Below are 55,223 nucleotides of genomic sequence, written 5' to 3' on the forward strand. Positions count from 1 at the left end.
TCGCTGTTGGTCATGCTCTGCACAGCGATAGGGGCATCGCCGCCCACGGGCACGTTACCGACCCAGATCTTGCGCGATTCGCGACGTTTGATTGGAGATTCGCCGTGCATGACTTATTGACCCAACTTCAGGCGAGCGGTCTCGCCACTGGTGAACGGAGCAACATCGACCGGCTGGCCGTTGTAGCTGACCTGCGCGCCACGGGCAACGCCCAGACGCACGGCAAACGGAGGCTTGCCGACGACAGACAGGCTGTCGCCCTTACGCTTGAGGCCGCTGTACAGCACTTTGCCGCTGCCATCGGTCACTTGAGTCCAGCAATCAGCGATGAACTGCACCTGAACCTGGCCTTGACCTGCAACCGGAGCGACTGCCGCTGTCGGCGCGGGTGCAGCGACGGCCGGGGCTGCCGGGGCAGTGACGGTCGGAGCAGGCGTGGCCGGAGCGGCAGGTGCTGGAGTTGCCGGAGCAGCCACCACAGGCGCTGGCGTATGAGCCGGTGCAGCCGGAGTAGCGGCTGGCGCAGCAGGTGCCGGAGCAACCGGTGCGGTCGCTGGCGCCGAGGCCTCGGTCTCGGCACCGGTCGATTCTGCACTGGTTTCCGATTGAGGCAGCGCCAGAGCAGTGGAGCCCTCGGCTTCGCCTTCTGCAACGGCCTGGTCTTCCGGCTCGTCCAGCGGGTGAATCTGGGTGGTGCCGTCGGCGCCTTCGACTTCGACGTGCTCCGGAGCCAGACCGATCAGGTCCTTGGTACGCAGCGAGGTCTGATCCTGCCACCAGACGAAACCGCCGCCGATGACCGCGATCAGCAGCAACAGGCTGACGATACGCAAAATGGTGTGGGAAACCCGTACCGGCTCTTCGATACGGCCGAGGGCGTGGACGTTGCTGCCCTGGGAATCGGTGCCGGTGGACTGATCGAATTGCTGGACCAGAACGGTCTGGTCCATGCCGAGCAGTTTGGCGTAGGCGCGAATGTAGCCGCGAGCGAAAGTATGCCCGGGCAACTTGTCGAATGCGCCGGCTTCAAGATTGCTCAGGGAAGTCACGGTGAGGTTGAGCTTGAGGGCCACTTCGGCCAGCGACCAGCCATTGCTTTCGCGGGCCTGGCGCAGGGTCTCACCGGGGTTAACGCGATTCGCTGCTACAACTTCGGGATGCGCCGCTTTCATCATTGCTCCGACAGGTATTGCTGATATTCCGGCGTACCGGGATAGAGTCGTTTTAATTGCAGGCCCGCACTGGCGGCCTTGTCGCGATCTTCAAATACTTTTGCCAACCGAACGGCGAGCAACAGACTACGTGCATTTTGCTCGGAGAGCTGGCTGAAACGGTCGTAATAGTCACGCGCGGGCACATAATGCCTGTCTTCGAATGACAACTCAGCCATTTCCAGCAACGCCCGTGGCTGCTGACGGTTCAAACGCAGCGCTTTTTCCAGCTGCTGCTGCGCCAGATCACGCTGACCGAGCTTCGCCGCCGTCATGCCGAGATTCTCGAACACCCGCGAACGCTCAGGATACAGGGTATCGGCGGCCGCCTGTTCAAAACGCTCGTAGGCGTCCTTGTAACGCTGTTCTTCGTAGAGAAAACTGCCGTAGTTGTTGAGAATGCGCGCATCGGCGGGACGGGAGGACAAGGCTTTGCGGAAGTGTTCGTCAGCAAGCGCAGGTTCCATTTCGGCCTGGAACACCAGCCCCAGCGCGGCATTGGCGTCGGGATCCGAACCGTCCAGTTCCAGCGCCTTCTTCAGTGGAACCTTGGCCCGCTCGGTCATGCCCTGCTGCAGGTATCCCAGCCCCAACTGCACGTAGGCAGCCCGCGCTTCGTCACGGCCCTTGCTGGTCTTCATCGGGTTGTAATCACCCGACAGGACACAACCAGCACACAGGCTGGCCAACAGCAACAGCAGCGCAAAGCGCAGGGACATAGAGATCCTCTCTTAGTTAGTGTTCGCGGCGTTCTGTGCCAGATCGCTGTCGGCGCTCAATTCACGCACGGCGATGTAACGTTCGCTGCGACGGGTGCGATCCAGCACCTGCCCTACCAATTGACCACAAGCCGCGTCGATGTCTTCACCACGAGTGGTGCGCACGGTGACGTTGAAACCGGCCTGGTGAAGCTGATCCTGGAACCGGCGGATGGCGTTGTTGCTCGGCCGCTCGTACCCGGAATGCGGGAACGGGTTGAACGGAATCAGGTTGATCTTGCACGGAATGTTCTTCAGCAGCTCGATCATTTCCACGGCGTGCTCAAGCTTGTCGTTGACGTCCTTGAGCAAGGTGTACTCGATGGTCAGCACGCGCTTCTCGCCCAGTTCGGACATGTAGCGCTGGCACGACTCAAGCAGCATCTTAAGCGGATATTTCTTGTTGATCGGCACCAATTGGTTACGCAATGCGTCATTCGGTGCGTGCAGGGACAACGCCAGGGATACGTCGATGTGCTTGGCCAGCTCATCGATCATCGGCACCACACCCGACGTGGACAGGGTCACGCGGCGCTTGGAGATCCCGTAGCCCAGGTCATCCATCATCAGATGCATGGCGGCCACGACGTTGTCGAAGTTCAGCAGCGGTTCGCCCATGCCCATCATCACCACGTTGGTGATGGCGCGGTCGATGGTAGCCGGAACACTGCCGAAGGATTTGTTGGCAATCCACACCTGACCGATGACTTCGGCGGCGGTGAGGTTGCTGTTGAAGCCTTGCTTGCCGGTGGAGCAGAAACTGCAGTCCAGGGCACAGCCTGCCTGGGACGAAACGCACAGAGTGCCGCGCTTGCCCTGGGGAATGTAAACGGTCTCGACGCAGCTGCCGGACGCCACGCGCACCACCCACTTGCGGGTGCCGTCGCTGGAAATGTCCTCGCTGACCACTTCGGGACCACGGACCTCAGCAACAGCCTTGAGCTTTTCGCGCAAGGCCTTGCTGACGTTCGTCATGGCATCGAAATCATCGACGCCAAAGTGGTGAATCCATTTCATTACCTGACCGGCACGGAAACGCTTCTCCCCGATTGAGTCGAAGAATTTTTCCATTTCCGGCTGGGTCAGACCCAGCAGGTTGGTTTTAACAGTCGATGTAGTCATGGATTCACCTTCACTCTTAAGCCAATGCTTAGCGAGTGGTTACTTCAGTAGCTGCGAAGAAGTACGAGATTTCACGAGCAGCAGCGGCTTCGGAGTCCGAACCGTGTACAGCGTTGGCGTCGATGGAATCAGCGAAATCAGCACGGATGGTGCCGGCAGCAGCTTCTTTAGGGTTGGTAGCGCCCATCAGCTCACGGTTCAGAGCGATAGCGTTTTCGCCTTCCAGAACCTGAACTACAACAGGACCGGAGATCATGAAGGCAACCAGGTCGCCGAAGAAACCACGAGCGCTGTGCTCAGCGTAGAAGCCTTCGGCTTCGGCTTTGGACAGTTGCTTCAGTTTCGAAGCTACAACGCGCAGGCCGGCTTTTTCGAAACGAGTGGTGATCTCGCCGATCACGTTTTTAGCAACGGCGTCAGGCTTGATGATGGAGAAAGTACGTTGAACAGCCATGGTGTAACTCCAGAAACGGTAATTTGCGAAAAATTAAACCCGCGAATTATACGCGGGTTCTTGGGTATTGCCTAACCTGCGAGGACGATCAGTCTATTTCATCATTCCAGAGCTGCTGAACCGCTTCCAACACCTTCTCGCCGACACGGCCAGAGTTGTTGTCGAAGTCAGGCAGCTCCATGATCCATCGCTGCAGGTCGACGAAATTGACAGAAAACGGATCTACACCCGGCTTGGCTTCCGCCAGCTCTTCTGCAATACGTTGAACATCATTCCAACCGTAGCTCATGACAGTCTTACCAGTCAGTGCGGCGCTTCGGCCGCATGGTTAAGCGAATATTTCGGAATTTCGACGGTGATGTCTTCTTCACCGACGATCGCCTGGCAGGCCAGGCGCGACTGGGCTTCCAGACCCCAGGCACGATCCAGGAAATCCTCCTCCAACTCGTCGGCTTCTTCCAGCGAGTCAAAACCCTCGCGGATGATGCAGTGACAAGTGGTGCAGGCGCAGACGCCGCCGCAGGCGCTTTCCATCTCGATGTGGTGTTCGTGAGCCAGTTCGAGGATCGACGTGCCGGGCGCAGCGTCAACGACCATGCCTTCAGGGCAGAACTTCTCGTGGGGCAGAAAAATGACCTGCGGCATCAGATATCCTCGATTTCATTCAGATTGCGCCCCGACAGAGCGGCTTTCACCGTCTGATCCATACGACGGGCTGCAAAAGCATCGGTCACTTGCGACAGACGCTTGGTCTGCTGCTCGATGGCATAACCATCGGTGCCTTTCATCAGTTCGGTCAGTTCCTGCACCTGCAGATCGATGACCATGCGCTCTTCGGCGTCGAGCAAACGCTCGCCATCCACCTCAAGAGCGCCCTGCACCGCTTCGATCAGGCGCTGGGCATCGACTTGCTGCTCGCGAAGAACGCGGGCGACTTTGTCATCGTTGGCGTGCTGGAACGAATCTTTCAGCATCTTGGCGATTTCGCCGTCGGTCAGGCCATAGGACGGCTTGACCTGAATGCTGGCCTCAACGCCCGAACCCAGTTCACGGGCAGAGACGCTGAGCAGGCCGTCGGCATCGACCTGGAAGGTCACGCGAATTTTCGCCGCACCGGCCACCATCGCCGGGATGCCGCGCAATTCGAAGCGAGCGAGCGAGCGGCAATCGCTGATCAGCTCACGCTCGCCCTGCAATACATGGATCGCCATCGCCGACTGGCCGTCTTTATAAGTGGTGAAGTCCTGGGCGCGAGCGACGGGGATGGTGGTGTTACGTGGAATCACCTTCTCCATCAGGCCGCCCATGGTTTCCAGCCCCAGGGACAGCGGGATCACGTCGAGCAGCAGCAGTTCGCCGCCATCGCGTTTGTTGCCAGCCAGCGTATCGGCCTGGATCGCAGCACCAATGGCCACCACTTGATCCGGGTCGATTTCGGTCAGCGGCTGACGACCGAAGGCCTCGGCGACAGCTTCGCGAACACGCGGAACGCGGGTCGAACCACCGACCATGACCACGGCGTGTACGTCTTCCAGCTCGACGCCGGAATCACGAACGGCACGGCGGCAGGCTTTCAGACTGCGAGCGACCATTGGTTCGATCAGCGCATCGAAGGCTTCGCGGGTCAGTTGTGCTTTCCAGTCGCCGTAGGCAACTTCAACACTGTCAGAATCCGTCAGGGCTTCTTTGGCAGCGCAGGCGGTTTGCAGCAGGCTGCGCTGTGCGCCTGGATCGAGGTCGGCGGACAAACCGGCGCTCTCGATGATCCAGCCGGCAATCGCGTGATCGAAATCATCGCCGCCCAGCGCGCTGTCGCCGCCAGTAGCGAGGACTTCGAAAACACCGCCAGTGAGGCGCAGAATCGAAATATCGAAAGTGCCGCCACCCAGGTCATAAATCGCGACCAGGCCTTCGGCATGCTGATCCAGACCATATGCCACCGCTGCAGCGGTCGGCTCGTTGAGCAGACGCAGCACGTTCAGACCGGCGAGTTTCGCCGCGTCCTTGGTGGCCTGGCGCTGAGCATCGTCGAAATACGCCGGAACGGTGATCACCGCACCCACCAGCTCACCGCCAAGGGTCGCTTCAGCGCGCTGACGCAGCACTTTGAGGATATCGGCGGAGACTTCGACCGGGCTTTTCGGGCCCTGCACGGTGTCGATGAACGGCATATGCGATTCACCGCCGACAAAGCGGTACGGCAGTTGATCGCCCAATTGCTTGACGTCGGACAGACCACGACCCATCAAGCGCTTGACCGAAAGCACGGTATTCAGGGGATCGGAGGACGCAGCCAGTTTGGCTGACTCGCCGACTTCGACGCGATCGGCGTGATAACGCACGGCGGAAGGCAGGATGACCCGCCCTTCGGCGTCGGCCAGCGGCTCGGAAAGACCACTGCGCAACGCAGCAACCAGCGAATTGGTAGTGCCCAAGTCGATCCCCACAGCCAGACGACGCTGGTGCGGTTGAGGACTTTGGCCGGGTTCGGCGATCTGCAGTAGGGCCATCGTGATCAGGACTTATCTGTATATCAGGCGTGCGACCGGAGCGGCACTGGGTTAATCGTCGAGGCGCTCTTCTAACTGGCGCACTTCGTAGGTGAGCTTGTCGAGGAACTGCATGCGCCGCATCAGGCGTTCGGCCTGTTCGCGTTGCGCTGCATCATCCCAACAGGCTGCGAAGCTTTCGTTGAGCTCTTCCTGGGCGGTTTTCAGGCGACGCTTGAAAGCCGCGACACCGTCCAGGTCGGCACTGTCCTGCAGATCTTCGAGCTCTTCGCGCCATTGCATCTGCTGCAGAAGAAACTCGGGATCGTGGACGGTGACTTCCATCGGCACTTCATGCCCGCTGATGGTCAGCAGGTAGCGTGCACGCTGGGCCGGACTCTTGAGCGTCTGGTAGGCATCGTTGAGCCGTGCAGACTGCTCGAGCGCCGAGCGCTGCTCGCGCTCGGAAGCATCGGCAAAGCGGTCAGGATGAACGCCGCGCGCCAGCTCGCGATAGCGCGTGGCCAACTGCTCGAGATCCAGACGAAAGCCCGGTTGCAGCTCGAATAAAGCGAAATGACAAGGAATACCCACGACAAGCCTCAGATGTTGAAGCTTTCGCCGCAGCCACATTCACCGCGTACGTTGGGGTTGTTGAACTTGAAGCCTTCGTTCAACCCTTCCTTGACGAAGTCGAGCTCGGTGCCGTCGAGGTAGGCCAGACTTTTCGGGTCGATGATCACTTTCTCGCCGTGACTTTCGAACACTTGATCTTCTGCAACCACCTCGTCGACAAACTCCAGCACGTAGGCAAGGCCGGAACAGCCCGTGGTGCGAACACCCAGACGAATCCCTTCACCCTTGCCGCGCCCGTCGAGGGAGCGCCGCACGTGTCGAGCAGCCGCTTCTGTCATGCTGATAGCCATCGTTGACTCCTTACTCGTCGCCCAATGCTTAGATCAAGCCTTTCTTCTGCTTGTAGTCGCGAACGGCCGCCTTGATGGCGTCTTCAGCGAGAACCGAGCAGTGGATTTTCACTGGCGGCAGGGCCAGTTCTTCGGCCAACTGAGTGTTCTTGATGGTTTCAGCTTCGTCCAGGGTCTTGCCCTTCATCCACTCAGTGGCGAGGGAGCTGGAGGCAATAGCCGAACCGCAGCCGTAGGTCTTGAACTTGGCGTCTTCGATAACGCCCTGATCGTTGACCTTGATTTGCAGACGCATCACGTCGCCGCACGCCGGAGCGCCGACCATGCCGGTGCCGACATCCGGGTCTTCGGCATTCATCTTGCCGACGTTACGCGGGTTTTCGTAGTGGTCGATGACCTTTTCGCTGTAAGCCATGATTCTCAATCCTCACTCATCAGGGCCGCTCTTGAGACCCTGCAACTGCGCTGCGCAAACCGCCGCGTCGCTACAGGATCTGTATCCGGCGGCTTCTATATTTAGTGTGCCGCCCACTCGATCTTCGAGATATCGACGCCGTCTTTGTACATGTCCCACAGCGGCGACAGAGCGCGCAGCTTGGTAACGGCCTCGCAGACTTTCTGCGCGGCGTAATCGATTTCTTCTTCGGTGGTGAAGCGGCCAAAGGTGAAACGGATCGAGCTGTGTGCCAGTTCGTCGTTGCGGCCCAGGGCGCGCAGTACGTACGAAGGCTCAAGCGACGCCGAGGTACAGGCCGAACCGGACGAAACCGCCAGATCCTTGAGCGCCATGATCAGCGACTCGCCTTCAACGTAGTTGAAGCTCAGGTTCAGGTTGTGCGGGACGCGGGCGGTCAGGCTGCCGTTGACGTACAGCTCTTCCAGGTGCTCGACCTGCTTGTAGAAGCGGTCGCTCAACGCCTTGATGCGGACGTTTTCTGCAGCCATGTCTTCTTTGGCCACACGGAACGCTTCGCCCATGCCGACGATCTGGTGGGTCGCCAGGGTGCCGGAACGCATGCCGCGCTCGTGACCGCCGCCGTGCATGGTCGCTTCGATGCGCACACGCGGCTTGCGGCTGACGTACAGCGCGCCGATGCCTTTAGGGCCGTAGGTTTTGTGGGCAGAGAACGACATCATGTCGACTTTCAGTTTCTGCAGGTCGATTTCGACCTTGCCGGTGGACTGAGCGGCGTCAACATGGAACAGAATGCCTTTGGAACGAAGCAGCTCGCCGATGGCGGCGATGTCGTTGACGGTGCCGATTTCGTTGTTCACGTGCATTACCGACACCAGGATGGTGTCTTCGCGCAGCGCAGCTTCGATCATGGCCGGCGTGATCAGGCCATCTTCGGTCGGATCGAGGTAGGTGACTTCGAAACCTTCACGCTCCAGTTGGCGCATGGTGTCGAGGACAGCCTTGTGTTCGATCTTGGAGGTGATCAGGTGCTTGCCCTTGGAGGCGTAGAAATGTGCCGCACCCTTGATTGCCAGGTTGTCGGACTCGGTGGCACCGGAGGTCCAGACGATTTCACGCGGGTCGGCATTGACCAGATCGGCGACCTGACGACGGGCGTTTTCGACGGATTCTTCGGCTTTCCAGCCGAACACATGGGAACGGGACGCCGGGTTACCGAAGTTTCCGTCGACCAGCAGGCATTCACTCATTTTTTGCGCAACGCGCGGATCGACCGGGGTGGTCGCAGAGTAATCAAGGTAAATCGGCAATTTCATGGACTATCTCCTAAATCAGGCTGGCTGGCGTGCCGCTAGCTCTCTGGCTGTCATTCGACGGCGGACGCTTCAATCTTGTCCAGGCGCGGCGCCTTGCCATTGCAACGACGCTGATCCTGACGCTGGGCCACTTCCTGCACCTCACGGCGAGTTACGAGGTCGGCCAAGCTGATACCGCTGAGAAATTCGTGAATCTGCAGGCTCAGGTCGCACCACAGGTGATGGGTCAGGCAGGTGTCACCGGAGTGGCAGTCGCCCTGGCCCTGGCATTTTGTTGCATCGACCGATTCGTTCACCGCATCGATCACCTGAGCGACCTGGATGCCCTGCATGTCGCGGGACAACTGGTAGCCACCGCCCGGACCGCGAACGCTGGAAACCAGGTTGCTGCGGCGCAGCTTGGCGAAAAGCTGTTCGAGATAGGACAGGGAGATGCCTTGGCGCTCGGAGATATCGGCCAGGGACACCGGCCCGTGTTGCGCGTGCAACGCCAGGTCAAGCATGGCGGTGACGGCGTATCGGCCTTTTGTAGTCAGTCGCATGGACAATTACCACGGAGTTCGGAATGGGCGGGAGTATGCAATTCCCGAGCATTTAAGTCAACTATAAGACCTAGTGCTTTAGTCGGGTTTACCCGCAAAAGAGCGCGCGAATGATAGCAGGGTCTGCGGCCTAATGGCACACCGGTCGGCAGCAGCCCTGCAAGTGCATCAGTGGAGCTTGGATTCGTCCTTGCCCTTGACGCAGGCGAAGTCCTCTTCACGCAGTTCGGGCAGATCTTTCGCACAATAATTGCTGCCCAGATCCTTCAGCGCGCCGCACATTCCCTCAAGACGCCCATCGACCGCTTGCAGGTGATCGAGCAACTGGCCGATGGCACGCGCCACAGGGTCGGGCATGTCTTCGCTGACGCCGTAGGCATCGAAGCCGATCTTCTCGGCCATCGCCTTGCGCTTGGCGTCGGCCTCATCATCGGACTTGACGATGATCCGGCCCGGAATCCCCACCACGGTGGCACCCGGAGGCACTTCTTTGGTGACCACGGCATTGGAACCGACCTTGGCGCCGGCACCCACAGTGAACGGACCAAGCACCTTCGCGCCAGCCCCCACCACAACGCCATCACCGAGCGTCGGGTGACGCTTGCCCTTGTTCCAGCTGGTACCACCCAGGGTCACGCCCTGATAGATCGTCACGTCGTCGCCGATTTCAGCGGTTTCGCCAATCACGATGCCCATACCGTGGTCGATGAAGAAGCGCCGACCGACCTTGGCACCCGGATGAATCTCGATCCCGGTCAGCCAGCGACCGAAGTTCGACACCAGCCGCGCCAGCCATTTCAGATCGTTGCGCCAGAGCATGCCGGCCAGTCGATGAATCCAGATTGCATGCATGCCGGGGTAGCAGGTCAGGACTTCAAAAGCGTTACGCGCCGCCGGATCTCGGTGGAATACGCTCTGGATATCTTCACGCAAACGCTCGAACATCATTAATCCTTCCGCTTAAGGAGCTCGCCACGGGCCGCTTTCTGGGTTTCCGTGAGGATGCCACGCAAAATATTCATTTCCGCCCGGCTGACCGAGCTGCGTCCGTACAACCGGCGCAGACGCGCCATCAAGTGCCGCGGCTTTTCCGGATCGAGGAATTCGATGGCCACCAGAGTCTGCTCCAGGTGCTCATAGAACCGCTCCAGCTCATCCATGGTCGCAAGCTCTGCGCTTTTCACGGAGGCCACTTCTTCCTTTTCGATCTTGGTCGGCTGGCCTTGTGCAGCCAGCCACGCCATGCGCACTTCATAACTCAACACCTGCACCGCCGCCCCAAGGTTCAGCGAACTGAATTCAGGATCGGAGGGGATGTGCACGTGATAGTGACATCGCTGCAACTCGTCATTGGTCAGGCCGGAATCTTCACGACCGAACACCAAAGCGATTTCCGCGCCCTGCCCTGCCTCCTCGACCACTTTGGTCCCGCACTCGCGCGGATCCAGCAGCGGCCAGGGAATGCGTCGGTCACGAGCACTGGTGCCGAGCACCAGATTGCAACCGACCAAGGCGTCTTCCAAGGTGGCGACGACTTGCGCGTTTTCAAGGATGTCACCGGCACCGGAAGCACGGGCATCGGCTTCGTGATGCGGAAAGACTCGCGGATCAACCAGCACGAGACGCGACAGGCCCATGTTTTTCATGGCGCGCGCGGTCCCGCCGATGTTTCCCGGATGGCTGGTATTGACCAGGACGACACGAATATTCTGCAGCACGGCGGGCGCTCTCGGACTCGGCAAAGGGGTGCAAATCTTACAGAACAGCCTACCGTTAAGCTATGAAAGCGAACAGCGACCTTCACCTGAAGAAAAGTTCTGATAGAATGCGCGGCTTTCTTTAACAACCTTAGGTGACACATCCATGCAGCCCATGCTGAATATCGCGCTGCGCGCCGCCCGCAGCGCCAGTGAACTGATCTTCCGCTCCATCGAGCGCCTGGATACCATCAAGGTCGACGAAAAAGACGCCAAGGATTACGTATCCGAGGTCGATCGCGCCGCCGAACAGAAAATCATCGACGCCCTGCGCAAGGCTTACCCGAATCACTCGATCATGGGTGAAGAGACCGGCCTGCACGCCGGTACCGGCATCGAAGGCGAAGAGTACCTGTGGATCATCGATCCGCTGGACGGCACCACCAACTTCCTGCGCGGCATTCCTCACTTCGCTGTCAGCATCGCCTGCAAATACCGTGGTCGCCTGGAACACGCCGTTGTTCTGGATCCGGTTCGCCAGGAAGAATTCACTGCCAGCCGTGGTCGCGGCGCTCAACTGAACGGTCGCCGCCTGCGTGTCAGCGGTCGTACCAGCCTGGACGGCGCTCTGCTCGGTACCGGCTTCCCGTTCCGTGACGACCAGATGGACAACCTCGACAACTACCTGGGCATGTTCCGCGCCCTGGTTGGCCAGACTGCCGGCATCCGCCGTGCTGGTTCGGCAAGCCTGGACCTGGCTTACGTGGCCGCAGGTCGTTTCGACGCATTCTGGGAGTCGGGCCTGTCCGAGTGGGACATGGCCGCTGGCGCCCTGCTGATTCAGGAAGCAGGCGGCCTGGTGAGTGACTTCACCGGCGGTCACGACTTCCTTGAAAAAGGCCACGTCGTTGCCGGCAACACCAAATGCTTCAAGGCAGTTCTGACGGCGATCCAGCCACACCTGCCGGCCTCGCTGAAGCGCTAAGCGTTTCGCAAAACCAAAAAAACACCCTTCGGGGTGTTTTTTTTATGGGCATGAAAAAGCACCCCGAAGGGTGCTTCTTATAAGCGATCAGCCAATCACTGGCCTGGCTGGTTCTGCGACAGGATCAACTTGCCTTCCTTGTCGACCGGGATCTGATTGCCCGGATCACGATCCATCCGCACCTTGCCTTCCTTGCCGTCCAGCGAATAACGAACGTCATAGCCCACGACCTTGTCGCTGATGTCATTCACCGTATTACAGCGAGTCTGAGTCGTGGTGTAGGTATCACGCTCCTGCATACCCTCCTGAACCTTGTTGCCGGCGTAACCACCACCGACCGCACCGGCCACCGTGGCAATCTTCTTGCCGGTGCCGCCGCCGATCTGGTTACCCAGCAGACCGCCCGCCAGCGCGCCGACCACGGTACCGGCGATCTGGTGTTGATCTTTCACCGGAGCCTGCCGGGTCACCGTCACATCCTTGCACACTTCACGTGGAGTCTTGATCTGTGTCTTGACCGGCTCAACAGCCAATACTTGCGCATACTCAGGGCCGCTTTTCACCAGGCTGTAGGTGGCTACAGCACCCCCGGCAGTTACACCGACAGCACCCAATACCGCACCAACCAGCAACGACTTGTTCACATGAACCTCCTGACCATCACATGCGGGAACGCGCCCGCGCTTCTCCCAGCCTTGGAGCAAAAAAAAAGACGCGAGTTCAACTCGCGTCTTTTTTGACTGACCGCCGGGAAAAAGATGGCCGTTATGGACGGTCGTCGACTTCCTTCTCGGTATTGGCCGGAGGAATCAGATCTTCAGTGCTCAGGTTCAGCCAGATCAGCACCACGTTCGCGATGTAGATCGACGAGTAGGTACCCGCCAGGACACCGATAAACAGGGCGATGGAGAAGCCGAACAGGTTATCGCCACCAAAGAACAGCAGCGCTGCGATCGCCAGCAAAGTGGAGATCGATGTCGCCATGGTCCGCAGCAAGGTCTGAGTCGTCGAGATGTTGATGTTCTCGATCAGCGAAGCTTTGCGCAGGACACGGAAGTTCTCACGCACCCGGTCGAATACGACGATGGTGTCGTTCAGCGAATAACCGATGATCGCCAGCACCGCCGCCAACACCGTCAGGTCGAAGGTGATCTGGAAAAACGACAGGATACCGATAGTCACGATCACGTCGTGGATCAGCGACACAATGGCGCCGACCGCGAACTTCCACTGAAAGCGGAAAGCCAGGTAGATCAGGATGCCGCCGAGCGCCAGCAGCATGCCGAGGCCGCCCTGGTCGCGCAGTTCTTCGCCGACCTGCGGGCCGACGAACTCGACACGCTTGACGGTAGCCGGGTTATCGCCGCCAACCTTTTGCAGTGCTTCTGCGACCTGATGACCCAGTTGCGGGTCTTCACCCGGCATACGCACCAGCAAATCAGTGGTTGCACCGAAGTTCTGCACGACGGCTTCGTGGTAACCCGAAGTCACCAGTTGCTCGCGCACCTTGGTGACGTCAGCCGGACGCTCGTAGGTCAGCTCGATGAGCGTACCACCGGTGAAGTCCAGCCCCCAGTTCATGCCCTTGTGGAACACACTGAAGATTGCCAGCAAGGTCAGAAATACTGTGACGCCGAACGCAAAGTTGCGGACGCCCATGAAGTTGATTGTACGTAACATGGCAGCCCCTTAAATCCACAACTTCTTGAAGTCACGTCCGCCAAAGATCAGGTTGACCATTGCGCGGGTCACCATGATGGCCGTGAACATCGAGGTAAAGATCCCGAGGGACATGGTTACTGCGAAGCCCTTCACCGGGCCGGTGCCCATGGCGAAGAGGATGCCGCCGACCAGCAAGGTGGTCAGGTTGGCGTCGAGAATCGCAGTGAATGCCCGGCCGAAGCCTTCGTTGATTGCACGCTGCACGGTCATGCCGGCGGCGATCTCTTCACGAATCCGCGAGAAGATCAGCACGTTGGCGTCGACCGCCATACCCATGGTCAACACGATACCGGCGATACCCGGCAGGGTCAGCGTGGCACCCAGCAGCGACATCAGCGCCAGCAGCAGCACCATGTTCACCGCCAGCGCGACGGTGGCGATGATGCCGAAGAAGCGATAGATGGCGATGATGAACAGCGAGACGAACAGCATGCCCCACAGCGATGCATCGATACCCTTGGTGATGTTGTCCGCACCCAGGCTCGGGCCGATGGTGCGCTCTTCAGCGAAGTACATCGGAGCAGCCAGACCACCGGCACGCAGCAGCAGCGCCAGCTCGGACGACTCGCCCTGGCCGTTCAGTCCGGTGATACGGAACTGCGCACCCAGCGGCGACTGAATGGTCGCCAGGCTGATGATTTTCTTCTCTTCCTTGAAAGTCTGCACCGCAACGTCTTTCTCGACGCCGTCGACCACTTGCTTGACGTAAGTCGTGACCGGGCGCTGTTCGATGAAGATCACCGCCATGCTGCGACCGACGTTACTGCGGGTCGCGCGGTTCATCAGATCGCCACCGTGGCCATCCAGACGGATGTTCACTTCAGGCGTACCGTGCTGCGAATCGAAACCGGCCTTGGCGTCAGTCACCTGGTCACCGGTGATGATCAGGCCACGCTCGATCTGGGCAGGAGGACGCTTGCCTTCGCGGAATTCGAAGGTTTCGGAAGTGGCTTTCGAAGCGCCCGGCTCTGCGGCCAGACGGAACTCCAGGTTGGCCGTCTTGCCGAGGATACGCTTGGCTTCGGCAGTGTCCTGCACGCCCGGCAGCTCAACCACGATACGGTTGGCGCCCTGACGCTGGACGATCGGTTCGGCAACACCCAGCTCGTTGACGCGGTTACGTACCGTGGTCAGGTTCTGCTTGATGGAGTATTCACGGATTTCCGCCAGCTTGGCCGGGGTCATCGCCAGACGCAGCACCGGTTGACCGTTGAGGTCGGCCGGAACAATGTCGAAATCGTTGAAATTCTTGCGGATCAGCGCGCGGGCCTGTTCGCGGGAATCAGCATCGCTGAAGCCCAGCTGAATGGCGCCATTGAGTTGCGGCAGGCTGCGATAGCGCAGTTTTTCTTTGCGCAACAGACTCTTGACGTCGCCCTCGTAGACTTTAAGGCGGGCGTCGAGGGCTTTGTCCATGTCCACTTCCAGCAGGAAGTGCACACCACCGGACAAGTCCAGACCCAGCTTCATCGGGTGCGCAGCCAGGTTGCGCAACCATTGCGGGGTGGTTTGTGCCAGGTTCAGCGCGACGACGTAGTCATCACCCAATGCCTTGCGGACAACGTCCTTGGCCGGCAGCTGATCTTCAGCCTTGGTCAGACGGATCAGACCGCCCTTGCCGTTCGCAGCCAGGCTCGAAGCCTTGACGTTGATCCCGGACTCCTTGAGCGCGGTACTCACGCGATCCAGATCGGCCTGATTGACCTGCAGGGCCGTGCTGGCGCCGCTGATCTGAATGGCCGGGTCATCGGGGTATAGATTCGGAGCGGAATAAATCAGACCGATCGCCAGCACCGCCAGGATCAGAATGTATTTCCACAGAGGATATTTGTTCAGCATCACGCCGCCCGTTATGAACGCGGGGCGCCTTGCGCGCCCCGTCGATTGAGTAGAAGTTGGAACCTTAGATCGCTTTCAGCGTGCCTTTTGGCAGCGTGGCGGCGATGGCGCCCTTCTGGAACTTCATTTCCACGGTGTCGGAAACTTCCAGAACCACGAAGTCATCGGCCACTTTGGTGATCTTGCCGGCGATGCCGCCGGTGGTGACCACTTCGTCGCCCTTCTGCAGGCTGCTCAGCAGGTTCTTCTGCTCTTTGGCGCGCTTGGCCTGTGGACGCCAGATCATCAGGTAGAAGATGACCAGGAAGCCGACCAGGAAAATCCACTCGAAGCCGCCGCCCATAGGCGCCGCAGCCGGTGCAGCCGCGTCAGCCATGGCATTAGAGATAAAAAAGCTCATTTAGCACTCCAGTTGCAAATGTTGAATCTTGGGGTCAGAAAACTCAGTCCAAAGACGGAACGGGAAGCCCGCGTTTGGCGTAGAAGGCATCGACAAAGGCGGCCAATGTACCCTGTTGAATAGCCTCGCGCAAACCAGCCATCAGCACCTGATAATGGCGCAAATTGTGGATGGTATTGAGCATGCTGCCGAGCATTTCGCCGCACTTGTCCAGATGATGCAGATAAGCGCGGGAGAAGTTCTGGCAGGTATAGCAATCGCAGGTCGGATCCAGAGGCGAATCATCATGGCGATGGAACGCGTTACGGATCTTCAGCACGCCTGTATCAATGAACAGATGCCCGTTGCGGGCATTACGGGTTGGCATCACGCAATCGAACATGTCCACACCGCGGCGCACACCCTCAACCAGATCTTCCGGTTTGCCAACGCCCATAAGGTAACGAGGTTTGTCAGCCGGCATCATGCCCGGCAGGTAATCCAGCACCTTGATCATTTCGTGCTTGGGCTCGCCTACCGACAGACCGCCAATGGCCAGGCCATCGAAGCCGATCTTGTCCAGGCCTTCCAGCGAGCGCATGCGCAGGTCCTGGTGCATGCCGCCCTGAACGATGCCGAACAGCGCCGCCGTGTTGTCGCCATGGGCATTCTTCGAACGCTGGGCCCAGCGCAGCGACAGCTCCATGGACACACGGGCGACGTCTTCGTCAGCCGGGTACGGCGTGCATTCGTCGAAGATCATCACGATGTCCGAGCCCAGATCGCGCTGGACCTGCATCGATTCTTCCGGGCCCATGAACACCTTCGAGCCGTCGACCGGGGAGGCGAAGGTCACGCCCTCCTCCTTGATCTTGCGCATGGCGCCGAGGCTGAACACCTGGAAACCGCCGGAGTCGGTCAGGATCGGGCCTTTCCACTGCATGAAATCGTGCAGGTCGCCGTGTTCCTTGATCACTTCGGTACCCGGGCGCAGCCACAGGTGGAAGGTGTTGCCCAGAATGATCTCCGCGCCGGTGGCGACGATGTCACGCGGCAACATGCCCTTGACCGTGCCGTAGGTGCCCACCGGCATGAAGGCCGGGGTCTCGACGGTGCCACGAGGGAAGGTCAGACGACCACGACGAGCCTTGCCATCGGTGGCAAGCAACTCGAAAGACATACGACAGGTGCGACTCATACTGTTTCCTCTGGGCCGCGCGGCGCGGGATTACGGGTGATGAACATCGCATCACCGTAGCTGAAAAAGCGGTATCCGTTGTCCACGGCGGCTTTGTATGCGGCCATGGTCTCGGGATAACCGGCGAACGCCGAGACCAGCATCAACAGCGTGGATTCGGGCAAATGGAAATTGGTGACCAGCGCATCGACCACATGGAACGGCCGGCCCGGGAAGATAAAAATGTCGGTGTCGCCGCTGAACGGCTTGAGCACGCCATCGCGGGCAGCGCTTTCCAGTGAGCGCACGCTGGTGGTGCCGACAGCGATGACTCGGCCGCCGCGCTCACGGCAAGCAGCGACTGCATCGACAACATCCTGACCGACTTCCAGCCACTCGCTGTGCATGTGGTGATCTTCGATCTTCTCGACGCGCACTGGCTGGAACGTACCCGCGCCGACGTGCAGCGTGACGAACGCGGTCTCGACGCCCTTGGCGGCGATCGCTTCCATCAGCGTCTGATCGAAATGCAGCCCGGCAGTCGGGGCCGCCACCGCGCCGAGCTTCTCGGCATACACGGTCTGATAACGCTCGCGATCCGAACCTTCGTCCGGGCGGTCTATATAAGGAGGCAACGGCATGTGCCCGACGCGATCAAGCAGCGGCAGCACTTCTTCGGCAAACCCCAGCTCGAACAACGCATCGTGACGCGCCAGCATCTCGGCTTCACCGCCGCCGTCGATCAGGATCTTCGAACCCGGTTTCGGCGACTTGCTGGAACGCACATGGGCCAGTACGCGGTGGGTATCGAGCACGCGTTCGATGAGGATTTCCAGCTTGCCGCCGGACTCCTTCTGCCCGAACAGGCGCGCCGGAATCACCCGGGTATTGTTGAACACCATCAGATCGCCCGGCCGCAAATGCTCCAGCAGATCAGTGAATTGACGGTGTGCCAGGGCGCCGCTGACCCCATCCAGGGTCAACAGGCGACTACCGCGACGCTCGGCCAAAGGATGGCGGGCAATCAGCGAATCAGGAAGCTCGAAGGTAAAGTCAGCAACGCGCATGATGGGGTTCGTCTAGCAGGGCCGGAAAGTCTAGCGGAAATATCGAAAATTGACCATGAAACGTGATTGACCAACGGTAGGCACCTCTCTATACTTCGCCGCCATTGAGCCCTGATGGCGGAATTGGTAGACGCGGCGGATTCAAAATCCGTTTTCGAAAGGAGTGGGAGTTCGAGTCTCCCTCGGGGCACCACATAGCAGTATCTGAGAGTCTCTACCAGCCTCTCAGACCCAGAGAAACCGGCCACTTGGCCGGTTTTTTTGTGCCTGTCTGTTTATCCCTGTCTCCCCTTATCCGTTGTATCCCTGTATCCCTGCTTGTATCCTGAGAAAAATACCGAACTTTGGGATACAAGGATGAAGCGCGCAGACATCAAGCGCCGCCCTCTCGCTGATACGACACTTGCGGGATTGGAGTCGGAATTAAAGGAATACCGAGAGCTGGACGGAAACGGCCTCTACTTCAGGGTAAAACCTGATGGTGGTAAATCCTGGCAGCTCCGCTACAAACGTCCGGCGGGCAATTGGGCTTGGATGGGGCTGGGGGGTTACCCAGAAGTAAGCGGTGCGTTGGCACGGGACAAAGCTGCTGAACTTCGCAAGGTCGTGAGCAGCGGGGCCGATCCTCTCGAACAAAAACGCTCTGCCAAAGCGGCAATTGATGCTGCCAAGACTCGCACCTTCCGAGCGGCTGCTGAAGCTTGGCTCAAGGCCAAGGAAGAAAAGGGACTCGCGCCTTCCACCCTTAACAAAATCCGCACTTATCTCGACAAAGACATACTCCCGGCGCTGGGAGATAAGCCCTTGGACGAAATCACTCGTACTGACTGTGCGGATCTCCAAGCATCACTTGAAGCCCGGGACGCACACAACGTGGCGGAAAAGTGCCGCACGTGGATCAATCAGATATTCGGACGAGCCATCGGCTTAGGCCTCACGGAAAACGATCCTGGCAGTCGCCTCCGAGATATTGCAGCTCAAGCCCCAAAGACTCAGCAGCATCCTCATTTGCTGGAGCCAGAGTTGGCAGAGTTCCTCCAAGCACTCAAAAACACCCCCAGCAGGCTGACGGCCCGAACTGCTGCATGGCTCTGCATCTGGACCGCGTCCAGACCGGGCATGGTTCGATTAGCTGAATGGAAAGAGTTTGACCTGGATAAAGAGATATGGACGACGCCTGCCGCCAAGATGAAGATGCGCCGAGACTTTGTGTGTCCACTCCCTAAGCAAGCGCTTTCCGCTCTCAAAGAACTTCATTGCCTCACAGGTCGTAGTCGCTGGCTGTTCCCTGGGGTGGGCGCTAAGAACCCAACGATTAGCGAAAACACCATCAACAAGGTCTTCGCGACAGTTGGTTACAAGGGTCGATTGGTTGGTCATGGTACTCGTCACACCGCCAGCACTCTGCTCAGGGAACACGGCTGGCCGAAAGAGCACGTCGAAGCGCAGCTTGCTCACAAAGAAGAGGGAATATCGGGGGTCTACAACAAGGCTCAATACCTTGAGCATCGAGTAAAGATGATGCAGTGGTATGCAGATCACCTTGATGCGTTAGCAAGCGAAAAGGTAATCAAGGGACAATTTGGAAAAGCGGTATGAATGCACTTATCCATACCACCTTCAAAATCCGTGTTACAGGTGTAACTCGTGTAACGATGCCGGCCAAACGCCCGGATTCATTGACTTTCAATCCCGTTACACTCTTGCACGACCTTCCGTACATGCGATGTAACGCACGCCGTTCGTGTAACACCAGAATAAGCCCCTCGCATGCTGCGGGACAAATTTCTCCAAGCTGGGCCAGAGTGCAAATATCGCTGGAAACGCATCCAACTCGCAGGGCAAGGGATAGAGCGTTACACGTAGAGAACCATGGGCGTGATTGAAACTCATCCAATTTTGCACACGGCGCTAACCGCCGGCCTGCTTCAATATCTCTCCGGTCAACCGCTCTATGAGCTCTGCAAAGAACAGATCACTGATCTTTGCGAGCTAATCAATCAATGCTGCGTACGCATCCAGAACGGCGACATCAGCAGCGATATGAGCAGCATGTGCATACAGACAACGATGCATGAAGAGGCCATTTTTCAGTACGCCTCAACCGACAAAAAAAATCGTCTTGCACATTGGGTTCGCCAATACAGCAGCTGCCCTTCAGCTTCGGAGCGCGATGCATATGCAGCCTACGTCATGGCCTGTGCAGTAAAAGCGCTAAGCGCATTAGCTGACTGGATGCGCTCTACGGAAGACGAGGCATGGTCACATGTTGCTGAACCTCCAACGGATTGTCCGTGGGATATTTATTGTCTCGTCGTAGAGGGACAGGTCGATCCCATTGAACGCATTCAGGCACTAGAACAATACGTGCTGTTTCTGGAGCCAATAACAACCCTACCCTGCTTGATCAGTGACGAACTGACCCCAATCGCTTACAGGGCAATCGAGAACGCTATCCGCACCAAGGGCGGCATCATCAGCGGAATGGAGCGTAACGAAGAAATCGGCGCACGGGATACAGCAATCATTAGGCAAGGTCGACACTACGTGTCTAGCGGAATGTCACGGCGAAACGTGACCACGGCGGTTCACGCCTGGCTGGAACGGGAGGTGTCCAAACCGCTCAAACAGCGCGCTGAGTGGGTGACAATGGAAACCGAAAAAGCGCTAACCCGCAAAAGCGTGGAGGGAATCCTCAAGCGCAATTTTGTTGTGTGACCGATATTTCAATGTCATTTCAAATGGAAGTGAACTGCTCACCGCCGACCAATTTCTAGACCATTGCTCTCGTTGTCCAAATCAATCGAGAGCAATACCTATGAACACCTCTGTTACCGATTTTCCCCGCAAGACTCCCGTCAACGCCACCTCACTTTTTGATGCCACTTCAACTTTGATCCGCATGCGGGAGGTGGAAGGCATTGTGGGGATGAAGCGTTCGACCATCTACAAACTGATGCAGCGCACCGACTGCGGCTTTCCGCAGCCCGTCAAGCTGAGCAACAGCAACGCACGCGGCGCCCCTGTCGCCTGGGTCCTATCCGAAGTTCAAGCGTGGGCGCGCAGCCGCATCGAGGCACGCGATCAGGTGGCTGCATGAGCCACAAGACTGCAAACAACGCTTTGATGCATCCCTTTTCCGTGTTGCGTCGGATCGGTTTCTCGACTCGCGTCATGCAGCGCCTTGAACGCTACCGCAGCCAGCAGGACAAGCAAGGTCGCGTTGTCAGCGTGCTCAGCTGGGCCGACGGCACCTGGTGCGCCCTCTCCCTTCACTGCGAAAAGACCGGGGCCGTGGTCGTCGACGAAGGCCAGCAGGTCGACGCCTACGAAGATGCCCGCTCCATGCTCAGCGGCGGATTCCTGCCCCTTCTCTCCCTGCGCTGGGAAGCCCATGCCTGAAACAAAAACGCCTCCGGGGGCGATCCGGAGGCGTTGAGGTCAATCTACATGCACGAACAATTTATGCCGCACCTGAAAAAACCGCAAGCCATCAGCGCAGTTGCACTTTCGAAAAACGGACGTTACTCTCTGGCCATCGCTGCAAATTCAGCGATTGGGCTTGGCGGCCCAAACTGTACAAGGCGCAACAGCGCCCCCATTACGATTGCAGGCGCTTTTTTTGTGCCCGCTTTCCCGTGTTATGGCGGGTTGCGTAGGAGCACCCTCGGGTGCGCCGGTCTCCTTGTACGCCGGTCCGCCAATCCTGCGCAATCCGTCACCCTAATCTGCTTGGCGGCAGACGGTGGCGGTTCCTCAGTACAAGGAGCCTTCACAAATGCAACACGCCCTCAATCCGTCCAAAATTCGCGCCGCTGCACACCGTGCAATGGCTCTCGCCGCTTTACACGCCAACTCAAGCCTCGCTACACGCCTCTCCCGCTACAACGCTCACATGGCCAAAGCCCGCGCGCTCGAAACCGCAGGCGGTGCCCAATGAACAACGCCCTGAGTTTTGCCCTGCCCGAAGATCTGCTCTGCGTGAATCCGAGCGCAGAAGCCGGTGTGCCCATCGACGCCATCACCTGCGCGATTGACCGTGCTGACTCGGTGCTGACGCTGCTGGAGGATCACTTCGAAAACGAATCCTCACGCCTCGCCAATCACGTCATCGCCGCCGTCCTCTGGGACGTGCGCGGCACCCTCGGGTTGATCAAAACGCTGGCCATGCACGGTGACAACACTTCGGCCCCTGCGGTGCAGAAAGGCGGTGCGCTATGAGCATTTCCACCACACCGGGCCACGCTACCTTTTCTCGCGTTAATGCCACCGACCTGAAGCTATTTCGGGTGAATGCCGGAGTACCCGTTGAAGACGCGCTGGAGATGGTGTCGTTGCTGCAGCATCACGCGAACCAGCTCAGTTTCGACGCGGCCATGAGTGACCACGGCGAGCGTTTCAGTTGGCCCGCCCTCTACCTTGGCGAGATGGCCAAAGCGCTGATCGACGACATCAACGACGCGCTGTTTCTGCCGAGGGCTGACACATGAGCCAACGCCCGAACAGCACCGCGAAACGTCCAAGCTTCGCCGACGTGAAAGCCGCCGCGTTCAAAGACATTGATCGTGTCTTGTCGCACTGGCTGCCCAACGGCAAGCGCGTGGATGGCGGCAAGGAATACACCGCTCCAAATCCGACCCGCAGCGACAAGCGCGCAGGTTCGCTCAAGGTCAACTTGAGCAAGGGCACCTGGGCAGATTTTGCCACCGGCGACAAAGGCGGCGACCTGATCGATCTGGTGCGCTATCTGGACGACGGCACCGACGTCGAGGCTTGCAACAAACTGGCCGACTGGCTGAACGTTGCGCCGGGCGCCGCCAAGACAATGGCAGCACCGACCAAGCCCAAGGCGTCGACATGGAACGCCATCCAGCCGATCCCGACCGAGGCCATGAACAAGTGCCCGGCCAAGCACCGTGATCATGGTGTGCCGTCCAAGGTCTGGATCTATCGCGATGCGCAGGGTCAGCCGCTCATGGCGCTGTATCGCTTCGACCTCGGCCCCGATGAAGACGGCAAGCCGAAGAAGGTCTTTGCGCCTCTGACATGGTGTCAGCGCTCCGATGGTCAAACCACACAATGGCGCTGGCAGGGTCTGCCGGATCCGCGTCCACTGCTGCGCCTTGATGAGCTGGCCCAGCGCGCTTACACGCCGGTGGTTTTGTGCGAAGGCGAGAAAGCCGCCGACGCTGCCAACGAACTACTGCCGAACTACGTGGCCACCTGCTGGCCGAACGGCTCCAACTCCTGGCACAAAGCCGACCTGACGCCGCTCAAGGGACGCGACGTGGTGTTGTGGCCGGACAACGACGACAGCGGTAAAGCCTGCATGGCCACCGTTGCCGAAAAGCTGCGCGAAATCGGCGCGGCCTCGGTCCGGGTCATTGCGCTGGAGGTGTTCAAACGAAAGCCGACGCTGAAGAACGACCGCGCCGCGTTCGCCAAAGGTGGTCAATGGGATGACGGCGACGATGCCGCCGATGCGCTCGGCAAAGGCTGGACCGCTGCGCATTTTTCCGAGCTGGAAAGCAGCGGCGAGCTGTTCGGCGTGATCGAAGAAAAACCGGTAGTTGCCCCGGTAGAACCCACGCCGGAACCGGAACCGGACGCGAAACCCAAAGCAGCAGCCAAGCGCCCGGCAAAATCGAAAAACGACCTGATGCCGGGAGGCTTTCGCCTGACGCCCGAGGGAGTGTTCTACGCAGGCGACGACGGTGAAGCACGCCCGGTGTGTTCGCCACTGGCAATCCTTGCGCGTACCCGTGACGAGAAGGGCCACAACTGGGGTTTGCTGGTCGAGTTCGACGATCCCGACGGCACCAAGAAACGCTGGAACATCCCGGCACGCACCATGACCGGCGACTTCGGCAAGGACGTGCTCGGCCCGTTGGTGGACATGGGGTTGCGTCTGGCCGGCAGCCGCTCGGGGCGCAACGCTCGCAACGATTTGCAAAGTTACCTGGGCGGCTTCGACAGCGCGCAACGAGCGCGACTGGTCACCCGCTTGGGCTGGCATGACAGCGCCTTTCTGTTGCCCGAGCAGCAGGTCGGCATGCACGTGGAACACCTGCACTTCTACGAGGCCGGCGCGCAACTTCCGCCGATCAGCGAAGCGGGCACGTTGGAACAGTGGCAACAGCAGATCGGCGCGCTGTGCATCGGCAACCATCGTTTGGCGTTTGTCGTCGGCGTGGCCTTCGCCGGCCCCCTGCTGCACATGCTTGGCCACGAATCGGGCGGCTTTCACCTTTACGGCGACAGCTCCGGCGGCAAGACCACGCACCTGCAGGTTGCCGCCTCAATCTACGGCGGGCCGCGTCTGGTGCGCTCGTGGCGCTCGACCGACAACGCGCTGGAGTCGATCGCTGCCGCTCACTCCGACGGGCTTCTGGTGCTCGATGAAATCGGCATGTGTGATGCCCGCATCATCGGCGAGACGGTGTACATGCTCGGCAACGGCACCGGCAAGGCCCGCGCCAATGATCGAGGCCAAGCCGGCCGGCAGGTGCAGGAATGGCGCCTGCTGTTTCTCTCCACCGGTGAAAAGACCTTGGCCCAACACATGGCCGAAGCCAACAAGGAACTGAAAGCCGGTATGGAGGTGAGGATGCTCGCCGTCCCGGCCGATGCCAGCAAAGGCCTTGGTATGTTCGACACGCTCAATGGTTTCGAGGATGCCGCCGCCCTATCCGACGCACTCAAGGCCCGTGTGGCGAACTACTACGGCACGCCGCTGACCGCGTTCTTGACCGCGCTGTGTGAACCCGGCAAGCGCCACGGCTGGGCGGCAATCCTGCGCCGCACGCTGGAAGGCTTTATAGCCAAAGCGCTCCCCGCCTCTGCCAGTGGACAAGCACACCGTGCTGCGGCGCGCTTCGGTCTCGCGGCGGCCGCTGGCGAGCTAGCCACCGCGATGGGCATTACCGGTTGGCCGGACGGCACGGCCACCACTGCCGCTCGGGTGTGCTTGAACGCATGGCTCCATGAGCGTGGCGGCGCCGGTAACTTCGAGGGCGATGCGATCTTGGCGCGGCTGCGCCAGGTCATCGAGCGTTTTGGTGAAAGCCGCTTCACCCGATGGGAATCGGCGGCAGCGAAGATCGACGAACACGGCCCACGCACCATCGACCGCCTCGGCTTTCGCAAGACGCTGGAACACGGCATGGGCGACACCATGCACACCACCAACACCTATTACGTGCTGACCGAGGCGTGGCGCTCGGAGATCTTCCGAGGCATGAACCTCACGGCGGTAAACAAGGAGCTACTGCAGCGCGGTGTGCTGGAACCGAGCAGCGACGGTAAGGCGTCGAGCTTGGTGCGTCTGCCCGGGCTGGGCCAGCAGCGCTGCTACATCGTGAAAGTGATTCCGGGAACGGATGACGGCGAGGCACGGGCTGCCTGAGGGCAACTCTGCTGATCGAGGTAACGCCGGCTCATTCCCGGCCTCGCCAGCCGAATCACTCAAATCAAACTCATCAAGGACAACGAACATGACAATGAATGAATTGAAACAGCAACTCGCCGAATTGATTGCCGAGAAAGAAGCAATTGAAAACAGTCTTCCCATCCTGCACGCGGAATGGAGCAATGCGCCTAACAACTACAGTCCAATCGGCAACATGATCGGAAGCCCTGAGAGAAGTGCCGCCATGGATCGTTACTCAAGTGCTGAATGTCGCCTGAGGGCAATTCCATCCTCGATCAGCCGTATCGAGGAAAAGATGGCTTACTTGGAGCGCATTGAACACGTCGAAGAAATCAGGGCAAAGTCGATCCAAACCATGTCCGAAGCGGCCGCTGAAATCGAAGCGCTGAAGCAGACACAATCGCATCTGAGCCAACGCCTTCAGACCATTCAGTCGGATGCGCAGCAATCGCTGGAGAAAGCACAGCAGGCAGAACGAGATGCAGCAAGCCTGTATGCACGCAGCTTGGCGAGTGGCGATAGCGACGGCGAGAAATCCGCTAATGGTGAAATGCAGAAGGCGGCCAAACAACTCGCTGCCACTGATGAGCACGTCAGAAGACAGGAACTCATCATGGAGGCCTTGCAGGCTGAGCTCGACTCCCTTGAAACGCAAATCGCCACTGCACAGCAGCGGGAGAACGATGCAAAAGAATCGGCCCTGAGCGCTGTAAAGCTGACTCTGGAAGAAGAGTGGAACGCCGCTGCGGAACACTTGGTAGTCCTGGGCGCACGGATACTCGCGGCGGACTACGCCCGAGGGTACTCGGGATATGGTTTCTCCAAGCTCGATGTACCTCAATTCGGACCTTTCCATTCGGATCTTCGTCACTCAGACCTAGTCTCCGCAGCCCGCTCCATCAGCACAGAGGATCTGCTGGCAGCTTGAACCCGAAGCAGCCCGCTCACGCGGGCTGTTTAGAACCCCATCAGGACAAAGATCATGATCACTCCAATACTGAGCAGCGCGAACTGGACCGACACCTTGAAGGCACGCAAAAACCACCTGACCGCGCTGATGAAAATCGTGGACATCAAAACGGGCAAGGTCTCGAATGTTCAGACACTGACGGTCAACTTGATCAAGAACGAAATGAGCTACATCGAAGACCAGTTGAAAGGGCGTAAGTGAGCTGAACTCCGTGCTGTAATACACTTCAGAAAGATATCGCTAAAACACAACAAGGAATTCACATGTCCAAACTCGCCGAATACCGCCAGCTTGAGAAACACCTCGCCGAACAGCTTCAGGCTTTGGAAGCACTGAAGAGCGATGGCGCATTGAAAAAAGAGATCGAGTTCGAAACCAAGCTACGCGAGCTGCTCGATCAGTACGGTTTCAGCCTCAAGCACATCATCAACCTGCTGGATCCGCAGAGCACGAAACGCGCTTCAACACCAGCGCCGGCACCTGGCAAGCGTAAGCCTCGCGATCTGAAGGTCTACAAGAACCCGCACACCGGCGAAGTGGTCGAAACCAAAGGCGGCAATCACAAGACGCTGAAGGAGTGGAAATCCAAGCACGGTGCCGACGAAGTTGAAAGCTGGGTGAAGAAGTAACGCAGCTTGAATAAAAGGCCTCTCAGAGGCCTTTTTTTGTTGATCACAATCAAAGTCCAACGCCCTCAACTGCTCTCCTGTAGTTCGCTGTAGCCTTCTCGATCATAGCTCTGCGCTCCTCACGGGTGATGACGCCTTCATTGAAGTATTGCTCGGCCCTCCCAACCTGATCGAGCTGCTCCTGGCTGCACTCCACGATTTTTTCTTAGCGACCGCATCTGCCCAATAGCTGCCGCTCACGAACGTCTGCTTTCGGCCAAAAGCGGACCTTTGAGAGCTGAACCTTCGGGTCAATAGTGGACGTGGATTTTCAATAGCCGTGGACTATTCACCGTCATTATCGTCATTATTACGGGTGAGTGCGCCCTTTCTGCTTGTTTGGGGGCAATGAATTATTCTTATTTGAAACGGAAGTCAACAATGAAAAAACCGTCTGGAATGCAGGACGAATTTGATAAGGCGATAGAGCAAACCGTAGCTCCCGAGAATATTTTGCCGCTGGCTATGTCTAGGTCAGTTGAACGACTGGGCTTGAACTGTGATGAGTCAGATCTGAAGGAATTAATAAATGCCGTTATTAATTCAAAGCATGGCGAGATTAATATTGATCTAGACATCCCATGCTCATTTGGCACGACGAAGGAAGACGTACAATCCACGATCACAACGATTTTTGACGATCTAAAATTTACAATCAAAGAAGTTTCGACCGAGATAACTGAAGCTTTGCCACAGGCGGTACAGATTACATTGGAAAAAATGGCCTATATAGTTGGCGGAGAGCTACTGAACAAAGCAACGGAGCACACTGAATATCTTGATAAAATTCAGGAGTTGCGCGCAAGCACAGTTGAAAAACTTTGGAATAAAGCTGTAAATCAATTAGACATGCTAAGACACTTAGTTATTGAATGGGACGGAGCTGCATTTGAAATTAAGAGCGGGCCATACGCCAATGTGAATACCGCGCGCGCGCTGAATAGAATAGTTTTACGATTGTATAGTGTGGTTGGTGAAATCATCGCACTGGCTCGAGCTGGGTATGCTGATGGTGCATTAGCGAGGTGGCGAACGATTCATGAAATTTGTATTATCGCGATTTTCTTGAGCAAACAATCTGATAGGTGTGCGCAAATGTACTTAGCACACAGCATAATTGACGAGTTAAGATTGGTTGAGTCAGGTAGCAGGGAGGGGATTCACAAAACTAACAATAAAGCTGACCAACAATATCTAATTTCGCTAAGAAAGCAGAAGTCGCAACTAGTAGAAATATTCGGCCCATCTTTTGCTAAAGACCTGGGCTGGGCAGCAGTAGAGCTCGGTCGCACAAGAGTGACCTTTCGAGAGCTTGAAGATTTTGTTGAAATGGGAATGTTGAGGAAAGGCTATCAGCATGCTAACAGTGCAACTCACGGAGGCGCGCTAGCTGCCCTAACGAGAATTAGTTTAGGGATGGATATTGAATATGCTAGCGAAGTTTCACCTGCATTCGGATGTGAAGTAGCGATAGACTATGTAGCAGGATCTCTATCAACATTGATTGCGGAACTCTGCGTAGAGACAGAAAGCGCCGATCTTTTAATTATGAATATGGTTATTCAGGATTTTTCTTCTAGCGTGCACAACCATATTGAAAACTCAAAAAAGAACATTTCTCGCATTACTCCTCGTGCAAAGTTTCAATTTAAGAAATCGCGAAACTCACTCTTAAATACCAGGCAAGGAAAGAAGAAATGACGCTGCTTTTGGCTGATGGGGGCCGCTCAGGAACAACCGTATCCGGCCAATAGCGGTCGCCGTGGCCGTCAGCTTTCGCCATATGCGGACGCTTGCAAGTGAGCGCTAGCTGTCAAAGCAGTTGTTGCAAATGGTGCCCTAGCAAGTCTATGTTGAGGCTTAGAAGTGTCTACGAAATCCGGGGCGATTCCATTTCTGTGCAAACATCGCACTGTACAAGCCGCGCCCTACCATTAGCGGGCAGTCAACGTCCTATAAGTTTACTTAGCTAACTTTAGCACAACTATATCTGCATACGACCACGTCTACAAAGGGGGGCACCTAAAGCAAACTTAATAATTTAAATTCTATTAAAGTTCGAGAAAGGAGCACAGGGATTCCGCTGATGCGCACTTCTGCCTAACAATAACAGAACTGTTTGCAATCTGTTCACCATATGCCTCGTACCTCTCTGATGGACTCTTTTGTAAACGTATCGCCCCATCCTTATTATGCGCTTTGAAACCAGCAGCTATAAGGCGAGCTTCCCAATCACTTAGGTCTTCGAGGTTGTAAGGTGCGGTCAAACTAGCGAAAGCAATATTGGCAGGGTCTAGTGTGGCCAGCAACCACGTCTCTATCGCGAATGAGGTGATTGCAAAGTGGACTATATCTTTACTTGGCTTTTCCTTAAGCCAGTGATGCAGGGCCTCTTCGCAGTAATCCCTTCGATGTTTGACTGCTGGATTGAATGCCGGAATATCCTTTATTTGCTCAGCAATATCAGAGTCAATTTGAATAATCAACCCTTTAGCGCCTCGAATTGCCATTAGCGCTTGCCAGCTTTGCCTAGCGAGTAAAGGCCTTAAATTTGGATGTACTGCTGCAATATCTTGTGGGGTTTTCACTCCATATTTTTTACACCAGTTTCTAACCCCGCCCCAACCATGTCTCTCCCAAGTCCCAGTGGTTGCATCAATTTGAGGAGCCAGCGCTATAATCTCTACTGGCTTACCAAGGTCCTCGTAGATTTTCGATGCTAACCGCTTGATAACATATGTATCGGTCGGGCCTTCGCAGACGAGTAAATATTTGTCCAATTTAGAATCCTGCTGGCATGCCACCTATTGCTCCTGACATCCATATTTCGGAAAGCTTCATGCCGAAATATCGTTCTTCCCACTGTTCCTTAGTCGTGTCCTGCGGCGGAGAGACTCTCCTGAATTTAGTATGGCCATCTTCGTCGCGTTCAACAACAAACAATCTATGTTTAGAATTGAACAAGTCAACTGCATCAAGCGCTGCTGGATTATGAGTTGTCAAAAACAGCTGCTTTTCAGGGTTTTTTTCTAGTATTTCTGATATTTGACTCATCAACGCCCTAATCAGCCCGGGATTTAGTGCGTTGTCAACATTGTCGAGTGCAAAAATATTTGGAGAATTTTTATGAATCAGTAGAACGAGGGCGAATAAAATATACAGCGCGCCTTCACTCACGTCGTAACCGTATAGCTTATTGAAGTTGGTTATCATGTATTTGTCGCTGTAGACAACCTTCGCTCCAATAAGGTTAATATGCCCTGAAACAAGCTCTTGGTTAACTTGTTTCGTTGTGCCTACAGATTTAACCCAATTGATGAGCTCAAAAAAACGCTGAATCTGAGGTCTGGCTTCCTTATCATTCAAAACTTCATTTAACGCATCTGCTAGGCGTCCCCCGTACAATCCTAGAGGTTCTTTAGCACTAGAATCTGTCTCAGTGCCTCGAAGCAGAGGTGTTGCAGGTGCGTAAATTGCATATTTTGTCAGCGCAGAGAGAATTTCTATTTCCTGAGAATAATTAGTATCATTCTGAATAGTTTTCAACGCCTGCAGATAAGGGAATATAGCTTTCCGATTATCTAGTTTGGAATTTAGCGAATTTCCATTGAGGGTGGCCCCGTTATTTGAGCGCCCGGCTATTGTTGCACCCTCGACCTTTACTGACTCAGAGTGATAGCGAAAACCATCAACAGCATTGACACTCATTGAATAACTTAAATCATTGTCAAAATGAGCTTCCAGCCTGAATATACTTGTGCGATTTTTATTCTTAAATGCACTACGAAATATCGCAGACGAAGAAAGCCTAGCACCTCTATGCTGTAGTCGCTCATAATCTATCCCACCTTCTAAAGATGCGGAAAGCATAGCAATGGCTTCGAGCAAGTTACTTTTACCAGCGCCGTTGGTTCCTATAAAAACATTAAGCTGTCCCAAGTCCAAACTATCCTGCCAGATGGACTTGAACCCTTTAATATCTAGTTGCCGCAATATGGCCATATTTCTGCTCTGATCCGTTTCTTCATGCTTCGACAATAACTCTCATAGATCGTGCAGCCCTCTCCAATCCTTGCGACGAGGATGCTAGCACCAAAAATAAAAAATACAGCTTTTTCAGGTCCATTTTGATTAAAAATAGTCGGCTATCCGTGGTGTTCGTCAAAAAAGGGTTCGATGGAGGGCTGCAGTTCGTTGCTTCCGGCTGGAGCGCTAGCTATGAAATTGGCGGATTTTAGTGGATTTCAATCAGCTACGCGCTGCCTGCTGGATCCTAACCCTCGCGTGATTGCCCGGCTAACCTAGAGAGATGGAGGAGGGTTAACAATTCGTCCCGTGTCGAAAGCGGCATCAGAGCAAAGGTCCGGCAAATTGCGCCTTATTGACTAGACACATCCCAATGGCCGCCTTTGGCCGTTAGCGGTCGATTGCGAACGTCCGCTTCTGGCCGAAAGCGGCCGCTGGCTGGACCCGATGATGGATTGGATGCAGTAGCCGCCTTCCCCCACCCCAACTGATTGGCTAAAGTCTCAAATCATCTGCGCGGCGAAGCAATTTTTAAGCATGCCGTATCTAAGCCTCTCTGCTGTGGCCGCATGAGCTAGGCTTTGCGAAACCCTTATTTCCAGGATGGATCGCATGCCAAATAACTCAGCTTCTAATATCGCCACCGCTGACGCCCTGACATTGCTCCTGCACAATCAGCATGCACTGGCGGCGGCAATCGAGGAGGTTGCCGTTTGGCTTGCAGCCAGTGGCGCAGCAGTCGTTGCAGATAACGCTGTGATGGCTATGGAGACCTTGGACACAAATGCAAAATCGATCACAGATGCGATTATGCGAATACGGCAATCCTAATCTCGCCGATACTGGCAGCAATCGGCCAGAAGCAGTTCTTCGAAGTGTCTAATGAAGAAGGACCGACTCATGGTCTATTTGACTAGAGCGAGTACCAAATCTTTCATTAGTCGAAAAAAAACCGCCCCTGCCGAAGCCAAGGCGGTTCACAGCTCGACCTTAAGGCAGGTCGTCTAAGCGGTCACGCAGTAATTCATAGACGTGATAGACACGCGCACAAACCACCACGACATCCCACGCATGTTTCAAGAACTTGAACATGCTTGGCCCTCCCGTAGTTGGGCCAGCCTCCAGCGCGCTTATCCCGGAACACGCACGCTTTTCGGAACACACCAAGCGTTCCCTATGAGGTGGCTAAGCCATTGAACTCTCGGTTACATCCGGCACGGATTCCTAGGCCCGTGTAGAGAGTCGCAACTCGCGTCAGTCCTGGTTAGCAGCTCCCAGTCGGCTGTGCGCGAATCTGGCCCGATGTTAACCAATTTATTCCAGCTCCGGGGGGCGCAGTGGCGCACAACTCGACATAACACCAGAGGCTTTTTGGTCCGAAGGTAGGATTTACGGGGCTTCGGCTGGGTTTAGTTTTTTAATTATTTTTTTCACGGGTATAAGTTTTGGACAAAAAACAAACAAAAAGCTGCCAGCCCTTACCCGCCGGGCTCTTCTGCGCGTTGTCATCGCAAAGATGGCGGGCGGCCATCAGGCCGCCAATCGTTAATTATTGCCACCAGTAGTGCCACCTGTGTAAGCTCCTTTCACACCAAGCGTTCCCTGTGAGCGAGCCATGTCGGCCCCTAACCGGAATGGCAGAAAAAACCGCCTACCTAAGGCGGTTTTTTTTGTCTGCGATTTGCGAATCCCATGTAAAAGCTAACGTTTTTTCCGATCAGTTGTCTTGCGGGTCGAAAATTCCAGCTGAATCGCCCTTAGTTTATAGACGAATGATGACTGCTTGTGGCCGTATGCGGTCGCATGGGAATGTCCGTTTCTGGCCGACAGCGGTCGCTTGCGGTGTCCGCCTCTGGCCGAAAGCGGCCCGTTGCGACTGCTGACTGATCTCTGGCACAGCGGCCAAACTGATGACAGCCCGTTAATCGCATCTATTGGGCAGACTGGGAGTAGGAAGGACTTGGTCTCCTGCACATGGACATGACCTCCTCCGTCCCTCTTGCAAGCACCAGAAGCGTTACACCAGATTGATGAGTTACACGTCTAAATGTTGGTGTACGAAGCCGATGTAACATTAGAAATATTCAATAAATACAGTTACTTACCATTCTTCGTTACACCAGTTACACGAGTTACACCGCATTTGGAGGTATGCATACCCCGACACCCCGGAAGCATCAATCCCACCAGCGAACGTCAGGTGCATTTCCCGCAGTGTGCCGGGGCCCCTGAGGTTTTCTTCGAGACACGGGGTCGGAAACCCGCCGGACCTTGTTAGCGGGACAACTCCCAGCTTAGTGAACAGGTGAACCCGGTGAACTGCCTGTTCACCTGTGCATCTGCACTACAAAACACTCGATCCAAGGTCATCATTACCGGTACGGTAACGATGTCCTTTTGTCTTCAAGATCTTTTCAATTTCAACGTTGAAATTTCAGTAAGCTCCAGCATCTTCCGCTACCACAGTCCCGCGGGTTTCCGACCCCGTGTAAGAAGAATACTCTCAGGGTCCCCAGTGGTATTTGGGTAACCGCCGGCATACGATGCTTGGACTAGGCTCATTGACTGGAACGTTCGCTGACCGCAGGCTGAAATGGGAACAATTCATGGAAGACAAAGCACTACTGGTTTCGGTACTAAAACGCATCAACGAAAACCAAATCGCGTTAGGGGCTGCTGTAGAAGAGCTTTCGAACTGGGTTGAACAACGTGGCTCCATAGACGTGGCTGATAACGTTCGAGGCGCCCTGGCAGCTTTGGATAGGAACGAAGGGTTTCTGACTCTCGCCTTAATCTCACTTTCTGCTGAGGCTGGCTCTGATGCAAAGCCCGAGTGAATCTGACGCTTCTTCCCAGACGACACCGCCGCGACTGTTCAAATATCTACATTCCGACCGGATCGATGTATTGGAGGCGTGCAAAATTTGCTTCTCCTCTTCGCTCAACCTTAATGACCCGTTTGAGCTGAAGCCCCCTGTACGCCTTTATGAATCAGACGAATCGATGTGGGCTATGGTCGATGAGCTGCTGCCCGCCCTGATCGAAGAGACGCTCGCCGAGCTACCTCCCCCCTTTAGGAATCAAGCGACGAAAAGGCAAATTGAGTCTCGGGCGCGAGCTCAATTGCTTTCGAAAGATAATGGCTTCCTCAAAATCCTGAAGGAGCTAACTCCTGCCCTTCACTCACGCTTTAATCAAGTAATGGAAAACAGAGTTGGTATTCTTTGCCTGACGGAGAAACCCGACGACATTTTGATGTGGGCGCACTACGCGTGCTCCCATGAGGGCTTTGTGATCGAATTCGATCCAGAGTCAGTTTTTTTTAATCAGCGGCGATCTGCAAAAGATGAATTCAGGCACCTCAGGCCTGTTCAATACTCAAATGTCAGGCCATCACTGATCTTCGATAATGCCGATATGAAAGCCATGCTCACGAAGAGCGAGCATTGGTCCTACGAACGAGAGTGGCGAATGATGGTGGACTTGAATGACGCTACAACTGTCCTGTCGGTTCACGAGAAAACCTACCACCTTTTTGAGTTCCCCTCCTCCTGCATCAAGTCTGTGATACTAGGAGCTCGCATGCCCCAGGCCATTAGGGCAAAATTTCTTGAACTGATCGGCGAAAACTCGATGCTCGCTCACGTCAGCTGTTACCAGGCATCAACCGATGACGTCCTTTTCAAACTAAATATCGATCCGACGTGAGATACGAATAGCAAGGAACAGCTTGTATCCCTATCTGTATCCCTCACTGTATAATTTGTCCGCAAGCCACGAATTATATAGAACGCACGAGTCTCCCTCGGGCACCAAAATTAAGAAAGGTCTTGCTTAGCAAGGCCTTTTTTTTCGTCTGCCGGAAAGTGCCGCTGGCCATCCGGCGAGATCTCACACAGGTTCACCGCATGGAAACGACACTGGAAACAGTCGCCCTTTTCTCCCTGAAACTCGCCTACGAGGAAGAGGGCCTGAGCCCGATTCTGCGGGATGATCTGGTCATGGGCGATTATGAGAGAGACGTGTTCGAGCTGCTGTTGCGCCGGGGCGATATCGAAACGATCCAGCTCAAGATGAATGAGTGCCTGAGCCTGGCGCTGGACGCCCTGGGTGGAGTGGACAAACCGTTGGGGCGGGAGCTGCACAAGCTGTCCACCGACTTCAGCCAGGCACGGTCGATGGAGCAGCTGGAAGCGCCGCTACTTTCGCTGAAAACCTATTTGAAAGACATTCTTTAACTGAACAAACGTCTGCCCCCCAACTGTTGCCGAATCAACTAGCGAGAAGCGCATCTTATTTTCACCCGCGCTTTACGCTAGTTACCATTCGAAAGGACAGAACTAAAATTAATGCCCGAGCCAAAGCAAAACCCTAAAAAGCCCTAAACTATTCTTCATCATCAACCCCGCTAATAACATCTCCATTTTCTAACAGGAGAGCGACATAGTCAGCATTACGCTTAGCTCCTGCAATGGCGGCCAATTCATTTCCTATCTCGGTAAAAGGAAAGGCTTCGAGCATTGCCATTCCGTCCTCACCTCTTTCAACAACAGCAAAATAACTTTCAGAAAAATAACTCACCTCCACCAAATCGAAATCCTCTTCGCTCTCGTCTTCTCCGGCCACAACACCGGAGCCATAATATATTTCAGACCCGCTCAGCAGACCGATATTCTTCAAATGCAGGTCCACATCCACTGTCAAACCACTCTCTCGCAGAAAAGCAAAATACTCATAAGAAAAATTTGGAAGCACCCACTCCCCGTCATTTATCTCAAATGAAAAACTACACATCAAAGTAAACATCTTAGCCTCATCGGCAGTGAGCGATTTGACTGCCATGAGAGTTCGAGGTTTAAAAGTGCCGGGATTCGCGACTTCCCCAGCAAGAATCTTTGCCCAGACTTGCTGCATCTCGGCATCACCAACATCTTGGCTAAGCCCAAAAAAATCAACTATCCAATCCTCGTTAACTTCTTGATCAGACACAGCATCCGGAAGTTCTAAAGCTGCACGACCGACAATTGCATCTATATTATTCTGACGTCGCAACTCACGAAAACTGACACGTTCATAAGCCCGAGAAGAAATATCACTCACGAGATTTTTCGCTTCAGCCATGATCACCATGGATTTTGCTTCAGCCTTGGCGTCTCGAACTTTTGCAATCGGCGCATATATTGCGCCAATTCCTTTCGAAACAGACTCAATGAGTTTGGTTATAGGTTCCGAAATCCCTTTTAAGTCGACGAGCGAAATACCTGCATCAGCCATACCAACCTCCCTTAACTTCCAATAACAAAGACTAAAACCAGTATCAAACCAACAGCCAGCATCAACTCACAGAAGATGCCTGGAAATGTACTTCGAAATCTCCACCATCGACGTTTTCCCGGTGAACTCAAACTTCACCTTGCCCAGCGACGAAAAGTAAATCTCCAGCTCCGAGTCCAGATCAAACGTCCCCGACGTTTCGACGGAGTACGCGACGATGTTCTTGTACGGCAGCGAGGTGAAGTCCTTTTTGCTGCCTGTAATGCCCTGAACGTTGACCGCGATGATGCGTTTGTTGGTGAACACCACGCCGTCGCGCATGGCCTTGTAGGAGTCGATCACCTCTTCGCCATCCAGTAACAACGCAGTCACGCGTTCGGCGTACTCGTCGTTCTGCTTAAGTTTGAAGAAGCCTTTGTTGTTGAAGTCGATCATCTGTCCATCCTCTCGTTCAAGAAAACATCCTGTTTTGACTACCGAGCCTTGACCACCCGAACCTCGGTCGGAAACCCGTCTGCCCCTACCAGTTTTTTCCACCCGACATACTGAAAGATCCCGCGCTCATCAATGTAGTCGCCCTTCTCCACCGGACGGCCACCCAACACCGCCACACGCTTCTCCTCACCACATCCACCGTCCGACGCATCGACGGTATAGATCACATACGGCTTCACATATTGCGTGGCGCGAAAGTGGCGGCCGCAGACGGCGTCGACGGTGATCATCATGGTTTTCAGGCGTGCTTCGCCGTCCATGTCTTCGTGGAGTTTGAGGAAGGAGATTTCGCCGACGTCGCTGTAGCCAAGCGAACGGGCGCGTTGGTATTCGGGGGAGTTCTGGTGGGCGATCCGGCCTTGCTCGGCAGCCTGGTTCATTCTGTCGGCGAACTCGGCTTTGCCACGGGCAATCATCGCATCAGCCTCGGCCGCCACATTTTCGCATTGAGCGAATTCCCCGGAGGCGAGGTATTGGGGAGGCAGGTTCGAGCGGTGTTCATTCATGATCCGCTGGCTGTTCTCCAGGTCGCCCATCACCTCAACGGCGCCAGGCACGCGACCGCTCTGGACGTCGGCCATTTTTTCCTGCATCCGCTGACAACTGGCCAGGTAATACTTCCAGCTGTTTTCCGGGTGTTCTTTCCAGGCGGCGAATGCCGGGATCATGGCGCTGGCGAAAGTGATTGCGCACAGCAGACGCAGAGCAGGGGCGACTTTTGACATGAGTAGTCCATTACAGAAATCAGGAAAGTGGCGCGAAGCTACTATTTTGCTATCTTGCCGTCCACTGTCGCCAGGCTTATCAAGGGCATGCAACGCGACTGATTCAAAAGGATGAATTCGATGGATGGTGTGGTTGCTTTAATGGCCTGGGCCGGCATGTGGGTGTGGGTCGTCCGGCATCGCGGCGCGTGGAATCTGCTTCTCGCCAATGTGCTGGGCGCAGCCAGCGGCATGGTGGTGGGTGTTGCAGTCAGCGAGCTTTGTATTGGCCTGTTCGGATCAACCCGACCGCCGATTTATGGCGTCATGGGCATACTGCTGGAAATAATGGCAACGGTTGCCACGCTGGTGGGTGTCTGGATGCTGGTGGCCCGTCGCTCGCAGGCTGAACATCCCGTCATGCGTCAACTTCAAGCCGCCGCGTGCGGCATGGTGGCGTGCTTAGTGGCGATCATATTTTTCGCAATCATCAATTCGCCCAAAGTCGGCATGTAAATGTCTTCGTGGCGTCAGACCTCCATTTTGGTATCTTGCCGCCCATCGTCAGGACTTATTCTGCGCGACGCACTGTTTTCAGGTTTTTGCAGGTTTAAGGAAAGGATCGAATGGAGTTTCTGCGTTTTCTGGCATTTGTCGCGGCCTGGGGTTTCATGTGGCGCTGGGTGGTGAAAAACCGCGGCAGCTGGAACCTGTTCTACGGCAATCTCGTCGGCGCGGCGGGCGGTTTCATTGTCGGGGTGGTGGTGTTGTCGATCACACTTTCGCTGTTCCCGTCGGCGGACAAGCCTCGCAAACAGATTGAAGAGACAGTGGCTCAAGCGGCTGCACCTGCCGTGACAAAACCTGAAACGCTGACACCGCCGGTGACCGTACAAAAGCCGGCTCCAGAGCCTGATAACCTGCCGACGTTTATCGCCGGCAAACCACAAAACGAGCCGTCGCCACCCGAGTCCGCCTTGCTGCCGAACTACCGAAATCGCGTGGCGGAGTCGATCTCGGAGAAAACCCGACAGGACCAATACGACGAGGCGTTCGCTTCGATCCGCGCACAGGTCGGCGATGAACCGGGCGCTGACCAGTCGCCGATCGCGTCGGTCATGTGCATCCCCTTCGTTCGACAAGCCATGCGCTTTCCGGCGTCGGCGTTCCTTGTCGAGAACGCCCCCGAATCGGCTCAGCGATTCAAGGATCAGATCTACACCATCAGCAACACCATCACTGCGCGCAACATGCTGGGTGATGACATCAGCTACCGGTTCGACTGTTCCCTGCAGCGGATCGCGGGCACGGACGCAGGTTTTGCCGCCTGGAAACTGCTGGATCTAAAGCTGCAAAAAACCGGATCTTAAGCCTCGTTTAAGGGTGACGGGCGCCAGCTGCGCTATGATCGCCGGCTGTGCGCCCAGAGCCTGATCCCGGATGTCCCGCCCCTTGGAAGACCTTGCTCCACTCCCGCCGGTATTGGCCGGCCCGATCCTGCGACGGCTGGAGCCGATGCGACTGGTGCTATGGCTCGTTGGCAGCCGACAGCTCTCATTGACTCTGCGCCTGCAAGGCGCAGGAGACATTCCACTGGATGCGGGAAAATGCACAGTCATTCAGATAGGCACGCGGGCGTTTGTTCACCTGATCGATGTCCCCCTCGAAACCGCTCTGCCCTGCGACACCCGCATCGATTACGACCTGTTGATCGATGGGCAGCAGCCGATCGCCGACTGGGCGCCACACCTGCTCTACGACAACGCCAGCGGCCCGAACTTCGTCCTGCGTTCGCGCATCGACCAGTTGTTGCACGGCTCCTGCCGCAAGCCCCATCACCCGGCCGCCGACGGTCTGCTCTGCGTTGATCGGTTGCTGGCCGCCGAAACCGGTCCGCAGCAACGACCCGCCCTGTTAATGATGAGCGGTGATCAGGTTTACGCCGACGATGTGGCCGGTCCGATGCTGCGGGCGATTCATGCCCTGATCGAGCGCCTCGGCCTGTTCGGTGAGCACCTCGAAGGCGCGGTGGTCAGCGACAGCGCGAAACTCTACGGCCACCCGGCCAGTTACTACCATCGTGCGGATCTGCTGCCGGCACTCGAGAGCAACGAGACATTGCGCGAGCGTTTCTTCGGGGGCGCGCGCAAGCCGATTTTCACCAGCAGCAGCGCCGACAATCACCTTGTGACGTTTGCCGAAGTCATGGCCATGTATTTGCTGGTGTGGTCGCCAACGCCCTGGGCACTGGTCAATCCGCAGCCACCCGCACTGACGCCTGGACGCCTCAAGCGCTATGCCCTGGAACAGACCCGTATCGACGGGTTCAAGGCCGGCCTCGGCCAGGTGGCCCGGGCATTGGCGCATTTGCCAAGCCTGATGATCTTCGATGACCACGACATCACCGACGACTGGAACCTGTCCGCGCAATGGGAGGAAACGGCCTACGGCCACCCGTTCTCCAAACGCATCATCGGCAACGCGCTGATCGCCTACATGTTGTGTCAGGGCTGGGGCAATAACCCGGATGCATTCAGCGCAGTGCTGGAGAAAACCCGCGGCCTTAGCGCCAGCAGTGATGACCGCTATCTTGACGCTCCCGTGCAGGACGGATTGATTGATGAGCTGTTGCGTTTTCAGCAATGGCATTTCGTATTGCCGAGCATCCCGGCGCTGGTCGTGCTCGACACCCGCACCCGACGCTGGCGCAGCGAGATGGCGCTCAAACAACCGTCAGGTTTGCTGGACTGGGAAGCCTTGAGCGAACTGCAGCAGGAACTGCTCGACCACCCTTCGGCGATCATCGTTTCGCCGGCGCCGATCTTCGGCGTGAAGCTGATTGAAACCGTGCAGCGAGTGTTCAGCTGGTGCGGTTATCCGCTGCTGGTGGACGCGGAAAACTGGATGGCCCATCGCGGCGCAGCCCAAGTCATCCTGAACATTTTCCGACACTCGCGTACACCGGGCAGTTACGTGGTGCTGTCAGGCGACGTGCATTATTCTTTCGTCTACGAAGTCCTGATCCGACACCGCAAGGCCGGCCCGCGCATCTGGCAAATCACCAGCAGCGGCATCAAGAACGAGTTCCCGCCGACCCTGCTGGAATGGTTCGACCGCCTCAACCGCTGGCTCTACTCACCACGCTCGCCCCTCAACTGGCTGACCAAACGCCGCCGCATGCGCATCGTCCCGTACATGCCGGAACACGCCGAAGCGGGTGAACGGCTGTGGAATTCGGCGGGGATCGGCCAGGTGTTTTTCAATCAACAGGGGCAGCCGAGCGACATCATCCAGCACAACTCGAACGGCGCACCGAAGACCCGGATGCTGGCGCCGGATTTGTCGGACTACCCTGATTAGAAAAATCTCACGTAGAGAGTGAGAGAGATGGCAGGCTCGTCGGAATCAGCTTACAGAAGACCCAGAAACGTCTCGAAGAGACTTCGGTGATACTCAGCACACCGCAGGCAGCCCGTCTGCGGCACAACCACTGATAGGTATCGCCTTGTCTTCCTGTACTCATTTCTGTACGTTCTTTGCATCAAGCGAGGACTACAACATGGACACTATCAACTACACCACAGCTCGTGCGCACTTGGCTGAAACCATGGATCGCGTGAATGAAGACTGCGCCCCGCTTCTGGTAACCCGCCAAAAAGGCGAGCCTGTAGTGATGATGTCTCTGGCCGAATACAACGCGCTGGAAGAAACGGCCTATCTGCTGCGTTCTCCGGCCAATGCCGAGCGCTTGATCAAATCGATTGGCGAAATGCGCGCTGGAAAAGTCAAAGTCAGGCAACTGATTGAAGAATGAAAATCCAGTTCACGCCGACGGGCTGGGAAGACTACTTGTGGTTTCAGCAAAACGATAAGGCCGGTCTCAAACGAATCAATCTTTTGATCAAAGCGATCCAGCGCCAACCCTTTGAAGGCTTGGGTAAACCGGAGCCGCTCAAGCACAACATGAGCGGCTTCTGGTCACGGCGGATAACTGCCGAGCATCGCCTGGTCTATGCAATCGTAGACGGCGAAATCTGCGTCATAACATGCAGATTTCACTACTGACCGAGGGATCAGACACGGCTCAGGGAACGGCCCACCCCTCTGACAATCATCCCCACCTCCCGCTCATCAATCGTCAGCGGCGGCAGCAGCCGGATCGTCTTGCCGCGAGTGACGTTGATCAGCAGTCCATGATCCCGCGCGGCAATCAGTGTCAGGTCGCGGATCGGCTGTTTGAGTTCGATGCCTATCATCAGCCCTTGCCCACGAATCGCCAGTACGTTCGGATTGTCCGCCAGCTCTGCACACAAGCGGGTCAGCAGGCGCTCGCCCTGGACCGTGGCATTTTCCAGCAGGCCTTGCTCCTCGATGATCTCAAGTACGGTGCAGCCCACCCGGCACGCCAGTGGATTGCCGCCGAAGGTGCTGCCGTGGCTGCCGGGGGTGAACAGATCCGCCGCCCGGCCCCGTGCCAGACAGGCGCCGATTGGCACGCCGTTGCCCAGGCCCTTGGCGAGGGTCATGACGTCGGGAACGATGCCTTCGTGCTGGAACGCAAACCAGCGGCCGGTGCGACCGATGCCGGTCTGGATTTCGTCGAGCATCAGCAGCCAGGCGTGACGGTTACACAACTCACGAAGGGCCTTGAGGTAGCCGGGCGGCGCCAGCTGGACGCCGCTTTCGCCCTGGATCGGTTCGACCAGAATCGCCACGATCCGCTGGCCTTGCTTGCGCTGCACTTGTTCCAGCGCCTCAAGATCGCCGAACGGCACTTTGACGAAATCCCCGGGCAAGTCATTGAAACCCAGGCGCACCGCCGGACCATCGCTGGCTGACAGAGTGCCGAGGGTACGGCCATGAAACGCGTTGGCCATCACCACCACCAGCGGCTGTTCGATGCCTTTGCGCCAGCCGTAGAGGCGCGCCAGTTTCAGCGCGGTTTCGTTGGCCTCGGCACCGGAGTTGTTGAAGAACGCCCGCTCCATCCCCGCCAGTTGCGTCAGCTTCTGCGCCAGCGATTGTTGCCAGTCGATGCTGTAGAGGTTGGAGGTGTGCAGCAGCAATCCCGCCTGCTCGCTGATCGCCGACACGATGCGCGGGTGCGAGTGACCGACATTGGTCACCGCCACGCCCGCCACCGCGTCCAGATACTCGCGGCCCGCCTGATCCCAGAGTCGGGTGCCCAGGCCTTTGATGAAGCTCAAGTCCAGCGGTTGATAGGTGTTCATCAGGGCGGCGGTCATGTCGGCAAACTCCAGCGAGGTGAGAGGTGCTGGCAGTATGGTTATCCACCTGAACTGGATAAACTCGGTAAAACTTCAATCATTTAAAAGCCGGGCTTGATAATGGATTTGTTCCAGTCGATGAGCGTGTACATCAAAGTGGTGGAGTCCGGCAGCATGACCGCGGCCGCGCTGCAGTGCGAAATGTCCACGACCATGGTGGGCAATCACCTGCGGGCACTGGAGCAACGGCTCGGCGTGCAACTGCTGCAACGCACCACCCGCCGCCAGCGACTGACCGAGTTTGGCAGCGTTTACTACCAGCGCTGCCTGGAAGTCCTAGGTCTGGTCGCCGACTCCGAACGCCTTGCCGAACAGACGCTCGATGCACCGCGCGGCATCCTGCGGGTTACCGCGCCGCTGACCTTTGGCGTCGAACGTCTGGCCCCGGCGCTCAGTGAGTTTTCCCTGCAATGTCCGCTGGTCAAACTCGACGTGATCCTGACCAACCGCCGCCCGGATCTGTTGGAAAGCGGTCTTGACGTGGCCTTCCGGCTGGGCCACTTCGACCAGTCCAACCTGATCGCCCGCCCCCTTATCGACTATACCCTGACGGTCTGCGCCTCCCCGGAGTACGTGGCCCGACGCGGCATGCCTCTCACCCCTGAAGAACTGCGCCAGCACGACTGCCTGTCCTTCGCCTACCCCGCCGGCGATGACTGGCATTCGGTGGAAAAACAATGGCGCCTAAGCGGCCCGGACGGCGAAATCATGGTCGACGTCAAAGGCCCGATGCTGATCAACAGTTCCGCCGGCCTGCATCAGGCCGCTCGCACCGGCATGGGTATCGTGATGCTGCCGGACGCGCTGGTGGAACAGGACCTGCGCGACGGCAGACTGGTCGTCGTGATGCCGGACTACCAACCGCCGAACCGCCCGATGCACCTGCTCTACGCGCCGGATCGCTATCGGTTGCCGAAACTGCGTCGTTTCGTCGAGTTCGCCATGCAGATGTGGGGCAGACCTTAAGCAACGCGACTACTGTTGGAAATACACCAGGGACGGGATCCACGAATGAACAAAGAGATTTCAATACGCGACCTCCTGCCCACGGAAGTGGAAGCGGCAAGGCAGTTTCTGGAGCGGCACGGCTGGGCTCATCGCATCGGCACCGCCGAACATTTCGCACAGCTTGTTCAGAACTCTCAGCGCACTGCGGTTGCATTGAGCGGCCAGCAGATTGTCGGCTTTGCCCGTGGTATCACCGATGGCCTGTCCAACGGTTACCTGTCGATGGTCGTGGTCGACGGGCAACATCGGCGCGCGGGTATCGGGCGGGCGCTGGTCGAACAGGTGATGGGCGACAACCCTGACATTACCTGGGTCCTGCGTGCCGGACGCGATGGTGCAGAGGCGTTTTTCGCCAGTCTTGGATTTGAGACGTCGGTGATTGCGATGGAGCGTTTGCGGCTGAAATAGCCTGTGTGAAACGCTGATTCTTCATTGTGCTTGTTTAATCACTCAACAAATTTGAATGCCATTTCCGAGATGTCCGTAGGAAGCGTCTCGACCCACATTTCCGGCATTCGCACACTCAGCCAGCCTGAATACAATCCGCCGACTTCTGCAAGCGCGGACGCATTCAAGGCCCCACATGACCTTCAGCTCACCCAAGTTCTTCCTGATCTACCTGCCCGTTGTCTTTTTTGTGTACTTCTTCCTGAATCGTCAGCGGCTGGTCACGGCTGGAAAAGTCTGGCTTGTCATTGCCAGTCTGATTTTCTATGGGCACTGGAGCGTCGCTTACATTCCCTTGCTCATGTTCTCCATCGGCTTCAACTTCATTGTCGGAAAAGCCCTCGCGGGCCCCGACAACAACCTGCCGTCAGGCCTGTCGAAAAGGACCATTCTGTGCATTGGAATAGTCACCGACCTGGCCTTGCTCGGGTATTTCAAATACAGCAACTTCCTGCTCGACAACATCAACTCGGCGCTCGGCACAGAGTTGTTTTTCTACCAGGTCATTTTGCCTCTGGGCATCAGCTTCTACACGTTTACGCAAATCGCCTTTCTGGTGGACTGTTACAAGAACCTCGCGAAAGAGTACAGCTTCGTCAACTACGCGCTGTTCGTAACGTTCTTCCCTCACCTGATCGCCGGGCCGATTCTTCACCATAAAGAAATGATGAGTCAGTTTCAGTCGCGCTGGACGCTCGTCATTCGCCACAGAAACGTGGTCATGGGCCTGTTCATTTTCAGCATCGGTCTGTTCAAGAAAGTGATGATTGCCGACACCTTTGCCGTATGGGCGGATGCCGGGTTCACTCAGGGTGTCAGTCATGATTTTTTCAGTGCGTGGACGACCAGTTTTTCCTACACCTTTCAGCTCTACTTCGACTTCAGCGGCTACTGCGACATGGCAATTGGCGCCGCCTTGCTGTTCAACATATGGCTACCGCTGAACTTCAACTCACCTTACAAAGCGCTGGACATCCAGGACTTCTGGCGGCGCTGGCACATGACGTTGAGCCGTTATCTTCGTGACTACCTATACGTACCGCTGGGCGGTAACCGGTGCGGCCGGCAGCGTTTGTATTTCAATCTGATGGTGACTTTCGTTCTCGGCGGTCTCTGGCACGGTGCGAGCTGGATGTTCATCATCTGGGGGGCATTGCATGGCGGCGCCATTGTCACGCACCGGATCTGGAAACATACGGGCCTGTCGCTGCCCGACCCTGTCGGATGGTTTGTCACGTTCATGTTCGTGAACATCACGTGGGTGTTCTTCAGAGCCGATTCCGTTGACGATGCACTGCGCATATTGCGCGCAATGGTTGATTTCGACTCGATCCATCAGCTCTCCGTAAACACCGTCCCGACTGCCAGCCTTGCCTGGGGCGGGACGTTTTCCGACCGATTGCTCGAGACCCTGCCCGCAGGCCTGGTCGCCAGCCTTGCACCGACATTGATGATTGCCGTCGCGCTGCTGATCATCCGCCGCAAAAACGCTTTCGAACTCACCGCTCACACTGATTTCGGGAAGGTGGAGACGTTCGCCATGTCCACGCTGTTTTGTCTTTCGCTGTACGCCAGCGTGCAAAGCAAAAGCCCCGTTTTCCTCTACTTCAACTTCTAGGGGCTTGCGCCTGTGAAAAGACATTTATATGCGGCGCTCACCCTGACGGTGTTGATCATGAGCACTGTTCCGACCATCAATCTGTACCAAGTGTTTACGACACAGAGCGACGTGAAGTGGTGGAAGGTCAAGGTGCTGTACAACATGGACCTGTTTCATGGATTCATCAGCAAACTGATCTATCCCGTGGGGATATCGATTCATCCGGGCAAGGTCGTCATCGGAAAGGAAGGCTGGCTGTTTCTGGGCGACGAATATGCCGACAAGATTTCTGTAAAACGCGCGGGTGTTGACCAGAAAGAGATGCAAATCATCGAAAACGTCGCCAAATCCGTGGAGTCCTGGGATCAGTGGCTGAGCAGCAAAGGCGTAGCTGCTTTTCGCATTGTCATAGGCCCGGACAAGGACTCTGTATATCCGGAATACCTTCCGGACTGGTCGTCACGCACACACACCAGACCAACCGAAGTGCTGATGCGCCACGCCCGGGGCCATATTTATGTCGACCCCACAAAGGCGTTGGTACAAGCCAAACAACAGTTCACTCATCCGCTCTACTACCAGACCGACACCCACTGGAACAACGTCGGAGCCTGGATTGCCTTCGATGAGTTACGCAAGAGCCTGGCGAACACCCGGACTCAGTTGATCTGGCCGCAGGCCTGGGAACCCCTGACTCTGACCACACACAAGCGCGCTGGCGGCGACCTCGCGCAGTTTCTGCGGATCCAGGAGTCGCTGAGCGACAATGAAGTCGTACTCAACTTCCCCGACAAGTACGCTCTGCCGGTCGAACACCATGACTTCAACTCCGGTGAAATGACTTTCTCGGGTCAGAACATCGGCATCGCATCCCCGGCGTCGCCCCTTCTGGTCAGGTCACCGCGAGCCTTGAATCCGAAAAAAGTGCTCTGGCTACGTGATTCGTTTGGCTCAGCAATGACTCCCTTTATGACCGCAACTTTCACCGAGACGCTGCATGTGTATTACCTGCCCCTCAAACCCGAAGCACTGGTCGCACTCGTTGAGCGGTTTCAACCGGACTATGTGTTCATCACCAGTGTCGAGCGCGATATTCGCGGAAATTTTTTCCAATCCAGCCCTCCCATCGCCAACGTTGATGCAGCAGTGACCAACTAGCCCAACAGGCGGATGCTTTTGCCTTGAGCTTGGCAACGGCTATGCTCGTCTTTCTCTTTCCAGCATGGATGCTGCGCAATGCTCACGATTCTGCAAAACACCCCGCTACGGGTTTACCTGATTTTTCTGCTGCTGGTTTATTTCGGCATCAAGGCGTTCTCTCCCCGCCGCGAAAGCCGTGCCTCGATGCTGATAACACCCCCGGCGTTTTTGGCGTGGTCGCTGTATTCCCTGAACCTGACGATCAACCCGGCCTTGTTTTTCAGCACCTGGATCGCCGCGTTGTTGTTGGGCGGTCTCTCGGCCTGGTGGGTGTTCTCCCGCCGGGGCGTGATGCTCGACGATTCCGCGACAGGACTGATCATGCCGGGCACCGTGAAAATCCTGATCATGTACCTGATGTTCTTTTCCGCGAATTACTACTTCGGCTATCAGAATGACGTGCACCCGGAGCGTTCCGCATCTCCGGACATGCTGCTGCTCAAGTCCGGCATTGCGGGTTTCATGTGCGGCCTGATCAGCACCCGCTCGTTGAAGCTCTACTGGACACTGCGGGCCCTTGCCGCTCAAAAGTTACCGGTGATTGCACAGTAGCCATTGAAAAACCGGTGCTCACATTCCGCTTTTCACCAGCACCGGTTTTTCCTGATAACGCTGGGCAAACAACTGCTTCAACTGCGCCACTTTCGGCATGTCGTTGATCACGATGTACGGATAGCTCGGATGCTCGGTGAGGAAATCCTGGTGATAGTCCTCAGCCGGGTAAAAACCGTTGTAGCTTTCCAGCCGTGTGACGATGGGTTTGCTGAAGGCATGGGCTGCATCCAGTTGCGCAATGTAGGCCTGGGCGACGCGTTGCTGATCAGCATTGACCGGGAACAGCGCCGAGCGATATTGAGTGCCGCTGTCCGGGCCCTGGCGGTTGAGTTCGGTCGGGTTGTGGGCGACCGAGAAGTAGATCTGCAGCAAGCTGCCGTAACTGACCTGCGATGGGTCAAAAGTGACTTGCACCGACTCGGCGTGCCCTGTATCGCCCTCACTGACCCTTTCGTATTCTGCAGTATTTGCTGCGCCGCCGGCGTAACCCGAGAGGGCCCTCTGCACGCCTTTGACATGCTGGAAAACACCCTGCACACCCCAGAAGCAGCCGCCCGCGAACACGGCGGTTTCACTGTGCGCCTGGGTGTTTTCGTCGAGTGCCGGCGGCGGGATGAGAACGCTCTCCTCGGCACCGAAGGAAAACGCCGAGCACTGTCCGATCACCCCGGCAGCCGCGACGCCCAGTAAAAAACGACGCCAGATAGTTTGAGCTTTCATGTTCCGTACTCCTGATCAGCCGAACGTAAAGGCGTAGGCCGACACGCCCGGATCGAGAAACTCGATGCTGAAGGTTCGGTCCTTCACCTCATCGGTTTGCCTCACCAATTGATACAGACGTTGTTCAGTCACACGGCCACTACCGTCAGGCGCCACGTCGACACCATGGGCAGCGCCCGGCGCCTGACCATCGATCATCACTTTGAAGCGCACCGGCTTGCCGCCCGCCCCAGGGCCCAGCACCAGGTGCAGGTCACGGGCATGGAAGCGATAGACGATACGAGTGGCCGGCGCACTGGCTGTGGCGCGCTCGGCACCGACTGCCCATTGACCACCGAGGCCCCAGTCATTCAGGGCCAGATTGGTTGGTGGTTTGTAGGCCGCAACCTTGTCAGGCACCAGGCTGGTTTCCGGTACGAAATGTTCCGCCCGCTGGTAGCCGACATAAGTTTCCGGTGAAAGCACCTGATTCATGTCCGGAGCAAGTTGCACGCCTTGGGCATCGGCGTTGATCAAGCCATCGGCCACAGTCTTTGCACCGGCCTCACGCAGCAGTTGCTGAATGACCCGTTCCGACTCCGCGTAGTCCCCTTCGCCAAAATGGTGGTAACGGATACGCCCCTGCGCGTCGGCAAAATAATGCGCCGGCCAGTATTCATTGTTGAAGGCGCGCCAGATCCTGTAGTCGTTATCAATGGCCACCGGGTAGTTGATACCCAGTTCCTTCATGGCTTTGGTGACGTTGCCGACATCACGCTCGAAAGCGAATTCCGGCGCATGTACACCAATTACCACCAACCCTTGGTCGCGATACTTCTCGGCCCAGGCTTTGACGTATGGAAGGGTGCGCAGGCAGTTGATGCAGGAGTAGGTCCAGAAATCCACCAGCACCACTTTGCCCTTGAGTGCCTGGGCATCCAGCGGCGGTGAGTTGAGCCACTGCACCGCACCATCGAACGCTGGCAACTGCCCTTCAACCGGCAGCGAGCCTGGTGCCTTGGCGGCCATTTTCATCGCGCCGCCGGCCGCCATCATGCTGCCGTTTCCCGCGTCATCCGCCACGGGAATCTGCGCCATCATCGTACCGTTGCCCTGAGAGGATTTGCCCGAGAGCTTGCCGACCAATGCCTGCTCCAGCCCACCGGTGGAGGCGGTCGAGAACCGCGCCAGAATCCCGGTATCCAGACCCAATGCGATGGCGGCCACACCGGCCAGCATCGCAGCTCCAAGTCCACGCCGGATCCACTCGCCAGTCCCGATCAAACGCTTCATCACCGCGAAGACCTTACCGCCGAGCAACAGCGCCGCAGCGAGCGAGGTCGCAGCACCGGCGGCGTAAGCCAGCAACAACAGGGTGGTGGCGATGCTTGCCCCTTGCAGCGCGGCACCGGTCAGAATCAACCCGAGGATTGGCCCGGCGCAAGGCGCCCACAGCAACCCCGTGGCCACGCCGATCAGAAACGACGCGCCGGGGCGCGGACGATTGTCCTGGCCGGCGGCCTCCGACAAGCGACTGCCGGCGGACACCAGCGGTCGGGTCAGGCGCTCGGCCAGACGCGGCAGCAGCAGCGTCAGCCCGAACAGTGCAACGAACAGCAACGCGAGCCAGCGACCGTACTGATTGACTTGCACCACCCAACCGCCGCCCACCGCCGCCAACGAGGCGACGAGCGCGAAGGTCAGTGCCATCCCTGCCAACAACGGCAAGCCACTCTTGATAAACGGCTGCCCGGTGCGAGCGAAGACAAAAGGCAGAACCGGCAGGATGCACGGGCTGACGATCGTCAGCACACCGCCGAGATAAGCGAGAACCAAGAGCCACATGGTGTCGTCCTGTTGTAAGTGAAGATCGCTGGCGGGCCACGACTCAGCCCGCCACGGGTCTGAAGGTCATCGCCAGGCCGTTCATGCAATAGCGCAGGCCAGTGGGTTTGGGTCCGTCGTCGAACACATGGCCGAGGTGACCGCCGCAGCGCCGACAGTGAACTTCCTCACGGGTCATGCCGAAGGAACGGTCCTGGCGTATGGCCACAGCGTGCTCCAGTGGTGCCCAGAAACTCGGCCAACCGGTGCGGCTGTCGAACTTGGTCCCGGACGAAAACAGCGCCAGATCGCACCCGGCACAGGCAAACGTTCCAGTCCGGTGCTCGTTGTTCAGCGGGCTGCTGTAAGCGCGCTCCGTGCCCTCATTGCGCAGCACGTCGAATTGCTCCTCTGTCAGCAACGCATGCCATTCACTGTCGCTGTGGGTCACTTCAAAAATCTCGTCGGCAAACGCCTCGCCTACCAGCGCAGAGCCCGTGGATAACTTTGGCAATACACCGGCCAGAAGGGCTGCAAGCCCCAGCCCGCCGCCGGTTGCCAGAATCTGTCGCCGTGAAAACATGGCCGTCTCCCGAAATTCCAGATGCCTGTCGTGGAACACAGCCTAGGCTTGGGTTGATCGCCAAATCCTCACGGGAAGTTAAACAATTCGTGATAACTCGCCCCGAGGAAAACCCGCACAATGCGCTTATCGCGCCGAAGGATTGAGCTTCATGGAACAGACCAAACGCGTCCTGGTGGTCGAGGACGACCTGCACATTGCCGATCTCATTTGCCTGCACCTGCGGGACGAGCAATTCGAGGTGGTACACAGCGCCGACGGCGACGAAGGCATGCGCCTGCTGCAACAAGGTCACTGGGATGCGCTCATCCTCGACCTCATGCTGCCCGGGGTAGACGGACTGGAAATCTGCCGCCGCGCACGGGCCATGGCCCGCTACACACCGATCATCATCACCAGCGCCCGCTCCAGCGAACTGCACCGCATTCTCGGCCTCGAACTGGGCGCCGACGATTACCTCGCCAAACCGTTTTCGATGCTTGAACTGGTGGCCCGGGTCAAAGCCCTGTTGCGCCGGGTCGATGCCATGGCCCGCAACCTCAAGATGGATGCCGGCAGCCTGAATCTCGATGGCCTGACCATCGACCCGATCACCCGTGACGTTGCCCTCGACGGTCAGCGTCTGGACCTCACCCCGCGGGAGTTCGACCTGCTGTACTTCTTCGCCCGCCAGCCGGGCAAGGTGTTCTCGCGCATGGACCTGCTCAATGCCGTCTGGGGCTACAGCCACGAAGGTTACGAACACACGGTCAACACTCACATCAATCGCCTGCGCGCGAAAATCGAGGCGGATCCCGCACAACCGGTGCGCATCCTCACGGTGTGGGGACGCGGCTACAAATTCGGCACGAGCGTAGAGCAACCATGAAACTGACCCTGACGCAGCGCCTGTCACTGGTGTTCGCGGTTTTGCTGCTGGCCTGCTGCGGCACGTCGGCATGGCTGCAGGTGCGTTCCAGTCAGATGCATGAACTCGAGGTGGTTCAAGGCCTGTCCCGGGATCTGGCGCAACACATCGCCCACGATACGGTGCTGATGGACACCAACGGCCTGATGCCCGGCGCCGTTCGTGAGTTGTTCAGCCAGTTGATGCTGGTCAACCCGAGTGTCGAGGTGTACCTGCTCGATACCGAAGGCCGGATCATCGGCAACGCGGCGCCGGAAGGACGCCTGCGTCGGCAGACCGTCGATCTCGCGCCGGTTCGACGATTGCTTGATGACAAACCGTTGCCGATCCTTGGCGATGACCCGCGCAGCGTCGATGGCCGCAAGGTCTTCAGCGCGGCACCGTTGCAGGTCAACGGCAAAGCAGCCGGCTACCTTTACGTGGTCCTGCTCAGCGAAGCGCACGACCGTTTCGCCGAACGCGGCGCCACCAGTGCGGCACTCAACACGGCGCTGTTGTCCATCGGGCTGGTGGCGTTCCTGTGCCTGATTGCCGGCCTTGCGGCATTCAACCTGATCACCCGGCCACTGCGGCGATTGACCGAAACCGTGAGCCGGCTCGACATCGACGGCGTACCGCAATCTCTGCCAGACGCACCAACGCCTGTGGAAAAGTCCGCTGGCCCGGACGAAATCGCCGTACTTGATGCAGCGTTCCGGCAAATGCAGAACCGCCTCGGTGAACAGTGGCGCTCACTGACCCGTCAGGATCAGGAGCGCCGGGAACTGGTGGCAAACATTTCCCATGACCTGCGCACACCTTTGGCCTCGCTGCATGGTTATCTGGAAACCCTGTCGCTCAAGGACGCCACCCTGTCCCCGGAAGAACGCCGCCGCTATCTGGGGATTGCCCTGGATCAGAGCCGCAAGGTCGGCGGGCTCGCGCAATCATTGCTGGAGCTGGTGCGCCTGGAACATGGCTTCGTGCAGCCTGTACTGGAGAAGTTTTCCCTGACCGATCTGGTACAGGACATCTTCCAGAAGTTCGAACTGGGCGCCGAAGCCCGAAATGTTGTACTCAAGGCCAGCTTCAACAACAACCTGCCGACCGTTTGTGCCGACCTCGGGCTGATCGAACGGGTGCTGACCAATCTGTTCGATAACGCCTTGCGCCATACGCCGCCGGGTGGCGAAATCGAACTCAGCCTGGTCCCCCAGGGCGCACTGGTTGAAATCACCGTCAGCGACACCGGACATGGCATCGCTGCCGAGCTGCGCGAAGGTTTGTTTCTGCGCCCGTTCAATATCGGTGGTGCGCGACGCGATGGCGGACTGGGGCTGCGCATCGTCCATCGGATCCTGCAGTTGCACGGGCGCCAGATCCAGCTGCTCGATGTCTCAGGGCGGGGAGCGACCTTCAGCTTCTCGTTGCCAGTGAATCAACAGGATGCCGAACAGTGGATCGTGCGTTCGATGAACCTCAATACGCCGGGCAAATAATCAACTCCACCGAGCCGTTGCTCCGTGACAACGCCGCCGCGCTCCCCTAAATTAGTCGGCCTGAAAAAGCCCTCAGAGCTTTCTCGTCTCATCTCAAGTTAAAAAAGTAGTGAAATTTCAATGTCCGATTTCAACACCGCTGAATCCGTAGTCACTCTGTCGTCCAAAGCGGAATACGAAAACTCCATCAATCTTTCACAACACATCCCACAGGCGAAGATCATCAGCGAGATGGTCCTGGACGCGTTCCAGTCGAGCCGCGAGAGCGATCAGATCCGCGAACTGCGTGCCGCGATCCGTCAGGCCCACGACCGCTTCGATGACGACCAGGCCTACGAGCTGATGGGCGAACTCAAGCGTTTGAAGGACGCCGAGGCCGCCGACATCGCCGCCCTCGAAGACCTGAGCAGCAAATTCCCTATCAGCCGCATCCTGTCCAGCTTCAAGGACGATCCGGCGTTCCAGGAAATCGTCTACGGCCTGGCCCTCAAGGTTCTGAACCAGACCCATCAGGCGATCAGCAGCCCGAGCGGCGGCAAGAGCAAGGCCGCACGCGCCAAGAAAGACGTCGAAGTGTTCAGCATCAGCAAGGACGGCATCAGCGTGACCCTGCCGCTGCGCACACCGCGCTCGCGCCTGAGCGTGGATCGCGAGGCGCTGGAGTTCCTCGGTTTCACCTTCGTCGGTGAAGGCGACGAGGCGGAAATCGAAGGCGAAACCTTCGTCGACAACGCCGGTACCGAGCACGCGATCAACCGCAAGAACATCATCACCGCGCTGCAACAGCAGACTGCGTTCGACGGTTACAGCATCGCCGCCCAGTAATACCGGCGCTGACGAAAAAGCCCCGCTCTGACATTCAGGCGGGGCTTTTTGTTGTCCGGTGATCGGCGGTTATGCCGATGGATGCACGGCGGCAATCATGTCGACTTCGATGGCCGCGTTTTTCGGCAACTGATAGACGCCGACGGTAGTGCGGGTATGGCGCCCGACATCGCCCAACACATAACTGAACACATCCGACGCGCCATTGGCGACTTCGCTGAGGTCGACGAAATCCGGCGTGGACTTCACGTACACCGTGACCCGCAACAACGACCTGACCTTGTCCAGCGAACCGACCGCATCGACGATAAAGGCCAGGCAGCGCATCGCGCTGATGCTCGCCGCGGCCTGCGCATCCTTGAGCGTCAGTTCCTGCCCCACCCGCCCCGGATACTGAATCTTGCCCTCGGTGCGCGGCACCATGCCGCTAATGTATATCTCGTCGTGATGACGGATCAACGGCGCATAATTGCCACCCACCGTGTTCTCGCCATTGATGTCGTAATTCAGCTCTTTTGCCAGGGCAATGAAGCGCTCGTCGCAGGTCATCCTCTCAGTCATTTCGCCCAGCCTCTTGATCGATGCATGAAGAATTGCAGGTTACGACAGTTGAGCGCCGAACAGTGCATGGCGCCATAACTGACAGGGTGGATCCAAATCTAGGTCTTTTGCCAGTACACCGCAACCCGTGGCTGCTACAACGAAAAGCCCCGCACGACATAAACCGTGCGGGGCTTTGTTTAGACTTGGAAATGACTTTAAACAGCGCTCAATCGCTCGACCATATCAGGGAATTTTTCCACCAAACGGATCAGCAAGGCAGCCTGAGCGTTGGGCTTTGATTTCTCCTGCTCCCAGTTTCTAAGGGTGCTTGGACTTGTCCTGATTCGCCTGGCAAAAACCGCCTGTGACATGTGCAGTTTTTCCCGTAGCGCTACGATTTCCTGAGCACCGACTTCGGGCGCTGGTTTGTCCTCAAGTGTCGTATTACGTAGCGTGATTTTTCCTTCGCGTTGAGCCGCCATCTCATCAACGCCCTGCATCAATTCTGCAAACAGGTCGCGTTTTTTCATGGGGTACCTCGTGTTTTCAACTCTTTCTCTATAGCTCCCTTGAGCGCCTTCTCTTGCTCGGCGGTCAAATT

Annotated in this window: 62 protein-coding genes and 1 tRNA gene (2 of these 63 running past the window's edge); 30 read left to right on the plus strand and 33 right to left on the minus strand. The window is 57.1% G+C overall.

Features of this window, described 5'->3' with window-relative positions; translation table 11 throughout:
• The 15 genes from ispG to trmJ form a co-directional block, all read right to left on the minus strand.
• On the minus strand, positions 1-110 hold the start of the coding sequence (gene ispG, locus IHQ43_RS23595) for a flavodoxin-dependent (E)-4-hydroxy-3-methylbut-2-enyl-diphosphate synthase (RefSeq protein ID WP_007956680.1). The gene continues 1,000 nt to the left of window position 1, outside the view; 110 of the gene's 1,110 nt are visible here — the first part of the coding sequence; it begins with the start codon at positions 108-110; its stop codon lies off the left edge, out of view.
• A 3-nt stretch (positions 111-113) separates the two neighbouring features.
• Positions 114-1,172: a RodZ domain-containing protein gene (locus IHQ43_RS23600; RefSeq protein ID WP_192562306.1), complete on the minus strand. Its 1,059-nt coding sequence runs from the start codon at positions 1,170-1,172 to the stop codon at positions 114-116.
• Positions 1,172-1,930: a type IV pilus biogenesis/stability protein PilW gene (gene pilW, locus IHQ43_RS23605; protein ID WP_192562307.1), complete on the minus strand. Its 759-nt coding sequence runs from the start codon at positions 1,928-1,930 to the stop codon at positions 1,172-1,174. The genes IHQ43_RS23600 and pilW overlap by 1 nt, the downstream gene beginning before the upstream one ends.
• Before the next feature lie 12 nt (positions 1,931-1,942).
• The gene (gene rlmN, locus IHQ43_RS23610) at positions 1,943-3,091 is read right to left on the minus strand and encodes a dual-specificity RNA methyltransferase RlmN (RefSeq protein ID WP_007956683.1); all 1,149 of its coding nucleotides are present in this window, start codon (positions 3,089-3,091) and stop codon (positions 1,943-1,945) included.
• A 28-nt stretch (positions 3,092-3,119) separates the two neighbouring features.
• Positions 3,120-3,545 (minus strand): nucleoside-diphosphate kinase, encoded by a 426-nt coding sequence (gene ndk, locus IHQ43_RS23615; protein ID WP_007916882.1) that lies wholly within the window; start codon positions 3,543-3,545, stop codon positions 3,120-3,122.
• A gap of 88 nt (positions 3,546-3,633) precedes the next feature.
• Positions 3,634-3,834 carry a Fe-S cluster assembly protein IscX gene (gene iscX / locus IHQ43_RS23620; protein ID WP_085684618.1) on the minus strand — a complete coding sequence of 67 codons (201 nt, stop codon included), beginning with the start codon at positions 3,832-3,834 and terminating at the stop codon, positions 3,634-3,636.
• Positions 3,835-3,848: 14 nt separating this feature from the next.
• Positions 3,849-4,190, minus strand: coding sequence for an ISC system 2Fe-2S type ferredoxin (gene fdx / locus IHQ43_RS23625; protein WP_007956685.1), 342 nt, complete (start codon positions 4,188-4,190; stop codon positions 3,849-3,851).
• Positions 4,190-6,055, minus strand: coding sequence for a Fe-S protein assembly chaperone HscA (gene hscA, locus IHQ43_RS23630; RefSeq protein ID WP_192562308.1), 1,866 nt, complete (start codon positions 6,053-6,055; stop codon positions 4,190-4,192). Before hscA ends, fdx begins: the two co-directional genes overlap by 1 nt.
• A 51-nt stretch (positions 6,056-6,106) precedes the next feature.
• The gene (gene hscB / locus IHQ43_RS23635) at positions 6,107-6,628 is read right to left on the minus strand and encodes a co-chaperone HscB (protein WP_007956687.1); all 522 of its coding nucleotides are present in this window, start codon (positions 6,626-6,628) and stop codon (positions 6,107-6,109) included.
• A gap of 8 nt (positions 6,629-6,636) precedes the next feature.
• Positions 6,637-6,960 carry an iron-sulfur cluster assembly protein IscA gene (gene iscA / locus IHQ43_RS23640; RefSeq protein WP_003227904.1) on the minus strand — a complete coding sequence of 108 codons (324 nt, stop codon included), beginning with the start codon at positions 6,958-6,960 and terminating at the stop codon, positions 6,637-6,639.
• Between the two features lie 28 nt (positions 6,961-6,988).
• Complete coding sequence (iscU, locus tag IHQ43_RS23645) at positions 6,989-7,375, minus strand: Fe-S cluster assembly scaffold IscU (protein ID WP_003227907.1); 387 nt, start codon at positions 7,373-7,375, stop codon at positions 6,989-6,991.
• Positions 7,376-7,476: 101 nt separating this feature from the next.
• Positions 7,477-8,691 carry an IscS subfamily cysteine desulfurase gene (locus tag IHQ43_RS23650; protein ID WP_007956689.1) on the minus strand — a complete coding sequence of 405 codons (1,215 nt, stop codon included), beginning with the start codon at positions 8,689-8,691 and terminating at the stop codon, positions 7,477-7,479.
• A gap of 50 nt (positions 8,692-8,741) precedes the next feature.
• Positions 8,742-9,233, minus strand: coding sequence for a Fe-S cluster assembly transcriptional regulator IscR (gene iscR / locus IHQ43_RS23655; protein WP_007956690.1), 492 nt, complete (start codon positions 9,231-9,233; stop codon positions 8,742-8,744).
• Positions 9,234-9,401: 168 nt separating this feature from the next.
• Positions 9,402-10,178: a serine O-acetyltransferase gene (gene cysE, locus IHQ43_RS23660; protein WP_007956691.1), complete on the minus strand. Its 777-nt coding sequence runs from the start codon at positions 10,176-10,178 to the stop codon at positions 9,402-9,404.
• 2 nt (positions 10,179-10,180) lie between these two features.
• Entirely contained in the window at positions 10,181-10,951 is a 771-nt protein-coding gene (gene trmJ / locus IHQ43_RS23665; protein WP_007956692.1) for a tRNA (cytosine(32)/uridine(32)-2'-O)-methyltransferase TrmJ, read from the minus strand.
• A 145-nt stretch (positions 10,952-11,096) separates the two neighbouring features.
• Here trmJ and suhB point away from each other — a divergent pair, with 145 nt between their 5' ends.
• On the plus strand, positions 11,097-11,915 hold the full coding sequence (gene suhB / locus IHQ43_RS23670; protein WP_007941397.1) for a type III secretion system regulator SuhB: 819 nt from the start codon (positions 11,097-11,099) through the stop codon (positions 11,913-11,915).
• Positions 11,916-12,010: 95 nt separating this feature from the next.
• Here suhB and IHQ43_RS23675 read toward each other — a convergent pair whose 3' ends face one another.
• The 6 genes from IHQ43_RS23675 to queA all read right to left on the minus strand — a co-directional run bounded on the left by IHQ43_RS23675 (position 12,011) and on the right by queA (position 18,099).
• On the minus strand, positions 12,011-12,559 hold the full coding sequence (locus tag IHQ43_RS23675) for a glycine zipper 2TM domain-containing protein (protein WP_011335818.1): 549 nt from the start codon (positions 12,557-12,559) through the stop codon (positions 12,011-12,013).
• Between the two features lie 121 nt (positions 12,560-12,680).
• Positions 12,681-13,595, minus strand: a complete 915-nt coding sequence (secF, locus tag IHQ43_RS23680; protein ID WP_064383915.1) for a protein translocase subunit SecF — start codon at positions 13,593-13,595, stop codon at positions 12,681-12,683.
• A 9-nt stretch (positions 13,596-13,604) separates the two neighbouring features.
• Positions 13,605-15,476: a protein translocase subunit SecD gene (secD, locus tag IHQ43_RS23685; RefSeq protein ID WP_192562309.1), complete on the minus strand. Its 1,872-nt coding sequence runs from the start codon at positions 15,474-15,476 to the stop codon at positions 13,605-13,607.
• Between the two features lie 64 nt (positions 15,477-15,540).
• Positions 15,541-15,876, minus strand: a complete 336-nt coding sequence (gene yajC / locus IHQ43_RS23690; protein ID WP_007956696.1) for a preprotein translocase subunit YajC — start codon at positions 15,874-15,876, stop codon at positions 15,541-15,543.
• Between the two features lie 43 nt (positions 15,877-15,919).
• Positions 15,920-17,035: a tRNA guanosine(34) transglycosylase Tgt gene (gene tgt, locus IHQ43_RS23695; RefSeq protein WP_192565050.1), complete on the minus strand. Its 1,116-nt coding sequence runs from the start codon at positions 17,033-17,035 to the stop codon at positions 15,920-15,922.
• Between the two features lie 14 nt (positions 17,036-17,049).
• The gene (gene queA, locus IHQ43_RS23700) at positions 17,050-18,099 is read right to left on the minus strand and encodes a tRNA preQ1(34) S-adenosylmethionine ribosyltransferase-isomerase QueA (protein WP_192562310.1); all 1,050 of its coding nucleotides are present in this window, start codon (positions 18,097-18,099) and stop codon (positions 17,050-17,052) included.
• A gap of 108 nt (positions 18,100-18,207) precedes the next feature.
• Between queA and IHQ43_RS23705 the strand changes: the two genes are divergently transcribed.
• From IHQ43_RS23705 to IHQ43_RS23760, 12 genes are all read left to right on the plus strand, one after another.
• Positions 18,208-18,292 (plus strand) — tRNA-Leu (locus tag IHQ43_RS23705).
• Positions 18,293-18,456: 164 nt separating this feature from the next.
• Positions 18,457-19,698, plus strand: coding sequence for a tyrosine-type recombinase/integrase (locus IHQ43_RS23710; protein ID WP_192562311.1), 1,242 nt, complete (start codon positions 18,457-18,459; stop codon positions 19,696-19,698).
• Positions 19,699-19,971: 273 nt separating this feature from the next.
• The gene (locus IHQ43_RS29620) at positions 19,972-20,817 is read left to right on the plus strand and encodes a hypothetical protein (protein ID WP_244142224.1); all 846 of its coding nucleotides are present in this window, start codon (positions 19,972-19,974) and stop codon (positions 20,815-20,817) included.
• A 100-nt stretch (positions 20,818-20,917) separates the two neighbouring features.
• The gene (locus IHQ43_RS23720; protein ID WP_169431792.1) at positions 20,918-21,199 is read left to right on the plus strand and encodes a helix-turn-helix transcriptional regulator; all 282 of its coding nucleotides are present in this window, start codon (positions 20,918-20,920) and stop codon (positions 21,197-21,199) included.
• Positions 21,196-21,501 (plus strand): hypothetical protein, encoded by a 306-nt coding sequence (locus IHQ43_RS23725; protein ID WP_085606852.1) that lies wholly within the window; start codon positions 21,196-21,198, stop codon positions 21,499-21,501. The genes IHQ43_RS23720 and IHQ43_RS23725 overlap by 4 nt, the downstream gene beginning before the upstream one ends.
• A gap of 534 nt (positions 21,502-22,035) precedes the next feature.
• The gene (locus IHQ43_RS23730) at positions 22,036-22,320 is read left to right on the plus strand and encodes a hypothetical protein (RefSeq protein ID WP_192562312.1); all 285 of its coding nucleotides are present in this window, start codon (positions 22,036-22,038) and stop codon (positions 22,318-22,320) included.
• Positions 22,317-22,589 (plus strand): DUF3077 domain-containing protein, encoded by a 273-nt coding sequence (locus IHQ43_RS23735; RefSeq protein ID WP_085641054.1) that lies wholly within the window; start codon positions 22,317-22,319, stop codon positions 22,587-22,589. The genes IHQ43_RS23730 and IHQ43_RS23735 overlap by 4 nt, the downstream gene beginning before the upstream one ends.
• The gene (locus tag IHQ43_RS23740) at positions 22,586-25,504 is read left to right on the plus strand and encodes a DUF927 domain-containing protein (protein ID WP_192562313.1); all 2,919 of its coding nucleotides are present in this window, start codon (positions 22,586-22,588) and stop codon (positions 25,502-25,504) included. The genes IHQ43_RS23735 and IHQ43_RS23740 overlap by 4 nt, the downstream gene beginning before the upstream one ends.
• A gap of 88 nt (positions 25,505-25,592) precedes the next feature.
• Positions 25,593-26,456 carry a hypothetical protein gene (locus IHQ43_RS23745; RefSeq protein ID WP_244142225.1) on the plus strand — a complete coding sequence of 288 codons (864 nt, stop codon included), beginning with the start codon at positions 25,593-25,595 and terminating at the stop codon, positions 26,454-26,456.
• A 54-nt stretch (positions 26,457-26,510) separates the two neighbouring features.
• A complete protein-coding gene (locus IHQ43_RS23750) occupies positions 26,511-26,699 on the plus strand; it encodes a hypothetical protein (protein ID WP_169431796.1) in 189 nt (62 codons plus the stop codon).
• A gap of 62 nt (positions 26,700-26,761) precedes the next feature.
• Positions 26,762-27,127, plus strand: a complete 366-nt coding sequence (locus IHQ43_RS23755) for a histone-like nucleoid-structuring protein, MvaT/MvaU family (protein ID WP_192562314.1) — start codon at positions 26,762-26,764, stop codon at positions 27,125-27,127.
• 420 nt (positions 27,128-27,547) lie between these two features.
• Positions 27,548-28,867: a DUF5677 domain-containing protein gene (locus IHQ43_RS23760; RefSeq protein WP_192562315.1), complete on the plus strand. Its 1,320-nt coding sequence runs from the start codon at positions 27,548-27,550 to the stop codon at positions 28,865-28,867.
• A gap of 350 nt (positions 28,868-29,217) precedes the next feature.
• Here IHQ43_RS23760 and IHQ43_RS23765 read toward each other — a convergent pair whose 3' ends face one another.
• Together IHQ43_RS23765 and IHQ43_RS23770 are read right to left on the minus strand one after the other, a co-directional pair.
• Positions 29,218-29,970: a hypothetical protein gene (locus tag IHQ43_RS23765; protein ID WP_192565074.1), complete on the minus strand. Its 753-nt coding sequence runs from the start codon at positions 29,968-29,970 to the stop codon at positions 29,218-29,220.
• The gene (locus tag IHQ43_RS23770; RefSeq protein ID WP_192562316.1) at positions 29,948-31,204 is read right to left on the minus strand and encodes an AAA family ATPase; all 1,257 of its coding nucleotides are present in this window, start codon (positions 31,202-31,204) and stop codon (positions 29,948-29,950) included. Before IHQ43_RS23770 ends, IHQ43_RS23765 begins: the two co-directional genes overlap by 23 nt.
• Before the next feature lie 600 nt (positions 31,205-31,804).
• On the opposite strand from IHQ43_RS23770, the gene IHQ43_RS23775 reads away from it, so the two are divergent.
• From IHQ43_RS23775 to IHQ43_RS23790, 4 genes are all read left to right on the plus strand, one after another.
• On the plus strand, positions 31,805-32,023 hold the full coding sequence (locus IHQ43_RS23775; protein ID WP_192562317.1) for a hypothetical protein: 219 nt from the start codon (positions 31,805-31,807) through the stop codon (positions 32,021-32,023).
• Between the two features lie 1,775 nt (positions 32,024-33,798).
• Positions 33,799-34,029, plus strand: coding sequence for a hypothetical protein (locus IHQ43_RS23780; RefSeq protein WP_122747801.1), 231 nt, complete (start codon positions 33,799-33,801; stop codon positions 34,027-34,029).
• Positions 34,013-34,900, plus strand: a complete 888-nt coding sequence (locus IHQ43_RS23785; RefSeq protein ID WP_192562318.1) for a DUF2971 domain-containing protein — start codon at positions 34,013-34,015, stop codon at positions 34,898-34,900. Before IHQ43_RS23780 ends, IHQ43_RS23785 begins: the two co-directional genes overlap by 17 nt.
• 200 nt (positions 34,901-35,100) lie before the next feature.
• Positions 35,101-35,430 (plus strand): hypothetical protein, encoded by a 330-nt coding sequence (locus IHQ43_RS23790; RefSeq protein WP_192562319.1) that lies wholly within the window; start codon positions 35,101-35,103, stop codon positions 35,428-35,430.
• A gap of 148 nt (positions 35,431-35,578) precedes the next feature.
• Here IHQ43_RS23790 and IHQ43_RS23795 read toward each other — a convergent pair whose 3' ends face one another.
• The 3 genes from IHQ43_RS23795 to IHQ43_RS23805 form a co-directional block, all read right to left on the minus strand.
• Positions 35,579-36,466, minus strand: coding sequence for a DUF2806 domain-containing protein (locus tag IHQ43_RS23795; RefSeq protein ID WP_192562320.1), 888 nt, complete (start codon positions 36,464-36,466; stop codon positions 35,579-35,581).
• 66 nt (positions 36,467-36,532) lie between these two features.
• On the minus strand, positions 36,533-36,901 hold the full coding sequence (locus tag IHQ43_RS23800) for a PH domain-containing protein (protein ID WP_095191588.1): 369 nt from the start codon (positions 36,899-36,901) through the stop codon (positions 36,533-36,535).
• A 38-nt stretch (positions 36,902-36,939) separates the two neighbouring features.
• Positions 36,940-37,686, minus strand: a complete 747-nt coding sequence (locus IHQ43_RS23805) for a hypothetical protein (RefSeq protein WP_192562321.1) — start codon at positions 37,684-37,686, stop codon at positions 36,940-36,942.
• Between the two features lie 120 nt (positions 37,687-37,806).
• Between IHQ43_RS23805 and IHQ43_RS23810 the strand changes: the two genes are divergently transcribed.
• The 5 genes from IHQ43_RS23810 (at position 37,807) to IHQ43_RS23830 (ending at position 41,730) form a co-directional block, all read left to right on the plus strand.
• Entirely contained in the window at positions 37,807-38,181 is a 375-nt protein-coding gene (locus IHQ43_RS23810) for a hypothetical protein (protein ID WP_192562322.1), read from the plus strand.
• A gap of 110 nt (positions 38,182-38,291) precedes the next feature.
• Positions 38,292-39,035, plus strand: coding sequence for a hypothetical protein (locus tag IHQ43_RS23815; protein WP_192562323.1), 744 nt, complete (start codon positions 38,292-38,294; stop codon positions 39,033-39,035).
• 70 nt (positions 39,036-39,105) lie between these two features.
• Positions 39,106-41,025 (plus strand): alkaline phosphatase D family protein, encoded by a 1,920-nt coding sequence (locus IHQ43_RS23820; RefSeq protein ID WP_192562324.1) that lies wholly within the window; start codon positions 39,106-39,108, stop codon positions 41,023-41,025.
• 199 nt (positions 41,026-41,224) lie between these two features.
• Entirely contained in the window at positions 41,225-41,479 is a 255-nt protein-coding gene (locus IHQ43_RS23825; protein WP_192562325.1) for a type II toxin-antitoxin system Phd/YefM family antitoxin, read from the plus strand.
• Positions 41,476-41,730, plus strand: coding sequence for a Txe/YoeB family addiction module toxin (locus tag IHQ43_RS23830; RefSeq protein WP_011335833.1), 255 nt, complete (start codon positions 41,476-41,478; stop codon positions 41,728-41,730). Before IHQ43_RS23825 ends, IHQ43_RS23830 begins: the two co-directional genes overlap by 4 nt.
• 8 nt (positions 41,731-41,738) lie before the next feature.
• Here the strand turns inward: IHQ43_RS23830 and IHQ43_RS23835 are convergent, their stop codons facing one another.
• Positions 41,739-42,911: an aspartate aminotransferase family protein gene (locus tag IHQ43_RS23835; protein ID WP_192562326.1), complete on the minus strand. Its 1,173-nt coding sequence runs from the start codon at positions 42,909-42,911 to the stop codon at positions 41,739-41,741.
• 102 nt (positions 42,912-43,013) lie between these two features.
• Here IHQ43_RS23835 and IHQ43_RS23840 point away from each other — a divergent pair, with 102 nt between their 5' ends.
• The 5 genes from IHQ43_RS23840 (at position 43,014) to IHQ43_RS23860 (ending at position 47,760) form a co-directional block, all read left to right on the plus strand.
• A complete protein-coding gene (locus tag IHQ43_RS23840; RefSeq protein ID WP_192562327.1) occupies positions 43,014-43,919 on the plus strand; it encodes a LysR family transcriptional regulator in 906 nt (301 codons plus the stop codon).
• Positions 43,920-43,964: 45 nt separating this feature from the next.
• Positions 43,965-44,369 carry a GNAT family N-acetyltransferase gene (locus IHQ43_RS23845; protein ID WP_192562328.1) on the plus strand — a complete coding sequence of 135 codons (405 nt, stop codon included), beginning with the start codon at positions 43,965-43,967 and terminating at the stop codon, positions 44,367-44,369.
• Between the two features lie 175 nt (positions 44,370-44,544).
• Entirely contained in the window at positions 44,545-46,026 is a 1,482-nt protein-coding gene (locus IHQ43_RS23850; RefSeq protein WP_192562329.1) for an MBOAT family O-acyltransferase, read from the plus strand.
• A 57-nt stretch (positions 46,027-46,083) separates the two neighbouring features.
• Complete coding sequence (locus IHQ43_RS23855; protein WP_192562330.1) at positions 46,084-47,166, plus strand: alginate O-acetyltransferase AlgX-related protein; 1,083 nt, start codon at positions 46,084-46,086, stop codon at positions 47,164-47,166.
• Between the two features lie 78 nt (positions 47,167-47,244).
• Entirely contained in the window at positions 47,245-47,760 is a 516-nt protein-coding gene (locus IHQ43_RS23860; RefSeq protein WP_192562331.1) for a hypothetical protein, read from the plus strand.
• A gap of 18 nt (positions 47,761-47,778) precedes the next feature.
• Here the strand turns inward: IHQ43_RS23860 and msrA are convergent, their stop codons facing one another.
• Genes msrA through msrB form a run of 3 tightly spaced genes read right to left on the minus strand, consistent with a single transcriptional unit; the run spans position 47,779 to position 50,869 of the window.
• On the minus strand, positions 47,779-48,483 hold the full coding sequence (gene msrA / locus IHQ43_RS23865) for a peptide-methionine (S)-S-oxide reductase MsrA (protein WP_192562332.1): 705 nt from the start codon (positions 48,481-48,483) through the stop codon (positions 47,779-47,781).
• Between the two features lie 15 nt (positions 48,484-48,498).
• Positions 48,499-50,307 (minus strand): cytochrome c biogenesis protein DipZ, encoded by a 1,809-nt coding sequence (locus IHQ43_RS23870; RefSeq protein WP_192562333.1) that lies wholly within the window; start codon positions 50,305-50,307, stop codon positions 48,499-48,501.
• 43 nt (positions 50,308-50,350) lie between these two features.
• Positions 50,351-50,869, minus strand: a complete 519-nt coding sequence (msrB, locus tag IHQ43_RS23875; RefSeq protein WP_192562334.1) for a peptide-methionine (R)-S-oxide reductase MsrB — start codon at positions 50,867-50,869, stop codon at positions 50,351-50,353.
• A 151-nt stretch (positions 50,870-51,020) separates the two neighbouring features.
• Here msrB and IHQ43_RS23880 point away from each other — a divergent pair, with 151 nt between their 5' ends.
• From IHQ43_RS23880 to IHQ43_RS23890, 3 genes are all read left to right on the plus strand, one after another.
• Positions 51,021-51,737 carry a response regulator transcription factor gene (locus IHQ43_RS23880; RefSeq protein WP_192562335.1) on the plus strand — a complete coding sequence of 239 codons (717 nt, stop codon included), beginning with the start codon at positions 51,021-51,023 and terminating at the stop codon, positions 51,735-51,737.
• Positions 51,734-53,254, plus strand: a complete 1,521-nt coding sequence (locus IHQ43_RS23885) for a sensor histidine kinase (RefSeq protein ID WP_192562336.1) — start codon at positions 51,734-51,736, stop codon at positions 53,252-53,254. Before IHQ43_RS23880 ends, IHQ43_RS23885 begins: the two co-directional genes overlap by 4 nt.
• Positions 53,255-53,374: 120 nt before the next feature.
• On the plus strand, positions 53,375-54,079 hold the full coding sequence (locus tag IHQ43_RS23890; protein ID WP_192562337.1) for a hypothetical protein: 705 nt from the start codon (positions 53,375-53,377) through the stop codon (positions 54,077-54,079).
• A 69-nt stretch (positions 54,080-54,148) separates the two neighbouring features.
• On the opposite strand, the gene IHQ43_RS23895 is transcribed toward IHQ43_RS23890, so the two are convergent.
• The 3 genes from IHQ43_RS23895 to IHQ43_RS23905 form a co-directional block, all read right to left on the minus strand.
• The gene (locus IHQ43_RS23895) at positions 54,149-54,640 is read right to left on the minus strand and encodes a RidA family protein (RefSeq protein ID WP_007956714.1); all 492 of its coding nucleotides are present in this window, start codon (positions 54,638-54,640) and stop codon (positions 54,149-54,151) included.
• Positions 54,641-54,837: 197 nt separating this feature from the next.
• Entirely contained in the window at positions 54,838-55,152 is a 315-nt protein-coding gene (locus IHQ43_RS23900) for a helix-turn-helix domain-containing protein (RefSeq protein WP_007956715.1), read from the minus strand.
• On the minus strand, positions 55,149-55,223 hold the 3' end of the coding sequence (locus IHQ43_RS23905) for a toxin (protein ID WP_065261338.1). 270 nt of this gene lie beyond the right edge of the window; 75 of the gene's 345 nt are visible here — the last part of the coding sequence; its start codon lies off the right edge, out of view; the stop codon is at positions 55,149-55,151. The genes IHQ43_RS23900 and IHQ43_RS23905 overlap by 4 nt, the downstream gene beginning before the upstream one ends.

It is taken from the genome of Pseudomonas gozinkensis (assembly GCF_014863585.1).
GTDB classification, from domain to species: Bacteria; Pseudomonadota; Gammaproteobacteria; order Pseudomonadales; family Pseudomonadaceae; genus Aquipseudomonas; species Aquipseudomonas gozinkensis.

Coding starts and splice junctions, on each gene's coding strand:
- IHQ43_RS23720 (WP_169431792.1), top strand. CDS start 20,918: ATGAACACCTCTGTTACCGATTTTCCCCGCAAGACTCCCGTCAACGCC.
- IHQ43_RS23735 (WP_085641054.1), top strand. CDS start 22,317: ATGAGCATTTCCACCACACCGGGCCACGCTACCTTTTCTCGCGTTAAT.
- secF (WP_064383915.1), bottom strand. CDS start 13,595: ATGTTACGTACAATCAACTTCATGGGCGTCCGCAACTTTGCGTTCGGC.
- IHQ43_RS23745 (WP_244142225.1), top strand. CDS start 25,593: ATGACAATGAATGAATTGAAACAGCAACTCGCCGAATTGATTGCCGAG.
- iscU (WP_003227907.1), bottom strand. CDS start 7,375: ATGGCTTACAGCGAAAAGGTCATCGACCACTACGAAAACCCGCGTAAC.
- iscX (WP_085684618.1), bottom strand. CDS start 3,834: ATGAGCTACGGTTGGAATGATGTTCAACGTATTGCAGAAGAGCTGGCG.
- IHQ43_RS23830 (WP_011335833.1), top strand. CDS start 41,476: ATGAAAATCCAGTTCACGCCGACGGGCTGGGAAGACTACTTGTGGTTT.
- IHQ43_RS23785 (WP_192562318.1), top strand. CDS start 34,013: ATGCAAAGCCCGAGTGAATCTGACGCTTCTTCCCAGACGACACCGCCG.
- tgt (WP_192565050.1), bottom strand. CDS start 17,035: ATGTCTTTCGAGTTGCTTGCCACCGATGGCAAGGCTCGTCGTGGTCGT.
- IHQ43_RS23840 (WP_192562327.1), top strand. CDS start 43,014: ATGGATTTGTTCCAGTCGATGAGCGTGTACATCAAAGTGGTGGAGTCC.
- IHQ43_RS23820 (WP_192562324.1), top strand. CDS start 39,106: ATGTCCCGCCCCTTGGAAGACCTTGCTCCACTCCCGCCGGTATTGGCC.
- iscA (WP_003227904.1), bottom strand. CDS start 6,960: ATGGCTATCAGCATGACAGAAGCGGCTGCTCGACACGTGCGGCGCTCC.
- IHQ43_RS23810 (WP_192562322.1), top strand. CDS start 37,807: ATGGATGGTGTGGTTGCTTTAATGGCCTGGGCCGGCATGTGGGTGTGG.
- IHQ43_RS23790 (WP_192562319.1), top strand. CDS start 35,101: ATGGAAACGACACTGGAAACAGTCGCCCTTTTCTCCCTGAAACTCGCC.
- IHQ43_RS23845 (WP_192562328.1), top strand. CDS start 43,965: ATGAACAAAGAGATTTCAATACGCGACCTCCTGCCCACGGAAGTGGAA.
- queA (WP_192562310.1), bottom strand. CDS start 18,099: ATGCGCGTTGCTGACTTTACCTTCGAGCTTCCTGATTCGCTGATTGCC.
- IHQ43_RS23870 (WP_192562333.1), bottom strand. CDS start 50,307: ATGTGGCTCTTGGTTCTCGCTTATCTCGGCGGTGTGCTGACGATCGTC.
- pilW (WP_192562307.1), bottom strand. CDS start 1,930: ATGTCCCTGCGCTTTGCGCTGCTGTTGCTGTTGGCCAGCCTGTGTGCT.
- hscA (WP_192562308.1), bottom strand. CDS start 6,055: ATGGCCCTACTGCAGATCGCCGAACCCGGCCAAAGTCCTCAACCGCAC.
- IHQ43_RS23755 (WP_192562314.1), top strand. CDS start 26,762: ATGTCCAAACTCGCCGAATACCGCCAGCTTGAGAAACACCTCGCCGAA.
- IHQ43_RS23800 (WP_095191588.1), bottom strand. CDS start 36,901: ATGATCGACTTCAACAACAAAGGCTTCTTCAAACTTAAGCAGAACGAC.
- IHQ43_RS23740 (WP_192562313.1), top strand. CDS start 22,586: ATGAGCCAACGCCCGAACAGCACCGCGAAACGTCCAAGCTTCGCCGAC.
- suhB (WP_007941397.1), top strand. CDS start 11,097: ATGCAGCCCATGCTGAATATCGCGCTGCGCGCCGCCCGCAGCGCCAGT.
- IHQ43_RS23880 (WP_192562335.1), top strand. CDS start 51,021: ATGGAACAGACCAAACGCGTCCTGGTGGTCGAGGACGACCTGCACATT.
- IHQ43_RS23900 (WP_007956715.1), bottom strand. CDS start 55,152: ATGAAAAAACGCGACCTGTTTGCAGAATTGATGCAGGGCGTTGATGAG.
- secD (WP_192562309.1), bottom strand. CDS start 15,476: ATGCTGAACAAATATCCTCTGTGGAAATACATTCTGATCCTGGCGGTG.
- IHQ43_RS23825 (WP_192562325.1), top strand. CDS start 41,225: ATGGACACTATCAACTACACCACAGCTCGTGCGCACTTGGCTGAAACC.
- IHQ43_RS23805 (WP_192562321.1), bottom strand. CDS start 37,686: ATGTCAAAAGTCGCCCCTGCTCTGCGTCTGCTGTGCGCAATCACTTTC.
- IHQ43_RS23890 (WP_192562337.1), top strand. CDS start 53,375: ATGTCCGATTTCAACACCGCTGAATCCGTAGTCACTCTGTCGTCCAAA.
- rlmN (WP_007956683.1), bottom strand. CDS start 3,091: ATGACTACATCGACTGTTAAAACCAACCTGCTGGGTCTGACCCAGCCG.
- IHQ43_RS23600 (WP_192562306.1), bottom strand. CDS start 1,172: ATGAAAGCGGCGCATCCCGAAGTTGTAGCAGCGAATCGCGTTAACCCC.
- IHQ43_RS23750 (WP_169431796.1), top strand. CDS start 26,511: ATGATCACTCCAATACTGAGCAGCGCGAACTGGACCGACACCTTGAAG.
- fdx (WP_007956685.1), bottom strand. CDS start 4,190: ATGCCGCAGGTCATTTTTCTGCCCCACGAGAAGTTCTGCCCTGAAGGC.
- IHQ43_RS23860 (WP_192562331.1), top strand. CDS start 47,245: ATGCTCACGATTCTGCAAAACACCCCGCTACGGGTTTACCTGATTTTT.
- IHQ43_RS23780 (WP_122747801.1), top strand. CDS start 33,799: ATGGAAGACAAAGCACTACTGGTTTCGGTACTAAAACGCATCAACGAA.
- IHQ43_RS23855 (WP_192562330.1), top strand. CDS start 46,084: ATGAGCACTGTTCCGACCATCAATCTGTACCAAGTGTTTACGACACAG.
- IHQ43_RS23760 (WP_192562315.1), top strand. CDS start 27,548: ATGAAAAAACCGTCTGGAATGCAGGACGAATTTGATAAGGCGATAGAG.
- ndk (WP_007916882.1), bottom strand. CDS start 3,545: ATGGCTGTTCAACGTACTTTCTCCATCATCAAGCCTGACGCCGTTGCT.
- IHQ43_RS23730 (WP_192562312.1), top strand. CDS start 22,036: ATGAACAACGCCCTGAGTTTTGCCCTGCCCGAAGATCTGCTCTGCGTG.
- iscR (WP_007956690.1), bottom strand. CDS start 9,233: ATGCGACTGACTACAAAAGGCCGATACGCCGTCACCGCCATGCTTGAC.
- IHQ43_RS23815 (WP_192562323.1), top strand. CDS start 38,292: ATGGAGTTTCTGCGTTTTCTGGCATTTGTCGCGGCCTGGGGTTTCATG.
- IHQ43_RS23795 (WP_192562320.1), bottom strand. CDS start 36,466: ATGGCTGATGCAGGTATTTCGCTCGTCGACTTAAAAGGGATTTCGGAA.
- IHQ43_RS23835 (WP_192562326.1), bottom strand. CDS start 42,911: ATGACCGCCGCCCTGATGAACACCTATCAACCGCTGGACTTGAGCTTC.
- IHQ43_RS23725 (WP_085606852.1), top strand. CDS start 21,196: ATGAGCCACAAGACTGCAAACAACGCTTTGATGCATCCCTTTTCCGTG.
- cysE (WP_007956691.1), bottom strand. CDS start 10,178: ATGTTCGAGCGTTTGCGTGAAGATATCCAGAGCGTATTCCACCGAGAT.
- msrA (WP_192562332.1), bottom strand. CDS start 48,483: ATGAAAGCTCAAACTATCTGGCGTCGTTTTTTACTGGGCGTCGCGGCT.
- msrB (WP_192562334.1), bottom strand. CDS start 50,869: ATGTTTTCACGGCGACAGATTCTGGCAACCGGCGGCGGGCTGGGGCTT.
- yajC (WP_007956696.1), bottom strand. CDS start 15,876: ATGAGCTTTTTTATCTCTAATGCCATGGCTGACGCGGCTGCACCGGCT.
- IHQ43_RS23650 (WP_007956689.1), bottom strand. CDS start 8,691: ATGAAATTGCCGATTTACCTTGATTACTCTGCGACCACCCCGGTCGAT.
- IHQ43_RS23775 (WP_192562317.1), top strand. CDS start 31,805: ATGCCAAATAACTCAGCTTCTAATATCGCCACCGCTGACGCCCTGACA.
- IHQ43_RS23710 (WP_192562311.1), top strand. CDS start 18,457: ATGAAGCGCGCAGACATCAAGCGCCGCCCTCTCGCTGATACGACACTT.
- IHQ43_RS29620 (WP_244142224.1), top strand. CDS start 19,972: ATGGGCGTGATTGAAACTCATCCAATTTTGCACACGGCGCTAACCGCC.
- IHQ43_RS23850 (WP_192562329.1), top strand. CDS start 44,545: ATGACCTTCAGCTCACCCAAGTTCTTCCTGATCTACCTGCCCGTTGTC.
- IHQ43_RS23895 (WP_007956714.1), bottom strand. CDS start 54,640: ATGACTGAGAGGATGACCTGCGACGAGCGCTTCATTGCCCTGGCAAAA.
- IHQ43_RS23885 (WP_192562336.1), top strand. CDS start 51,734: ATGAAACTGACCCTGACGCAGCGCCTGTCACTGGTGTTCGCGGTTTTG.